Here is a 57,671-nt window from a genome sequence, read left to right on the forward strand (position 1 = left end):
AGGTGGCGGGCGCTGATATGGCCACTTTCGGTAAACTCCGGCAGTGGGTCGAAGGCAACGAAATCACCGATGGCCAGGCCCAGCGCCTCGCAGTCGGCCCGTGTGGCGCAATAGGCATCCAGACGCACCTCGACGTGTTCCCAGCTCACGGGCATCTGGTCGATGGCGGTGTTGAAGGCGTGACCGCTGGCCATCAGCGGCAGCACGCTGCCGCGGTAGACACCGGTGTCGGTGAACACACTGACCCGGCTGCCTTCGGCGAACCGGCTGGACCAGCAACCCACGGGCGCCAAGGCTAGGCGGCCGTTGTCCTGCAGTTGCCGCACGCTGGCGCCGATGGTGTCCAGATGCGCCGAGACGGCGCGGTCGGGGGAGTTCTGCCGGCCCTTGAGGGTGGCACGGATGGTGCCGCGTCGGGTCAGCTCGTAGGGGATGCCCAGTTCATCCAGGCGTTCGGCCACGTAGCGCACGATGGTGTCGGTGAATCCGGTGGGGCTGGGGATGGCAAGCATCTCCAGCAGCACGCGCTTGAGGTAGTCCAGATCGGGTTCGGGCATGTGCACTCCTCTGATCGTTGTATGGGCCATGCCGGCTTCTTCACCAGTAAACCCGCTCCCACAGGTTCAGGGCAGGAGCGGAGAGGCCGGCACAGGCGCTGAAATTCATCCACTCAGGCTAGGCTCTGTACGAACACCCTTGATACTCGGTGATGCTGCGTTGAAAACAGCCTCGCAATGCTCATTTACAACCCGTAAACGCCGCTTCCTCGGCTGTTTTCGCCTTGCCTGACCTTCGTCTCGAGACGTTTCATGAAGACCCTAATGGCCGGCTATGCGGAAACAGCAAGTCGACGAAGCGTTCGGCAGTGGGTTGCGGTTCATGGTTGGCCAGGCCAACCCGCTCGTTGGCCTCGATGATCACGTAGTCCGGCTGCGCGGCATCGCGCACCATAAGGTCAAGGCCAACCACCGGAATCTCCAGCGCGCGGGCAGCCCGCACGGCCGCATCGGCCAGCACCGGGTGCAGGCGTTCGGTCACATCCTCCAGGGTGCCGCCTGTGTGCAGGTTGGCGGTGCGACGCACAGCCAGGCGCTGGCCGGCAGGCAGCACGCTGGCGTAGTCCAGGCCTGCGTCGCGCAAGGTGCGCTCGGTTTCATCGTCCATGGGAATACGGCTTTCGCCACCGGTAGCGGCCTGGCGACGGCGGCTCTGGGCGTCGATCAGCTGCTTGACGCTGTGCTTGCCGTCGCCGATCACCTGGGCCGGATGACGAATGGCCGCCGCGACCACTTCATGGCCAATCACTACGATGCGCAGGTCGTGGCCGGGGTGGAAGCTTTCCAGCAGCACGCGGCTGTCGAAGCGGCGGGCTTGGTCTACAGCCTGGCAAACCTCGTCGTAGGTGGTCAGGTTGACCGCCACCCCTTGGCCTTGCTCGCCATCGACCGGCTTGACCACCACCGCCCCATGCTCTTCGAGAAACGCCAGGTTGTCGTCGGCGTTGCCAGCCAGCTGCTGCACCGGCACCTGCAATCCGGCAGCGTGCAGCGCCTGGCGGGTGAGGCACTTGTCCTGGCAGAGGGTCATGCTCAGCGCGCTGGTGAGGTCGCTCAGCGACTCGCGACAACGCACCCGCCGCCCGCCCAGGCTAAGGGTGAACAGCCCATGGGCGGCATCGTCCACCTGCACCTCGATGCCGCGTCGGTAGGCTTCATCGACGATGATCCGGGCATAGGGGTTGAGCTCGGCCTCGGGGCCGGGGCCCAGGAACAGTTGCTGGTTGATGCCGTTCTTGCGCTTGACCGCGAAGGTTGGCAGGTTGCGGAACCCAAGCTTCTGGTAAAGGCGCTTGGCCTGACGGTTGTCGTGCAACACCGACAGGTCAAGGTAGGCCAGGCCACGGCTCATGAAGTGCTCGATCAGGTGACGCACCAGGACTTCGCCGACGCCTGGACGGCTGCACTGCGGGTCAACCGCCAGGCACCACAGGCTGCTGCCCAATTCCGGGTCGTCGAAGGCCTTGGCATGGTTCAGGCCCATCACGCTGCCAATCACCGCACCACTGTCTTCATCTTCGGCCAGCCAGTAGACCGGCCCGCCCAGGTGGCGCGGCGTCAGTCGCTCGGCCTGGATCGGCAGCATGCCTCGCGCCTGGTACAGGCCGTTGATGGCCTGCCAGTCAGTTTCGCTTTGCGCCCGGCGGATACGAAACCCGCGGAATACCCGCTGTGCCGGACGGTAGTCGGTAAACCACAGACGCAGGGTGTCGGAAGGGTCGAGGAACAGATGCTGCGGCGCCTGGGCCAGCACTTGCTGGGGCGCGGCCACGTACAAGGCGATATCGCGCTCGCCGGGGCGCTCCTCCTGCAGCGCCTCGGCAAGGCTCGCGGCATCCGGGAAGGTGTGGCCGATCAGCAGGCGGCCCCAGCCGCAGTGCAGTGCCCGGGGCTGGTCGTGGGGTTCGCTGCCGTCACCGGCCAGGCGCGCCTGCAGGCGCTCATAGGACGGCGACTGGCCACGCAGCAGGCGCTGACCGTAAGCGATTTCGTGAGCTTTCATCGGTCAGATTCCTTGTTCGCTGAGCCACAGGTTCAGGGCTGCCAGTTGCCACAGCTTGGAGCCACGCAGCGGGGTCAGTTGGCCGTGAGGGTTACTCAGCAGGCGGTCGAGCATGGCAGGGTTGAACAGTCCACGGTCCTGGCTGGGGTCAGTCAGCAGTTCGCGCACCCAGTCCAAGGTCGCGCCTTGCAAATGCTTGAGGCCCGGTACGGGAAAGTAACCTTTCTTGCGGTCGATCACCTCATGGGGGATAACTCGCCGCGCGGCATGCTTGAGCACGTGCTTGCCGCCATCGGGCAGCTTGAAGCGGGCCGGAATGCGCGCCGAAAGCTCGACCAGACGGTAATCCAGGAACGGCGTTCGGGCTTCCAGGCCCCAGGCCATGGTCATGTTGTCGACGCGCTTGACCGGGTCGTCCACCAGCATCACCGTGCTGTCCAGGCGCAGGGCCTTGTCGACGGCATCGGCGGCACCTGGCCGGGCGAAGTGTTCACGCACGTAGTCGCCGGCAACGTCGGTTTCCAGCAACCAGGGGGCCTGTACCGTGTCGCGATACTCGGGATGGCTGCGATCGAAGAACGCGTCGCGGTAGGCGCTGTAAGGATCCTGGGCGCCCTCCAGCTGCGGGTACCAATGGTAGCCGGCGAACAGCTCGTCGGCGCCCTGGCCGCTCTGCACGCCCTTGCAGTGCTTGGCCACTTCGCGCGACAGCAGGTAGAAAGCGATGCAGTCGTGGCTGACCATCGGTTCGCTCATGGCACGGAAGGCGGCCGGCAACTGCTCGATGATTTCCTGTTCGGCGATGCGCAGCTTGTGGTGTCGGGTGCCGTAGTGCTTGGCAATCAGGTCGGAGTACTGGAACTCGTCGCCGCGCTCGCCGCCTGCGTCCTCGAAACCGATGGAGAAGGTCGACAGGTCGTCCACGCCGACTTCACGCAGCAGGCCGACCAGCAGGCTGGAGTCGACCCCACCGGAAAGCAGCACTCCGACATCCACCGCGGCGCGTTGGCGAATGGCCACCGCCTCGCGGGTGGCATCGAGCACCCGGGTGGTCCAGCCTTCAAGGTCGAGCTCCCGCTCATTCAGGTTCGGCCCATAGTGCAGCTGCCACCAGGTCTGGCGCTCGACTTCGCCATGGCGGTCGATACGCATCCAGGTGCCCGGTTCCAGTTTCTGCACGTTGGCCAGCAGTGTGCGTGGCGCCGGCACCACGGCGTGGAAGTTCAGGTAGTGGTTGAGGGCGACCGGGTCGATCATCGGATCGATGTCGCCGCCCTTGAGCAGCGCAGGCAGCGTCGACGCGAAGCGCAGGCGCTCACCGTTGCGAGACAGGTACAGCGGCTTGACGCCCAGACGGTCGCGGGCCAGGAACAGGCGCTGCTGATCGCGCTCCCAGATAGCCAGGGCGAACATCCCGTTGAGCTTGGGCAGCAAGGCGGCGCCCCAGGCGTGATAGCCCTTGAGCAGCACCTCGGTGTCGCCGTCGGACCAGAAGGTGTAGCCCAGGTCCTGCAGCTCTTGGCGCAACTCGGGGAAGTTGTAGATGGCGCCGTTGAACGCCAGCGACAGCCCCAGGGTGTTGTCGACCATGGGCTGGGCCGAGCCATCGGACAGGTCCATGATCTTCAGCCGACGGTGGCCGAGGGCGATCGGGCCTTGGCTATGGAAACCCCAGGCATCGGGGCCTCGGGGCGCCAGGTGATGAGTGATGCGCTCTACCGCGGCCAGGTCGGCCGGGCGAGGGGCTTGGTCGAGGGGGGTGAAACGTAACTCTCCTGCTAATCCGCACATAGGTCCTTACCGGTTTTTCCGTTGGGGAATCAGTGCCCTGTGAAGGGCGTGTACCAGAAACTGACCGGAGGGGATTGTGAGAGTTTTAGAACGATCTGTTATATGCAGCCCGCTGCGCTTACACACCGCGCCAGGAGCGAGCCGTGCTCGCGATACGCCGCGCGGGTCGCGCCCGATCCCACAGACGCACCCCATCGATCGGCAACCCGCCCATCACGTTCCCCGAATCAACCGGCGCAACGCGAACCGATTCGGATGACAAGCCTGTGCCACTGCCTGTGGCACTGGCAATGGCTCACCGCTTGCCCAAGCCGCCACCAGTTCCCCGCAAAGCGGCGCGGTAATCAGCCCGCGCGACCCATGCCCGCTGTTCACGTACAGCCCTTCGACCCACGGACACGGCACGTCCGGCACCTGCCGCGCATCCTTGCCCAGCACCGCGTAGGCCTCGTTGAACGCCTGCGGCTCGGCCACAGGCCCGACGATCGGCAGGTAATCCGGGCTGGTACAGCGGAACGCGGCTCGCCCCTGCAGCTGCGCGGGGTCGAGGTCGGCGGTAGCCAGACGTTGGGCCAGATCCACGGAGATCTCATCCAACAGCGCCAGGTTGCCTTGGTGCTCGGCCAGGGTCGGCGCCAGGTCCTGGTTATGGAAATCGAAACTGGCGCCCAAGGTGTGTTCGTCGCCACGCGGCGGTGCCACGTAGCCCTCGGCACACACGACCGTGCGCAGCGCTCGGCTGCTGTCGGTCGCCGGCAGGCGGGTGATCTGCCCCCTGATACGCTTGAGCGGCAGCCCGGCGCAGGGCTCGAAGCGACGCACGTCAGCAGCACCGGCCAACACCACCACTGGCGCGCTGGCCAGCAGGCGTTCGCCATTCCAGGCCTGCCACAGGCCATTGGTCTTGCGCAGCTCGATCACCTCATGATGCGTCAACACGCGAATGCCGGGGTGCTGCAACTGTGCCTGGCACAGCGCGGGGGGGTGTACCCAACCGCCTTCCGGATAGAACAACCCGCCCGCTGGCAGCGCGACGCCGGCAACCGCCTCGGCTTCGGCGCGCTCAAGGCTGTGCAGCAGGCTGCTGTCGAAGGCGTCGGCGAGTTTCTGCTGGCGCTCGGCCTCCTTGGCGTCGAACGCCAATTGCAAAACCCCACAGCTGTCCCACGCCTCGCCGCGTTGCAGGCGCTCCAGTTGTCGCCGGGTGTAACCGAAGCCAGAGAGGATCATCTGCGACAGGGCGGTGCCGTGGGCGGACAGTTTCAGGTACAGCACCCCTTGGGGGTTTCCGGAAGCTTCCCGGGCCGCGGCATCGTGGCGTTCCAGCACCGTGACCTGCCAGCCGCGGGCGGCGAGGCTGGCGGCGCTGGCACTGCCGGCCAGCCCCGCGCCGATCACCAGCGCCTCGCGCGGGCCGTCGATAGCCGGTGGTCGGGCATACCAGGGTGGGGTTTGCGTGCTTGCCGCGAGGCCGCCGAATTCGCCGCTCATCACTTCCCATTTCTTGCCGATGCCGGGCACCTTCTTCATGGCGAAGCCCGCTTCCACCAGCCCACGGCGTACCCAGCCGGTGGTGGTGAAGGTGCCCAGCGTGGTACCTGGGTACGACAGCCGGGCCAGGTGCGCGAACAGCTCAGGGGTCCACATGTCGGGGTTCTTCGCCGGGGCGAAGCCATCCAGGAACCACACATCGACCTTGGCATCGAGCTGCGGCAGTTGCTCCAGCACGTCGCCGATCAACAAGGTGAGGGTGACCCGGCCATCGTCGAAGGTGAACGGCTGAAACCCCTGGTGCACCGCCACGTACTGCTTCAGGAACGGCTCGGTGCAGGCCGCCAGCTCCGGCCACAGGCGTACCGCGCGGGCCATGTCGGCAGGGGCGAGCGGGTACTTTTCGACACTGACGAAATGCAGGCGCGCCGTGACGGGGGCGTGCTGCCTGAACAACTGCCAGGCGCAGAAGAAATTCAGGCCGGTACCGAACCCCGTCTCACCGATCACCAGGCAGGCTTGAGGTGCCAGGTTGGCGAAGCGCTGACGCAGACGGTTCTGTTCGATGAACACGTGCACGGTTTCCTCGATGCCTTCGTTCTTCGAGAAATACACATCGTCGTACTGCCGCGAATGGGGGCGGCCCTGGTCGTCCCAGTCGATCTGGGCGTGCTGGAGGAGGGTGGACATGGTGGGCTCGGGTTGTCGCGAAGGGGGGGATTTTATGCCATCTGCCGGCGTTGCGCAGTCCTCGCCGGCAAGCACCTCGATAGAGCCAGTGCAGGTGGCGCAAATCCGCTAGTCTTGTCTATCCAATGCAAGGAGCCAGCGCAGCCATGTTCGAATCCGCGGAAATCGGTCACAGCATCGACAAGGAAACCTTCGAGGCCGAGGTACCGGCCCTGCGTGAAGCCTTGCTCGAAGCCCAGTACGAGCTCAAGCAGCAGGCGCGCTTTCCGGTGATCGTGCTGATCAACGGCATCGAAGGCGCCGGCAAGGGCGAGACGGTGAAGCTGCTGAACGAGTGGATGGACCCGCGCCTGATCGACGTGCTGACCTTCGACCAGCAGACCGACGAAGAGCTGGCCCGTCCACCGGCCTGGCGCTACTGGCGCGCCTTGCCGCCCAAGGGACGCATGGGCGTCTTCTTCGGCAACTGGTACAGCCAGATGCTTCAGGGGCGGGTCCATGGCTTGTTCAAGGATGCCGTGCTCGACCAGGCGATCACGGGTGCCGAGCGCCTGGAGCAGATGCTCTGCGATGAAGGCGCGCTGATCATCAAGTTCTGGTTCCACCTGTCCAAGAAACAGATGAAGGCCCGGCTCAAGGCGCTCAAGGACGACCCGCTGCACAGTTGGCGCATCAGCCCGCTGGACTGGCAGCAGTCGGAGACCTATGACCGCTTCGTTCGCTTTGGCGAGCGGGTGCTGCGCCGCACCAGCCGCGACTATGCGCCCTGGCATGTCATCGAAGGTGTCGACCCCTACTACCGCAGCCTGGCGGTGGGGCGCATCCTGCTCGACAGCCTGCAAGCGGCGCTGGCCATCAACCCCAAGGGCAAGCACCAGGGCAACGTGGCGCCGCTGGGGCGTAGCATCGACCAGCGCAGCCTGATCGGCGCCCTGGACCTGACCCGGCGGCTGGACAAGAGCGACTACCAGGAACAGCTGGTTACCGAGCAGGCACGCCTGGCCGGCCTGCTGCGGGACAAGCGCATGCGCCGGCATGCCCTGGTCGCGGTGTTCGAAGGAAACGATGCCGCCGGCAAGGGCGGGGCCATACGCCGCGTGGCTGCCGCGCTCGACCCCCGTCAGTACCGCATCGTGCCGATCGCCGCGCCCACCGAAGAAGAGCGCGCCCAGCCGTACCTGTGGCGCTTCTGGCGGCACATTCCGGCACGGGGGAAGTTCACCATCTTCGACCGGTCGTGGTATGGACGCGTGCTGGTGGAAAGGGTCGAAGGGTTCTGCACACCGGCCGACTGGATGCGCGCCTATGGCGAGATCAACGATTTCGAAGAGCAACTGGTCAATGCCGGCGTGGTGTTGGTCAAGTTCTGGCTGGCCATCGACCAGCAGACCCAGCTGGAGCGCTTCGAGGAGCGCGAGCAGATTCCGTTCAAGCGCTACAAGATCACCGAGGAGGACTGGCGCAACCGCGAGAAGTGGGGCGTCTACAGCGAAGCAGTGGGCGACATGGTCGACCGTACCAGCAGCGAGATCGCGCCGTGGACACTGGTGGAAGCCAATGACAAGCGCTGGGCACGAGTGAAGGTGTTGCGCACCCTCAATGACGCGTTGGAAGCTGCGTTCGCCAAAGACAAGAAATAGCGGAAAGGGGAGGTTGGCTGGGCGGGCCTCCTCGTGCAACCTGCTTCCTCAGGCGTCGTGGGGCATGGCTGGCCCATCCATCAAGCCATGCCTTGCAAGAATGACCTGATGAATTCTTTTCTCGCCACACGCCGCGGACTCAGGCCTGTAAACCCGTAGAATCCTACCTACCCCCACCACGGGCTCGTTCGAGGACACTATGCACACCACTTCCGGCCGCTGGGGCTATGGACTGTTCCTGGCCCTGTTGACGGCGCTGCTCTGGGGCATATTGCCGATCAAGTTGAAGCAGGTGCTGCAAGTGGTCGATCCGGTCACCGTCACCTGGTACCGCCTGCTGGTGTCGGGCGGGCTGCTGTTCGCCTGGCTGTCGGCCCAGCGGCGGCTACCCTCGTTCGGCAAGCTGGGGCGCAAGGGCAAGGGCCTGGTGGTGGTTGCCATCGGTGGCTTGATGGGCAACTACGTGCTCTACCTGATCGGCCTCAAGTTGCTCAGCCCCGGCACTGCGCAACTGGTGGTGCAGCTTGGGCCAGTGCTGTTGCTGGTGGCCAGCGTGTTCGTGTTCAAGGAGCGGTTCAGCCTGGGGCAGGGCATTGGTTTGCTGATTCTGCTGGCAGGCTTTGGCCTGTTCTTCAACCAGCGGCTGGAAGAGCTGCTGACCTCGCTGGGTGTCTACACCACTGGCGTACTGACCATCATCCTGGCCACCAGCATCTGGGTGTTCTATGCCTTGAGCCAGAAGCAGCTGCTGACGGTGTGGAATTCGCAGCAGGTGATGATGGTGATCTATCTGGGTTGCGCGGCGTTGCTCACCCCCTGGGTACACCCGCTGGAGGCGCTTGCGCTTTCGCTGGTGCAAGGCTGGCTGCTGCTGGCCTGCTGCCTGAATACCCTGGTGGCCTATGGCGCCTTTGCCGAGGCCTTGGCCCATTGGGAAGCGTCGAAGGTCAGTGCCACGCTGGCGCTGACCCCGTTGGTAACCTTCGTGGCGGTTGCGGCGGCGGCCTGGGTATGGCCGGACCATGTCCACGCCGAGGAGATCAATGGCCTGGGCTATGTGGGGGCGGTGACGGTGGTGATCGGTTCGGCGCTGGTGGCGTTGGGGCCGTCGCTGGTGGCGGGGTGGCGGGCAAGGAATGCACGCCTGGCCCAAGTTCGCTGAACATCGCCGCCCAGTCGGATTTTACAGTGCATTTCACGGCCCATGTGGCCCATGGGGAGTGGCCTTGCGTCGTGAAAGGGCCGCAGCGCGGCCCCGGCTTGCTCGACTGCGACGCACCCTGGGTTAGCCCTTGCCTCCGGGCGCCAACATGTTCTGCGGCCTGACCCATTCATCGAACTGTTCGTTGGTCAGGTACTTCAACTCCAGTGCCGCCTCACGCAAGGTCTTGCCCTCGGCGTAGGCCTTCTTGGCAATTTCCGCGGCCTTGTCATAGCCGATATGCGGGTTCAGCGCGGTCACCAGCATCAACCCTCGCTCCAGATGCGCGGCCATTTGCTCGGCATCCGGCTCGATCCCGGCCACGCAATGCGCCTGGAAGTTGCGACATCCGTCGGCCAGCAGTTCGATGGACTGCAGCAGGTTGTGGATGATCACCGGCTTGAACACGTTCAACTGCAGGTGACCTTGGCTGGCGGCGAAGCCGATGGCGGCATCATTGCCCAGCACCTGACAGGCCAGCATCGACAGCGCCTCGCACTGGGTCGGGTTGACCTTGCCAGGCATGATCGAACTCCCAGGCTCGTTGGCCGGCAGGCGCACTTCGGCCAGCCCTGCGCGCGGCCCGGAGCCCAGCAGGCGCAGGTCGTTGGCGATTTTCATCAGTGCCACCGCCAGGGTCTTGAGGGCGCCGGCCAGGCTGGTCAGGGGTTCGTGGCCGGCGAGGGCGGCGAACTTGTTCGGCGCGGTGACGAAGGGCAGGCCGGACAGTGCGGCCAGCTCGGCAGCCACGGCCTCGGCGAACCCGTGTGGGGCGTTCAGGCCTGTACCGACGGCCGTGCCGCCCTGGGCCAGTTCGCACACTGCCGGCAGCGTGGCGCGGATGGCGCGCTGGGCATAGTCGAGCTGGGCGACGAACGCCGACACTTCCTGGCCGAACGTGATCGGGGTGGCATCCATCATGTGCGTGCGGCCGGTCTTGACCAGCTTGTGGTGGCGCGCCGAGAGCTCGGCAAGGCCCGACGACAGTTCGGCAATCGCTGGCAGCAGGCGCTCCTGCACCGCTTGGGCGGCGGCGATGTGCATGGCAGTGGGGAAGCAGTCGTTGGAACTCTGCGAACGGTTGACGTGATCGTTGGGGTGGACCGGCGCCTTGCCGCCACGGCCCTTGCCGGCCAGCTCGTTGGCGCGCCCGGCGATCACTTCGTTGACGTTCATGTTGCTTTGCGTGCCGCTACCGGTCTGCCAGACGACGAGTGGAAACTGGTCGTCGTGCTGGCCTGCGAGCACTTCGTCGGCGGCCTGCTCGATCAGGCGGGCGATGTCGGCGGGCAAGTCGCCGTTGCGGTCGTTGACCCGTGCCGCGGCTTTCTTGATCAGCGCCAGGGCGTGCAGCACCGCGAGCGGCATGCGTTCCTTGCCAATGGCAAAGTTGATCAGCGAGCGCTGGGTCTGCGCGCCCCAGTAGGCGTCGTCCGGAACTTCGACCGGGCCCAGGCTGTCTGTCTCGATACGGCTCATGCTGCGCTCACTCCTTTGTAGTCTGAAATCGCAGTTTAGGCCCTCATTCGGCAGAGCGGTTCCATCGCTCGTCGTGCCACTTGAGCACTTCGCCACCACAGCGCAGAATGCTCTACTCTGAGGTACCCGCCTCCCTTTCTTGAAGGAAATGCAATGACCCGTCTCCGTGTCCTCTGTGCCGCCGTTGCCCTGGCCTGCGCCAGCGGCCAGGTGCTCGCTGCCACCGCCAGCCACAACGCTGCCGCCGAGAAATTCCTGACCCTGGCCAACGCCGACAAGCTGGGCACTCCGGTGTACATGCAGGTCCAGCAGATGTTCGCCCAGCGCTTCGCCCAGACCAAGGCGCCTGCCTCCAAGCAGTCGGTGCTGGAAAGCTACCAGGCCAAGGCCAACGCCGCCCTGGACAGCGCCATTGGTTGGAACAAGCTCAAGCCGAAGATGGTCGACCTGTACACCCAGACCTTCACCGAGCAGGAGCTCAAGGACCTGGTCAAGTTCTACGAGTCGCCGCTTGGCAAGAAAGTGCTGCGCGAAATGCCCAAAGTCACCCAGCAGTCGGCCCAGTTGACCCAGCAGAGCCTGGAGCCTGCCGTGCCGGTGGTGAACAAGCTGCTCGACGACATGACCAAGGAACTGGACCCGAACGCTGGCAAGGCCGCGGCGCCGGCGAAGAAGTGAGTAACACCCGATGACCATGCAGGAACGTATCCACCAGCAACTGACAGCGCTGGCGCCGCAACACCTTGAAGTGCTCAACGAAAGCCACATGCACAGCCGTGGCCAGGAGACCCACTACAAGGCAGTCATCGTCAGCGAGCAGTTCGCCGGCCTGAACAGCGTCAAGCGCCACCAGAAGGTGTACGCCACCATGGGCGAGCTGATGAGCCAGATCCATGCACTGGCGATTCACACCTACACCGCCGAGGAATGGACCCAGGTTGGCGCCGCACCGGCCTCGCCAGTGTGCGCCGGTGGCGGCAAGCACTGATTCCTTTTTTTTGTTCTGGTAGAATCCGCGTCATCCCAAGGGGGCCGCTGCGCGGCCCATCGCCAGCAAGCCCGCGCCTACAGCCTGTAGGCGTCGGCTTGCCAGCGATGGGCTGCACGGCAGCCCCTTTGCTTTTGTAGAACCCGGTCCGCCCCTTACGAGGGCAACCACCTGGAGATTCAGATTCATGTCCCAAGCTATCGTCGTGGCGGCGCTGTACAAGTTCGTCACCCTGGAAGACTACGTCGAACTGCGCGAGCCGCTGCTAAAGACCATGCTCGACAACGGCGTGAAAGGTACCCTGCTGCTGGCCCACGAGGGCATCAACGGTACCGTTTCCGCCACCCGCGAAGGCATCGACGCGCTGCTCGCCTGGCTGCGCAACGACCCGCGCCTGGTCGATGTCGACCACAAAGAGTCCTACTGCGACGAGCAACCGTTCTACCGCACCAAGGTCAAGCTCAAGAAAGAGATCGTCACCCTCGGCGTGCCGGGCGTGGACCCCAACCAGAAGGTCGGCACCTACGTCGATCCGAAGGACTGGAACGCCCTGATCAGCGACCCGGAGGTGCTGCTGATCGACACCCGCAACGACTACGAAGTGGCCATCGGCACCTTCAAGGGCGCCATCGATCCAAAGACCGAAACCTTCCGCGAGTTCCCCGAGTACATCAAGGCCAACTTCGACCCGAGCAAGCACAAGAAGGTGGCGATGTTCTGCACCGGTGGCATCCGTTGCGAAAAAGCCTCCAGCTACATGCTCGGTGAAGGCTTCGAGGAGGTCTATCATCTTAAGGGCGGCATTCTGAAATACTTCGAGGAAGTGCCTCAGGAAGAAAGCCTCTGGGACGGCGACTGCTTCGTCTTCGACAACCGGGTCACGGTGCGCCATGACCTGAGTGAAGGCGAGTACGACCAGTGCCATGCCTGCCGCCACCCGATCAATGTGGAGGACCGTGCGTCCGAGCATTACTCGCCTGGTGTCAGCTGCCCACACTGCTGGGACACCCTGAGTGAGAAGACCCGGCGCAGCGCCATCGACCGGCAGAAGCAGATCGAGCTCGCCAAGGCGCGCAACCTGCCACATCCGATCGGTTACAACTACAAAGCCGAGGCTTGATACATGTCCGCACGCCTGCTCTATGTGATGGACCCGATGTGCTCCTGGTGCTGGGGCTTCGCACCCGTTGCTGAGGCCCTGATCGCCCAGGCGCGTGAGGCCGGTGTACCGACGCGTGTGGTGCCGGGCGGGTTGCGTACCGGCGGCAGTGCCTTGGACGCATCCACGCGTAAGTACATCCTCGAGCATTGGCAGGCGGTGGCGGATGCCACCGGGCAACCGTTTCGTTTCGACGGGGCGATGCCCGACGGTTTCGTCTATGACACCGAGCCGGCATGCCGCGCCCTGGTAACCGCCCGCGAGCTGGACGCCGAGCGCGTCTGGCCGCTGCTGGCGCTGATCCAGCGTTCTTTCTACGAGCAGGGTGTGGATGTCACCCGTGCCCCGCAACTGGTCGAGCTGGCCGAACAAGTGGGCTTCGACCGCGAGCGGTTTGCCCAGCACTTCGCCAGCCACGACGTCCGCGCCGCCACGGCAGCCGACTTCAGCTGGGTGCAGGATTTGGGTATCGCCGGTTTTCCGACCCTGCTGGCCGAGCGTAATGGGCAGTTGGCCTTGCTGACCAATGGCTACCAGCCGCTGGGTCGCCTGCAACCCTTGCTTGGCCGCTGGCTAGGGCAGGCCGCCTGTGCTTGATCTGCCAGGGTCACCCGACCCTGTGCCGGGGAAACCCTCTTCCGTGGCCGATCGTCTGAGCTGGGCGGAAATTCGCCGCCTGGCCCTGCATCACAAGAAACAGCTGTGGTCCGCCAACCTGGTCGCCGTGTTGGCCGCGTGCTGCAGCGTGCCCATTCCGCTGCTGCTGCCATTGCTGGTGGACGAGGTGCTGCTCGGCCACGGTGATGCTGCATTGAAGTGGATGAACCACCTGCTGCCGACCGGCTGGCAAGTGGCCGCGGGCTACATCGGCCTGATGCTGGTGGCCACGCTGTGCCTGCGCCTGGCGGCTCTGGCGTTCAACGTTATCCAGGCCAAGCTGTTCGCCGGTTTGGCGAAGGACATCGTCTACCGCCTGCGCATCCGCCTGATCGAGCGCCTCAAGCGCATTTCCTTGAAAGAGTACGAAAGCCTCGGCAGCGGCACGGTGACCACTCACCTGGTCACCGACCTGGATACCCTCGACAAATTCGTCGGCGAGACCCTTAGCCGGTTCCTGGTCGCCATGCTCACCCTGACCGGCACCGCCGCCATCCTCATCTGGATGCACTGGAAGCTGGCCTTGCTGATTCTGTTGTTCAACCCGCTGGTGATCTACTTCACCGTGCAGTTGGGCAAGCGCGTCAAGCACCTGAAGAAGCTCGAAAACGACAGCACCTCGCGCTTTACCCAGGCCTTGGCCGAAACCCTCGACGCCATCCAGGAGATACGCGCCGGCAACCGCCAGGGCTACTTCCTGGGGCGCCTTGGCCTGCGGGCCCGGGAGGTGCGGGACTACGCCGTGGAGTCGCAATGGAAGAGCGATGCCAGTGGCCGTGCCAGTGGCCTGCTGTTCCAGTTCGGTATCGATATCTTCCGTGCCGCGGCCATGCTCACGGTGCTGTTCTCGGACTTGTCCATCGGCCAGATGCTGGCCGTGTTCAGCTACTTGTGGTTCATGATCGGGCCGGTGGAACAACTGCTGAACCTGCAGTACGCCTATTATGCGGCCGGTGGTGCGCTGAGCCGTGTCAACGAGCTGCTGGCACGTGACGACGAGCCGCAGTACCCGGCGGCCTGCGACCCGTTCGCCGGGCGCGAGACGGTGGGCATCGAAGTGCGAGACCTGCGCTTCGCCTACGCCGACGAGCCGGTGCTGGAACACCTCGACCTGGCCATTGCGCCGGGGGAGAAGGTGGCCATCGTGGGCGCCAGTGGCGGAGGCAAGAGCACGCTGGTGCAACTGCTGCTGGGGCTGTACAGCGCCCAGGCCGGCACCATTCGCTTCGGTGGCGCCAGCTTGCAGGAAATTGGCCTGGAAACCCTGCGCGAGAACGTTGCGGTGGTGCTGCAGCATCCGTCGCTGTTCAACGACACCGTACGCGCCAACCTGACCATGGGCCGCGAATGTACCGACGAGGCCTGCTGGCAGGCCCTGCGCGTGGCCCAGCTGGATGCGACCATCGCTGCTTTGCCGCAAGGCCTGGACAGCGTGGTCGGCCGTTCCGGGGTGCGCCTTTCCGGTGGCCAGCGTCAGCGCCTGGCCATCGCCCGTATGGTACTGGCCGAGCCCAAGGTGGTGATTCTCGACGAGGCCACCTCGGCCCTGGACGCTGCCACTGAATACAACTTGCACCAAGCCTTGTCGCACTTCCTGCGGGGCCGCACCACGTTGATCATCGCCCACCGCCTTTCGGCAGTGAAGCAGGCGGATCGGGTGCTGGTGTTCGATGGCGGGCATGTGGCCGAAGATGGCGGACACCAGCAGTTGATCGCCGAAGGCGGCCTGTACGCCAAGCTTTACGGGCATTTGCAGCAGACTTGACGAGCCGGTCGCCGGCTCGTCGGTCCGCCCGGAACCGCAAAATTTTCCCGATTACCGCCCTTAAAAACCCCGTCGTGCAGATGGCAAATGGCCTACGCTGTGCTTGTCTGGGTTGATCGACGCCTCATCTGCTCTGCGACAGGGATTACATGAAGGGAAAACGGACTCTCGAAGCGCCAAAGCTACTCGGTATCATTTGGCCCTTCATTGCTGTTGTGGTCTTCCAGGTGTTGCTGGGCAGTCTCAGCCTTTATGCGCTGTCGGCTGTGCGCGCCTACGTGGCTGGTGAAAGCCTGTGGTCCAAGGCCCAGAAAGACGCCATCTACTACCTCAACCTTTATGCCGACAACCGCGATGCGCAAACCTTCGAGCGCTACCGCGAGGCGATCAAGGTGCCCCAGGGCGATCACGAACTGCGCGTGGTGCTCGACCAGCCCAACCCGGACCTGGACGCGGCGCGCCGGGCTATCTTGCAGGGCGGCAACCATCCCGATGATGTCGACCGCATCATCTGGTTCTACCGCAACTTTCGCCAGATCAGCTACATGCAGCGGGCAATCGCCTACTGGGATATCGGCGATGCCTACCTGAACCAGCTGGATGTGCTGGCCACGGAGATGCGCGAAGGCTTCGCGTCGGCCAGGGTCAATGCGCGGCAGTTGGGCGAGTGGAAGGCACGCATCGTTGCCATCAATGAAGGCGTGACCCCAGCGGCCAAGGCATTCAGCGATGCCCTGGGCGAAGGCTCGCGCATGCTGTTGCGGGTGCTACTGATCACCAACCTGCTGACCGCGCTGTTCCTCATCAGCTTTGCCTGGCGCCGTTCGAGCAAGCTGTTGGCCCAGCGCCAGGCCTTCGCCAGCGCCCTGCAGGAAGAGAAAGAGCGGGCGCAGACTACCCTGCAGGCCATCGGCGATGCGGTGATCACCACCGATGTCGAGGGTTGCATTGGCTACATGAACCCCGCCGCCGAGCAACTGACCCACTGGCAGGCCGGCCAGGCCCATGGCTTGCCATTGTCGGCGCTGTTCAGCCTGGTGGACGAACAGGACGACCAGGAAAGCGCCTCCCTGGTCGAACAGGTGATCAGCGGCAACCTCAAGGGTGGCTCCGACCATTCCAGGCTGATCCAACGCCTGGATGGCAGCACGGTGTCCATCAACCTGGTCGGCTCACCCATCATCAACGAAGGGCAGGTGGCCGGCATCGTGCTGGTGCTGCACGACATGACCCAGGAGCGCCAGTACATCGCCAACCTGTCCTGGCAGGCGACCCACGATGCCCTGACGGGGCTGGCCAACCGCCGTGAATTCGAATATCGCCTGGAGCAGGTGCTCAACGACCTGGCGCGGCAGAATGGCCGGCACTCGCTGATGTTCCTCGACCTCGATCAGTTCAAGCTGGTCAACGACACCTGCGGCCACGCTGCCGGCGATGAGCTGCTGCGGCATATCTGTGCAGTGCTGCAGGCCTGCCTGCGCGAAAGCGATACCCTGGCTCGCCTGGGGGGCGACGAGTTCGGCGTGCTCTTGGAGAACTGTCCGGCCGAGCAGGCCGAGCGCATCGCCGAGCACCTGCGCCAAAGTGTGCAGAGCCTGCATTTTGTCTGGAAGGGGCGGCCTTTCGTCACCACCGTCAGCATTGGCCTGGTGCACATGGCCCAGGCCCCTGGCACCCTCGAGGCATCGCTGCGGGCTGCCGACATGGCCTGCTACATGGCCAAGGAAAAAGGCCGTAACCGGGTTCAGGTGTACCACGTCGATGACAGCGAACTGTCCATGCGCTTTGGCGAGATGGCCTGGATCCAGCGCCTGCATGTGGCCCTGGAGGAAAACCGCTTTTGCCTCTATGCCCAGGAAATCGCCGCGCTCAAGACCCTCGAAGGCCCGGGCCACATCGAGATCCTGTTGCGCCTGCACGATGAAGGCGGCCGTACCATCCTGCCTGACAGCTTCATCCCTGCGGCTGAGCGCTATGGCCTGATGACCGCCCTGGACCGTTGGGTGGTGCGCAACGTGTTCCAGGTGATTCGCCAGTGCCTGGACGAAGGTCGCGAAGGGCCGTTGTCGATGTGCGCGATCAACCTTTCAGGCTCCAGCATCGGTGACGACAAGTTCCTGGAGTATTTGCAGAGGCTGTTCGCCGAGTATTCGATTCCTCCCCGGTTAATCTGTTTTGAAATAACCGAGACCAGCGCTATCGCCAATTTGGGTAGCGCTATTCGCTTCATCAATGAATTGAAAGGATTGGGCTGCAAATTCTCCCTCGACGACTTCTGCGCCGGAATGTCGTCATTCGCCTATTTGAAGCATTTGCCTGTAGACTTCCTGAAAATCGACGGAAGTTTCGTAAAAGATATGCTCGACGATCCGGTCAATCGTGCCATGGTCGAAGTGATCAACCACATTGGCCATGTGATGGGCAAACGCACCATTGCCGAGTTCGTCGAAACCCCGTTGATCGAACAGGCCTTGCAGGAGATCGGCGTGGATTACGCCCAGGGCTATTTGATCGAACGTCCGCAGGTATTCACCTGCGACAGTCTGCAACGCCAACGGATTGCCGCGAGACCCCTTTTGCACAGGGCGCCGGGAACGTTTCGCTGAAATGTCCCGATAATCACATGGATCAAGGAGCTGAACGTGATTGACTCATTCATACGTATCGGGCCACTGATGGACCCGGCCAGTTACCCGCAATGGGCTCAGCAACTGATTGAAGAGTGTCGTGAAAGCAAGCGCCGGGTGGTCGAGCATGAGTTCTATGAGCGCCTGCGCGATAACCAACTACGACCTGCCACGATTCGCCAGTACCTGATCGGTGGCTGGCCGGTGGTCGAGCAGTTTTCCCTGTACATGGCCCATAACCTCACCAAGACCCGCTATGCCCGCCATCCCGGCGAAGACATGGCGCGGCGTTGGCTGATGCGCAACATCCGGGTCGAGCTGCACCATGCCGACTATTGGGTGAATTGGTGCCAGGCCCATGGCATTCACCTGCACGAGTTGCAGGCACAGGAAGTGCCGCCAGAGCTGAATGGCCTGAATGACTGGTGCTGGCGTGTGTGTACCACCGAATCGCTGGCCATTGCCATGGCTGCGACCAACTACGCCATCGAAGGGGCGACCGGAGAATGGTCGGCGGTGGTCTGCTCGACCGACACCTATGCCGAGGGCTTCCCGCCAGAGCAGCGCAAGCGCGCCATGAAATGGCTGAAAATGCATGCTCAGTACGACGATGCCCACCCTTGGGAGGCGCTGGAGATCATCTGTACCCTGGCGGGTGAAAACCCGACATTGGGTCTGCGCACCGAGCTGCGCAGGGCGATCTGCAAGAGCTACGACTGCATGTACCTGTTCCTTGAGCGGTGCATGCAGCTCGAAGGGCGCCAGCAGGGGCGTCTGCGCCCGGCGTTGGTGGCCGGTTGAGTCTCGCGGATGGGGCCGTAAAGCGGCCCCATCCGTGACGAACGGGCTTACTGGGCGTCGAACGCCTGCCCATTGACCCCGGAGCTGTCCGGCCCCATCAGGTACAGGTACACCGGCATGATTTCTTCAGGCAGCGGGTTGTTCTGTGGGTTCTCGCTCGGGTACGCCTGTGCCCGCATCGCGGTGCGGGTAGCCCCAGGGTTGATGCTGTTGGAGCGCACCGGGGCAACGCCGTCGAGCTCGTCGGCCAGGGTTTGCATCAGCCCTTCGGTGGCGAACTTCGAAACACCATAGGCGCCCCAGTATGCCCGGCCCTTGCGCCCGACGCTGCTGGAGGTGAACACCACCGACGCGTCCTCGGACAGCTTGAGCAGCGGCAGCAGGGTGCTGGTGAGCATGAAGGTCGCGTTGACGTTGATGTGCATCACGCGCATGAAATTGTCACCCGACAGCTGCTCCAGCGGCGTGCGCGGGCCGATGATCGAGGCGTTGTTCAGCAAACCATCAAGGCGGCCGAACTGTTCCTCGATCATTGCCGCCAGCTCGTCGTACTGGTGGGGCAGGGCGGTTTCCAGGTTGAACGGGATCACCACCGGTTGCGGGTGGCCGGCCGCTTCGATCTGGTCATAGACCTCGTTGAGGTTGGCCTCGGTCTTGCCCAGCAGCAGCACGGTGGCGCCCAGGGCGGCATAGGCCTTGGCGGCAGCGGCGCCGATGCCGCGACCGGCACCCGTGACCAGAATGATGCGGCCCTTGAGCAGGTCGGGGCGGGCGGTGTAGTCGAACATTGTTCTGTCCTTCGAGTTCGTGCGGGCGACCCGGCCCCCTTGTGGGGGCGGGTTTACCCGCGAATGCGTACGTTCAGGCGCCGTGGTCGTCCGGGCTGGCGCATTCGCGGGTAAACCCGCTCCTACAGGGACGGCGCCCGGCGCATCAGTCGGGTTTCAGCAACCGCACAGCGCGCTGTCAATCACTTTGCGCAGTTCCAGCGGGTGGTCCACCACCACGTCGGCACCCCAGTTGTTCGGGTTGTCTTCTGGATGAATATAGCCATAGCGAACTGCCGCCGTGCGGGTGCCGGCATCGCGGCCGGACTCGATGTCCCGCAAGTCGTCGCCGACGAACAGTACGCTGGCCGGGTCAAGGTTCAGCGTGGTGCAGGCCAGGATCAGCGGCTCGGGGTCGGGCTTGCTGTTTTTCACGTGGTCCGGGCAGATCAGCAAGGCCGAACGCTCGGCCAGGCCCAGCCGCTGCATGATCGGCTCGGCGAAACGCACCGGTTTGTTGGTGACCACGCCCCACAGCAGGTTGCCTTTCTCGATGTCGGCCAGCAGTTCGCCCATGCCGTCGAACAGCCTGCTGTGCACTGCGCAGTCGCGCTGGTAGCGCTCCAGGAATTCCAGGCGCAGGGCCTCGAAGCCCTCGGCGTCGGGGTCCATCGCAAAGGTGGCGGCGACCATGGCGCGGGCGCCACCGGAAATCACGTCACGGATGCGCTTGTCGTCGATGGCCGGCAGGTTACGCTCGGCCAGCATGGCCTGGCAGATGGCGATGAAGTCCGGCGCCGTGTCGAGCAGGGTGCCGTCCATGTCGAAGAGTACCGCTCGCAAACGCATGCTCATTCCTCGCGCAGGGTCTGGATCATGTAGTTGACGTCTACATCGCTGCTGAGCTTGTAATGCTTGGTCAGCGGGTTGTAGGTCAGGCCGATGATGTCCTTGACTTCAAGGCCGGCGGCGCGGCTCCAGGCGCCCAGTTCCGAAGGGCGGATGAATTTCTTGAAGTCGTGGGTGCCGCGCGGCAGCATCTTGAGGATGTACTCGGCGCCGACGATGGCCAGCAGGTATGCCTTCGGGTTGCGGTTGATGGTGGAGAAGAACACCTGGCCGCCGGGTTTGACCATGCGGTAGCAGGCGCGAATCACCGAGGAGGGGTCCGGCACGTGTTCGAGCATCTCCAGGCAGGTGACCACGTCGAATTGCCCGGGCATCTCTTCGGCCAGGGCTTCGGCGGTGATCTGCCGGTATTCGACCTGCACGCCGGATTCGAGCTGGTGCAGCTGGGCGACCGCCAGCGGGGCTTCGCCCATGTCGATGCCGGTGACGGTGGCGCCGCGCAGGGCCATCGCCTCGCTGAGGATGCCGCCGCCACAGCCCACGTCGAGCACTTTCTTGCCGGCCAGGCTGACGCGCTCGTCGATCCAGTTGACCCGCAGCGGGTTGATGTCGTGCAGCGGCTTGAACTCGCTTTCGCGGTCCCACCAGCGGTGCGCCAAGGCTTCAAACTTGGCGATTTCGGCGTGGTCGACGTTGCTCATGTGAACAGTCCTCTGAAACTTCGCTAGATTGCGCGGGAGTATACCCGAGCGCCCAGGGCTGAGGGTCGCTATAATCGCCCGCTTTTGACATCCGAACGACGGGGAGAGGCGATGCGCGAGCGACTTTTGGCGGCGGAGAAGGTGACCGGGATCCGCTGGCAGGACGGCGCCCTGCACCTGCTCGACCAGCGTTTGCTGCCATCGCAAGAGCGCTGGCTGGCCTGCGACAATGTCTCACAGGTGGTGGAAGCGATTCGGGATATGACCGTGCGCGGCGCTGCCGCCATCGGCATTGCCGCGGCTTTCGGCCTGGTTCTGGCGCTGCGCGAGCGCCTGGCGGCGGGCGGCGACTGGGAAACCGACCTGGAAGAGGATTTCCTCAACCTGGCCGAGGCGCGCCCGACCGCTGCCAACCTGTTCTGGTCGCTCAACCGCATGCGCGAGCGCCTGCTGCGCTTGCGCCCCGAAGAAGACGTGCTGGCGGCGCTGGAGGCCGAGGCGGTGGCCATTCACGAGAGTGATCGCGAGGCCAACCTGACCATGGCCCAGCACGGCATCGAGCTGATCCGTCGTCATCAGGGCAACGAGCAGACACTGCTCACCTACGGTAATGCCGGCGCCCTGGCCAGTGGCGGCTTCGGTACCGCGCTGGGGGTGATCCGCGCAGGGTTCCTGGAGGGTATGGTCGAGCGGGTCTACGCCGGCGAGACTCGCCCGTGGTTGCAGGGCTCGCGGCTGACCGCCTGGGAGCTGGCCCGCGAGGGTATTCCCGTCACCCTGTGCGCCGATTCGGCCTTGGCCCACCTGATGAAAAGCAAGGGCATTACCTGGGTGGTGGTCGGTGCCGACTGCATCGCTGCCAACGGTGACGTGGCCAGCAAGATCGGCACTTATCAGCTGGCAGTCAGCGCCATGCACCATGGTGTGCGCTTCATGGTGGTGGCACCGAGCACCAGCATCGACCTGAACCTGGCGACCGGCGAGGACATTCCGCTGGAAGAGCGTGATGCCGACGAGTTGCTGGATTACGCCGGTACCCGGGTCGCGCCGGATGTGGAAGTGTTCAATCCGGTGTTCGATGTGACTCCAGCGGATCTGATCGATGTAATCGTGACCGAGAAAGGTGTCGTCGAACGACCGGACACCGCCAAGCTGGCGCAATTGATGTGTCGCAAGCGTTTGCACTGACCGGGGTGTAGGGCGGGGGCGTCTTTGGGGTCGAGCGCTGCCCGCACGGGGCATCGCGAGCAAGGCTCGCTCCTACGGTTGTTTCGAGGCAATGAGTTACTGGCCTGAAACAGGTGTAGGAGCGAGCCTTGCTCGCGATGCCCCGCGCGGGCGGCGCTCGATCGCCCAGGCGATACACCGCTCACGTCAGGCCACCTGCCACATCTCCCCACTGCCACTGCCTTTGTGGTAACATCCGGCAGTTTCCAAGACCGCCCATGACGGCGGCCTTCATTGCGCAAGTCCATGGCTCAACTCATTGATTTGTCGTAAGTCGTCGCACCCTTATGCGCTGCGGCGGCGAGCTTCGTTCGGCCCTTGAAGGAGGCTGCGAAGTTTCACCAGAAAAAGGAATCAGGCTTCTCATGGGCGAACTGGCCAAAGAAATCCTCCCGGTCAATATCGAAGACGAACTGAGACAGTCTTACCTCGACTACGCGATGAGCGTGATTGTCGGGCGAGCGCTGCCCGATGCGCGTGACGGCTTGAAGCCCGTGCATCGCCGCGTTCTCTTTGCGATGAGCGAGCTGGGCAACGACTGGAACAAGCCGTACAAGAAATCCGCCCGTGTGGTCGGTGACGTGATCGGTAAGTACCACCCGCACGGCGATACCGCGGTCTACGACACAATCGTGCGTATGGCCCAGCCATTCTCGCTGCGCTACCTGCTGGTCGACGGCCAGGGCAACTTCGGTTCGGTGGACGGCGACAACGCCGCGGCCATGCGATACACCGAAGTGCGCATGGCCAAGCTGGCCCACGAGCTGCTGGCCGACCTGCACAAGGAAACCGTCGACTGGGTGCCCAACTACGACGGCACCGAGCAGATCCCGGCGGTCATGCCTACCCGTATTCCCAACCTGCTGGTCAACGGTTCCAGCGGTATTGCCGTGGGCATGGCGACCAACATCCCGCCGCACAACCTGGGTGAGGTCATCGACGGCTGCCTGGCGCTGATCGACAACCCGGACGTCACCGTCGACGAGCTGATGCAGTACATCCCGGGCCCCGACTTCCCCACTGCCGGCCTGATCAACGGTCGTCAGGGCATCATCGAGGCCTACCGCACCGGCCGTGGCCGCATCTACATGCGCGCCCGCTCCGAGATCGAAGACATCGACAAGGTCGGTGGTCGCCAGCAGATCGTGATCACCGAGCTGCCTTACCAGCTGAACAAGGCGCGCCTGATCGAGAAGATCGCCGAGCTGGTCAAAGAGAAGAAGATCGAGGGCATCACCGAGTTGCGCGACGAGTCCGACAAGGACGGCATGCGCATCGTCATCGAGCTGCGTCGCGGCGAGGTGCCGGAGGTGGTGCTGAACAATCTGTATCAGCAGACCCAGCTGCAGGCCGTATTCGGCATCAACGTCGTTGCGTTGGTCGATGGCCGTCCGCGCCTGCTCAACCTCAAGGACCTGCTCGAAGCTTTCGTCCGTCACCGCCGTGAAGTGGTGACCCGTCGTACCGTGTTCGAGCTGCGCAAGGCCCGTGAGCGCGGCCACATCCTCGAAGGCCAGGCGGTCGCGCTGTCCAACATCGACCCGGTCATCGCCCTGATCAAGGCTTCGCCGACGCCGTCGGAAGCCAAGGAAGCGCTGATTTCCAAGGCTTGGGAATCCAGCGCCGTCCAACTGATGGTCGAGCGCGCGGGAGCCGACTCCTGCCGTCCAGAAGACCTGCCGGAGCAATACGGCCTGCGTGACGGCAAGTATTACCTGTCGCCGGAGCAGGCCCAGGCCATCCTGGACCTGCGTCTGCACCGCCTGACCGGCCTGGAACACGAGAAGCTGCTGGCTGAGTACCAGGAGATCCTGGAACAGATCGGCGAGCTGATCCGTATCCTCAACAGCGCCCAGCGCCTGATGGAAGTGATCCGCGAAGAGCTCGAAGCCATCCGCGCCGAATACGGCGATGCCCGTCGCACCGAAATCCTCGATGCCCGCCACGACCTCAACTACGGCGACATGATCCCGGAAGAAGAGCGCGTGGTGACCATTTCCCACGGCGGCTACGCCAAGACTCAGCCGCTGTCGGCCTACCAGGCCCAGCGCCGTGGTGGCAAGGGCAAGTCGGCCACCGGCGTGAAGGACGAGGACTACATCGAGCACCTGCTGGTCGCCAACAGCCATGCCACGCTGCTGCTGTTCTCCAGCAAGGGCAAGGTCTACTGGCTCAAGACCTACGACATCCCAGAGGCGTCCCGTGCCGCCCGCGGCCGTCCGCTGGTCAACCTGCTGCCGCTGGAAGAGGGTGAGCGCATCACCGCCATGCTGCAGATCGACCTGGAAGCACTGCAGCAGAGCGCTGGCGCCGAGGAAGAGCTGGAGGACGGGGAAGACACCGTGCTCGAAGGCGAAGTGATCGAGGCCGAGGAAGTCGACGAAGAAGACGGCGACACCCCGGAATGGGTCGCCGAACCGACCGGCGCCTACATCTTCATGGCTACCGCTTCCGGTACCGTCAAAAAGACCCCGCTGGTGCAGTTCGCCCGTCCGCGCTCCAACGGCCTGATCGCCTTGAAGCTCAAGGAAGGTGACACCCTGATCGCTGCGGCCATCACCGACGGCGCCAAGGAAGTCATGATGTTCTCCGACGCGGGCAAGGTGATCCGCTTCGCCGAAAGCGTGGTGCGTGAAATGGGCCGTAACGCCCGTGGTGTACGCGGCATGAAGCTGGGCAAGGGGCAGCGGATCATCTCCATGCTGATTCCTGAGTCCGGCGCCCAGATTCTCACCGCTTCCGAGCGTGGCTTCGGCAAGCGCACCCCGCTGTCCAAGTTCCCGCGTCGCGGCCGTGGTGGCCAGGGTGTCATCGCCATGGGGACCAAAGGCCGCAATGGCCTGCTGATCGGCGCCATCCAGGTGCAGGAAGGCGAAGAGATCATGCTGATCTCCGACCAGGGCACGCTGGTGCGCACACGGGTTGGCGAAGTCTCCAGCCTGGGTCGTAACACCCAGGGCGTGACGTTGATCAAGCTGGCCAACGACGAGACGCTGGTGGGCCTGGAACGGATCCAGGAACCGTCCGAGGAAGAAGTCGATGAGATCATCGAGTCGGACGAGGAGGGTGTCGAAGCGGCTGTGCCGGATGCGGCAGACGATGACAGTGCGGGTGCCGAAGAGGCACCGCAGGAATAAGCAAGCGCAAAACCCGAGCGGGGCGACCAAGGTCGCCCCGTTTGACTGATTAAGCTGGGCAATTGGGGCGCAGAGCAGCCCTGATACAGGCGTCACAATGTCGACTGGTCGGCATCGAATTACGATTTTGTTCTATTTGGCAGAGCGAGAGTGGATGTGAGCAAACGAGCCTTTAACTTCTGCGCAGGCCCTGCCGCGCTTCCGGACGCGGTCCTGCAGCGCGCCCAGGCTGAAATGCTGGACTGGAATGGCAAGGGCCTGTCGGTGATGGAGATGAGCCATCGCAGCGACGACTACGTGGCCATCGCCGAAAAGGCCGAGCAGGACCTGCGTGATCTGCTGTCCGTCCCCTCCAACTACAAGGTGCTGTTCCTGCAGGGCGGTGCGAGCCAGCAGTTCGCCGAGATCCCGCTGAACCTGCTGCCGGAAAGCGGTACCGCCGACTACATCGAAACCGGCATCTGGTCGAAAAAGGCCATCGAGGAAGCCCGTCGCTTCGGTAACGTCAACGTGGCTGCCAGCGCCAAGCCCTACGATTACCTGGCCATTCCTGGTCAGAACGAGTGGAAGCTGACCAAGAACGCGGCCTACGTCCACTACGCGTCCAACGAGACCATCGGCGGCCTGCAGTTTGACTGGGTGCCCGAGACGGGCGACGTCCCGCTGGTGGTCGACATGTCGTCCGACATCCTTTCCCGCCCGATCGACGTCTCGCAGTACGGCCTGATCTACGCCGGCGCGCAGAAAAACATCGGCCCGAGCGGCCTGGTCGTGGTCATCGTCCGTGAAGACCTGCTGGGCCATGCCCGTAGCATTTGCCCGACCATGCTCGACTACAAGATCGCGGCCGACAACGGCTCGATGTACAACACCCCGGCCACCTACTCCTGGTACCTCTCGGGCCTGGTCTTCGAGTGGCTCAAGGAGCAGGGCGGCGTCGAGGCCATGGAGCAGCGCAACCGCGCGAAGAAAGACCGCCTGTACGGCTTCATCGACGCGAGCGAGTTCTACACCAACCCGATCAGCCACAACGCCCGTTCGTGGATGAACGTGCCGTTCCGCCTGGCCGACGAGCGCCTGGACAAAGCCTTCCTGGCCGGTGCAGACGCCCGTGGCCTGCTCAACCTCAAGGGCCACCGTTCGGTGGGCGGCATGCGCGCCTCGATCTACAACGCCCTGGGCCTGGAGGCGGTAGAAGCGCTGGTGACCTACATGGCCGAATTCGAGAAGGAGCACGGCTGATGTCCGATCAAGAGCTCAAGGCGCTGCGGGTACGCATCGACAGCCTCGACGAGAAGATCCTCGAGCTGATCAGCGAGCGTGCCCGGTGCGCCCAGGAAGTGGCCAAGGTCAAGACCGCCTCGCTTGCCGAAGGCGAAAAGCCAGTGTTCTATCGCCCCGAGCGTGAGGCCGCCGTGCTCAAGCGCGTGATGGAGCGCAACAAGGGCCCACTGGACAACGAAGAGATGGCGCGCCTGTTCCGCGAAATCATGTCGTCCTGCCTGGCCCTGGAAGAGCCTCTGAAGGTCGCCTACCTGGGCCCTGAGGGTACCTTCACCCAGGCTGCGGCGATGAAGCACTTCGGTCATGCCGTGGTCAGTCGCCCAATGGCGGCCATCGACGAAGTCTTCCGCGAGGTGGCGGCCGGTGCCGTCAACTTCGGCGTGGTGCCGGTGGAGAACTCCACCGAAGGTGCAGTCAGCCACACCCTGGACAGCTTCCTCGAGCACGACATGGTGATCTGCGGTGAGGTCGAGCTGCGTATCCACCACCACTTGCTGGTGGGCGAGAACACCAAGACCGACAGCATCACCCGCATCTACTCCCATGCCCAATCGCTGGCCCAGTGCCGCAAGTGGCTCGATGCGCATTACCCGAATGTCGAGCGCGTGGCGGTGTCCAGCAACGCCGAGGCCGCCAAGCGAGTCAAGGGTGAGTGGAATTCCGCGGCCATCGCCGGCGACATGGCGGCGAACCTGTACGGTTTGACCCGCCTGGCCGAGAAGATCGAAGACCGTCCGGACAACTCCACGCGCTTCTTGATGATCGGCAACCAGGAAGTGCCGCCGACCGGCGACGACAAGACCTCGATCATCGTCTCGATGAGCAACAAGCCGGGTGCGCTGCACGAGCTGCTGGTGCCATTCCACGAGAACGGCATCGACCTGACCCGCATCGAGACCCGTCCCTCGCGCAGCGGCAAGTGGACCTACGTGTTCTTCATCGACTTCGTTGGCCACCACCGCGACCCGCTGATCAAGGCGGTGCTGGAGAAAATCAGCCAGGAGGCCGTTGCGCTCAAGGTCCTGGGGTCGTATCCGAAGGCGGTGCTTTGATCGAAGATTGCCGGGGCTGCAAAGCAGCCCCTGCGGTCTCACAGACTGTCCTGATTTCTGAACAGGGTTCGCACCAGTGGTAAAAGCAGTAACAACCAAACCCGCGCCAATCATCAACCGCCTGGTCGTGGTCGGCCTCGGCCTGATCGGCGGCTCCTTCGCCAAGGGCCTGCGTGAGAGCGGCCTGTGCCGCGAAGTGGTCGGCGTCGACCTGGATGCCCCGTCGCGCAAGCAGGCCGTGGCCCTGGGCGTGGTCGACCGTTGCGAAGAAGACCTCGCCGCCGCCTGTGTCGGCGCCGATGTCATCCAACTGGCCGTGCCGATCCTGGCCATGGAAAAACTCCTCGCCCGCCTGGCTCAGCTCGACCTGGGCAAAGCGGTCATCACTGATGTCGGCAGCGCCAAAGGCAATGTCGTACGGGCTGCCCGTGCCGTCTTCGGTGAGCGCCTGGCGAACTTCGTGCCGGGCCATCCGATCGCCGGTTCCGAGCAAAGCGGGGTAGAGGCCTCCAACGCGGCCTTGTTCCGCCGGCACAAAGTCATCCTCACGCCATTGCCGGAAACCGACCCTGCCGCCCTGGCGCTGGTCGATCGCCTGTGGCGTGCGCTGGACGCCGATGTCGAGCACATGCAGGTCGAGCGCCACGACGAAGTCCTGGCTGCCACCAGTCATTTGCCGCACCTGCTGGCCTTCGGTCTGGTCGATTCCCTGGCCAAGCGCAATGAAAACCTTGAGATCTTCCGGTACGCTGCGGGTGGTTTCCGCGATTTCACGAGAATCGCCGGAAGCGACCCGACCATGTGGCACGACATCTTCCTCGCCAACCGCGAAGCCGTCCTGCGCACCCTGGATACTTTTCGCAGCGACCTCGACGCCTTGCGCGACGCGGTCGATGCTGGGGACGGGCACCAGCTGCTGGGTGTGTTCACCCGCGCACGCGTTGCCCGCGAGCATTTCAGTAAAATCCTGGCCCGCCGGGCCTATGTGGACGCTATGAACGCCAACGATCTGATTTTCCTGGCCCAACCTGGTGGCCGCCTGTCCGGACGGATCCGCGTTCCGGGCGACAAGTCGATTTCCCACCGTTCGATCATGCTCGGTTCGCTGGCCGAGGGCACGACCGAGGTCGAAGGCTTCCTCGAAGGCGAGGACGCGCTGGCGACCCTGCAGGCCTTCCGTGACATGGGTGTGGTCATCGAAGGCCCGAACCATGGTCGTGTGACCATTCATGGTGTCGGCCTGCACGGCCTCAAGCCGCCACCTGGCCCGCTGTATGTCGGCAACTCCGGCACGTCGATGCGCCTGCTGTCCGGCCTGCTGGCGGCGCAGCCATTCGACACCACCATGACCGGCGATGCCTCGCTGTCCAAGCGCCCGATGAACCGCGTGGCCAATCCGCTGCGCGAAATGGGTGCGGTGGTCGAGACCGGTCCTGAAGGGCGTCCGCCGCTGACCATCCGTGGTGGCCACAAGCTCAAGGCCCTGACCTACACCCTGCCGATGGCCAGTGCCCAGGTTAAATCCTGCCTGCTGCTGGCGGGCCTGTACGCCGAAGGCAAGACCACCGTCACCGAGCCTGCGCCGACCCGTGACCATACCGAACGCATGCTGCGCGGCTTCGGCTACTCAGTGGAAAGCAATGGCCCGGTCGCGTCCTTGCAGTCCGGTGGCAAGCTCACCGCGACGCGCATCGAAGTGCCGGCAGACATTTCCTCCGCAGCCTTCTTCCTGGTGGCCGCCTCGATCGCCGAAGGCTCCGAGCTGGTGCTCGAACACGTCGGCATCAACCCGACCCGCACGGGCGTCATCGACATCCTGCGGCTGATGGGCGGCGACATCACCCTGGAAAACCAGCGTGAAGTCGGCGGTGAGCCGGTGGCCGACCTGCGCGTGCGCGGTGCCAAGCTCAAGGGCATCGACATTCCCGAAGAACTGGTGCCGCTGGCCATCGACGAGTTCCCCGTGCTGTTCGTCGCCGCGGCCTGTGCCGAAGGCCGTACCGTGCTGCGTGGCGCCGAAGAGCTGCGGGTGAAGGAGTCCGACCGCATCCAGGTGATGGCCGATGGCCTGATCACCCTGGGCATCCAGTGCGAACCGACCCCGGACGGCATCATCATCGATGGCGGCCAGCTCGGCGGCGGCGAAGTCCACGGTCACGGCGACCACCGCATCGCCATGGCATTCAGCGTCGCCTCGCTGCGAGCCAGCGCGCCGATCCGCATCCACGACTGTGCCAACGTTGCCACCTCGTTCCCCAACTTCCTGGCGCTGTGCGCCGAAGTCGGTATTCGCGTTGCCGAAGAGGGTAAGTCGTGAGTTCGCTGGCACCGGTCATCACCATCGACGGGCCAAGCGGCTCGGGCAAGGGCACGGTGGCTGGCTTGCTGGCCCGTGAGCTGGGTTGGAGGCTGCTGGACTCCGGCGCGCTGTACCGCTTGCTGGCATTCAATGCCACCAACCATGGTGTCGACCTCACCAACGAAGAGCTGCTCAAGGCCTTGGCCGCCCATCTGGATGTGCAGTTCATCGCTGCCGAGCCCGGTAAGCTACAACAGATCATTCTCGAAGGTGAGGACGTCAGTCACGTCATCCGCACCGAGACGGTCGGCGCCGGCGCCTCCATGGTCGCTTCGCTGCCAGCGGTGCGCGAGGCGCTGTTGCAGCGCCAGCGGGCGTTCCGTGAAGCACCGGGGTTGATCGCCGACGGTCGCGACATGGGCACGGTGGTGTTTCCAGACGCGCCGCTCAAGGTCTTCCTCACTGCCAGCGCGGAGGAGCGCGCGCGCCGCCGCTACCTGCAGTTGAAGGCCAAGAATGAAGATGTTAGTCTGTCGAGTCTGCTAGATGAGATACGTGCGCGTGATGAGCGTGACACCCAGCGCGCAGTGGCCCCGCTGAAGCCAGCGGCCGATGCCATACAGCTGGACTCTACCGAGTTGTCCATCGAGCAGGTGTTGCAACGTATCAGGAGCGAGATCGCCCAGCGCGACCTTCTCTGATCGCCAGGAAGGCAGGCAGGGGCACCAGTCAACGTCCTGCCCGCTTTCCTTTACTTAAACGAAACCCACATTGTCTGGAATGTGGCTCTGGGCGTATGTTTCGCCCGAATCTACAGGAATTAAAATGAGCGAAAGCTTTGCAGAACTCTTTGAAGAAAGCCTGAAAACCCTCAATCTTCAGCCGGGTGCCATCATCTCCGGTATCGTTGTCGACATCGACGGCGACTGGGTTACCGTACACGCTGGTCTGAAGTCCGAGGGCGTCATCCCGCTCGAGCAGTTCTACAACGAAGCTGGCGAGCTGACCATCAAGGTCGGTGACGAAGTTCACGTTGCGCTGGACGCGGTCGAAGACGGCTTTGGCGAAACCAAACTGTCCCGTGAAAAAGCCAAGCGCGCCGAGTGCTGGATTGTTCTGGAAGCAGCTTTCGCCGCCGAAGAAGTGGTCAAGGGCGTTATCAACGGTAAGGTTAAGGGCGGCTTCACTGTCGACGTTAACGGCATCCGTGCGTTCCTGCCGGGCTCCCTGGTTGATGTCCGCCCTGTGCGCGACACCACCCACCTGGAAGGCAAAGAGCTGGAATTCAAGGTCATCAAGCTGGACCAGAAGCGCAACAACGTCGTTGTTTCGCGTCGCAGCGTCCTGGAAGCCGAGAACAGCGCCGAGCGCGAAGCCCTGCTGGAAACCCTGCAGGAAGGCCAACAGGTCAAGGGTATCGTCAAGAACCTCACCGACTACGGCGCCTTCGTGGACCTGGGCGGTATCGACGGCCTGCTGCACATCACCGACATGGCTTGGAAGCGTATCAAGCACCCGTCGGAAATCGTCAACGTTGGTGACGAAGTCGACGTTCGCGTCCTGAAGTTCGACCGTGAGCGCAACCGCGTTTCGCTGGGTCTGAAGCAAATGGGCGAAGATCCGTGGGTAGCTATCACCGCTCGTTACCCAGAAGGTACTCGCGTAACTGCTCGCGTTACCAACCTGACCGACTACGGCTGCTTCGCTGAGCTGGAAGAAGGCGTTGAAGGTCTGGTACACGTTTCCGAAATGGACTGGACCAACAAGAACATCCACCCGTCGAAAGTCGTTCAGGTTGGCGACGAAGTGGAAGTCATGGTTCTGGACATCGACGAAGAGCGTCGTCGTATCTCCCTGGGCATCAAGCAGTGCAAATCGAACCCATGGGAAGATTTCTCCGGCCAGTTCAACAAGGGTGACAAGATCACCGGTACCATCAAGTCGATCACTGACTTCGGTATCTTCATCGGTCTGGAAGGCGGCATCGACGGTCTGGTTCACCTGTCCGACATCTCCTGGAACGAAACCGGCGAAGAAGCCGTGCGTCGTTTCAAGAAGGGCGACGAGCTGGAAACCGTCATCCTGTCGGTCGACCCAGAGCGCGAGCGCATCTCCCTGGGCATCAAGCAGCTGGAAGACGATCCGTTCTCCAACTTCGTTGCTGTCAACGACAAGGGCGCTATCGTCAAGGGCATCGTGAAAGAAGTTGACGCCAAAGGCGCCATCGTCACCCTGGCCGACGACATCGAAGCTACTCTGAAGGCTTCCGAAATCAGCCGTGACCGCGTTGAAGACGCGCGTAACGTCCTGAAGGAAGGCGAAGAGATCGAAGCCAAGATCATCAGCGTTGACCGCAAGTCCCGCGTTATCAGCCTGTCCATCAAGTCGAAGGACGATGCTGAAGAGCGCGAAGCTATCCAGAGCCTGAAAAACACCGCTCCGGAAGCTGCTGCCGACACCACCATGGCTGCGCTGCTGCGCGAAGCTATGGCCAAGCAGAACTAAGTTCTGTTTGATCGGTAAAAAAGGGGTGGCCTTCGGGTCACCCTTTTTTTTCGCTTGAGTTTTGTGGTGGGGTGTAAATCGAGCGCCGCCCGCGCGGCGCATCGCGAGCAAGGCTCGCTCCTACGTTTGTTTACGGCCAATAACGCCTGTGACAGGCGCGCGCGACCGCCTTGTTTGCACGACGCGATATCGTGCGATGCGCCAAGGCGTTCGCGCGCAAATCCCACAGGCATAACTGGCCCGAAACAAACGTAGGAGCGAGCCTTGCTCGCGATGCGCCGCGCGGGCGGCGCTCGATCTACCAGGCGCTGCATCCCGGCAGCCATGCACTCATAACCACACCGCATCCCAATGTGGATAATCGCCGACCTTGGCAACCAATCCGGCCCTGATCGGATTGGCGACGATATACCTGGCTATCTTCAAGACATCGTCATCACGACGCAGGGCTCGGTCGTGATATCCCGCCTGCCAGACCGGCGTGGCCTTTAACCCTGCCTTGCGCAATGCGTGACTGGTTCGGGATTTGAAGCGTTGCATCAGTGCGCTAAGCGTCACATCCCTTAATTCAAGCAACCAATGCACATGGTCAGGCATCACGACCCAGGCTAGCGATCGACAATATTGCTTATGTTCGACATGGCGAAGGTTGTGAATGACCAGGCGCGCAAAACGGAAGTTGAAGAACAGCGGGTGACGTTGATGCGTGACGGTGGTCAGCATATAGAGCCTGCCTGGCTCAGAGTGTCTTGCTCGGCGAAGCATGCAGCCATGAGGTTTGGGCACTGGTTTCTTCCTTGAACGATTTTGTGCCCGTTGAGCGTAGCCAAGCGCATTTAACCCCGGAATGGTTAAAGATTCTCAGTATGTTAAATACTGGTACTGGGTGCAGGGGGGGCGTGAGTGCCGTGGTCGCAATGTTTGAGTTTTGTGGTGGGGCGTAAATCGAGCGCCGCCCGCGCGGCGCATCGCGAGCAAGGCTCGCTCCTACGTTTGTTTTTGGCCAATAATGCCTGTGGCACACGCGCGCGACCGCCTTGTTCGTACGGCTGGATATCGCGTCGAGCACCAGGGCGAGGGCGGTCGCGCGCATTTCTCACTGGCATAACTGGCCCGTAACAAACGTAGGAGCGAGCCTTGCTCGCGATGCGCCGCGCGGGCGGCGCTCGATCTCAAAACCACTACACCCCTTTCGCCATACGCCTCTGCGCCACCCCAAAGCACATTCCCTCCCACGCCCAATCTTGAATTTTTTTATTAAGTCAAGAACCACCCTGTTCAAATCCCTCCGAGCGTGCTACAAACTGATTAAGCAATGATCTAGCTGCTTGATAACGAAGGGAAAAATATGACGAAGTCGGAGCTGATCGAACGTATTGTCACCCATCAGGGGCTGCTCTCGTCCAAGGACGTCGAGCTGGCAATCAAGACCATGCTTGAACAGATGTCCCAATGCCTGGCCACCGGTGATCGCATCGAGATCCGTGGTTTTGGCAGTTTTTCCTTGCACTATCGCGCCCCCCGGGTAGGTCGCAATCCCAAGACCGGCCAGTCGGTGGAGCTCGAAGGCAAGTTCGTTCCGCACTTCAAGCCGGGCAAGGAGCTGCGTGATCGGGTCAATGAAGAAGACCACGCACACACCTGAATGATCAAGGAGCAGTCTGATGCGTAACCTCAAGCGCGCCGTGGCGGCGTTGTTCGTGCTGCTGTTGGCGGCTGTGGTGCTGTTCTTCGTGCTGGAGAACCAGCAGACCGTCTCCCTCGTGCTGTTCGGGTGGTCGGCACCCGCGATGCCGGTTGCGGTGCTGGTGCTGGCAGCCTTGGTGGTCGGCCTGGCGGTCGGCCCGTTGCTCGGCGCTTACGGCGTGATGCGCAGCAAGCGCAAGATTCGCGCATCGGCCCGGCAAGCCGCCTTGAACGGTAATTGAGGATTTTTCCGACCCCAAATCCGTCGCCACCCTCTGTCAACGCGCCTCACGACATGAAGTAATACGCCACTTCATTTTTGATTCAGGCGAGTGTGAAGCAGCATGGAATTCCCCGTTCTTTCTCACCACGGTGGTACCCGAGGCGTAACCGGTTCCTGTCATCAGCTGCATCTCGACGCGACGACCAGCCTTTTGGTCGATTGCGGCCTGGAGCAGGGCGCCGATGCATCACCTAGTGCTGAGGCGGCGGCACTCGCCTTCGACATCCAGGGTATTCAGGCCCTGGTCATCACCCACGTTCATCTCGATCACGTAGGTCGCATTCCTGCATTGCTCGCCGCAGGTTTTCGCGGCCCCATCCTGTGCAGCGAGCCTTCGGCCAAGTTGCTGCCACTGGTGCTGGAAGACGCCTACAAGTTGAGCATCAGCAGCCAGCCTGCCCATGTGGCGCGTTACCTGGAGTTTCTTGAACGCCTGATCGTCCCGGTGCCCTTCGGGCAGTGGCACGTAATCGTCGATCAACCGGACCTCAGTTGCCGCATTCGCCTGCAGCGCGCTGGGCATCTGCTGGGGTCTGCTTATGTCGAATGCGACATCGAAAGGCAAGGGATCAACACCCGTGTGGTCTTCTCCGGTGACCTGGGTGCGCCATGTAACCCGCTGCTACGCCCAGTCGAGCCGCCCGAGCGTGCGGACATGCTGATACTGGAAAGCACCTATGGCGACCGCCTGCATCCCGGGCGCAGTGATCGACTGCAGCAGCTGGAGGCTGCCATCGACCGCGCCCTGGCGGACAACGGCACGATTCTGATCCCGGCATTCAGCCTTGGTCGTACGCAAGAGCTGCTGTACGAAATCGAAGATATTCTGCACCGCAAGGCATTGCTGTCTGGCCCGCACAAGCGTGAGGGGCACGACCCGCTCGACTGGTCGCAGCTGCCGATCATCCTCGACTCGCCCTTGGCGCAGCGCATCACCAAAGCCTATCGGCAGTTGCATGAGTACTGGAATGCCGACGCCCGCGCGCGCTTGGGCGAGGGGCGTGATCCATTGGGGTTCAACCAGTTGATCAGTGTCGATACCCATGCCCGGCACCAGCAGGTGGTCAACTACCTCAAGAGCACCGGCCGCCCTGCGATAGTCATTGCCGGCAACGGCATGTGCTCTGGCGGGCGGATCGTCAACTACCTCAAGGCCATGCTCGGTGATCCGCGGCATGAAGTGATGTTCGTCGGGTACCAGGCCAAAGGTACGCCGGGGGCGGTGATTCAGGCCAGTGAAGGGGCAGAGGGGTTTGTCCAGATTGATCTGGATGGAGATATGTACGACATCCGCGCCAAAGTCATTACGTTGAGTGGCTATTCGGGGCATGCCGATCAGGCGGGTCTGGTGGCGTTCGCATCGGGGTGCTCAGCGCGGCGGGTGGCATTGGTGCATGGAGAGCAGCAGGCCAAGCAGGTGCTTGCCGGGGTTTTGCGGGAGCAGTTCGCAAAGCTGGAAAAAGAGGTGTGCGTCACAATTGCGCGATGACCATTGGGCGGGTAGCGTGGTGTCCGTCGGCTGCTGAGGAACTTCTGCGGGTGAGGTCCCTCTATTACTGATTGATGTTTAAGGTGAAGAGCGTGGTGAGCATGTTGGCAAAATGCCGCTACGCTTGCTCTGAGAGGTCGCAGAGGCGGTTTGCGGGCTAGAGAGATGAATGCAATCAGACGGACCCAAGGAAAAATAGAATAAATGCGCAGTGAACGTGAGCGCTTGGTGGATGACGAAGAGATCGATCTGTTTGAGCTTATAGGGGGGCTGTGGAAGCAGAAAGTATTGGTTGTTTTAACCGGCGCAATTGTGACTGCGCTCGCCGTGGCTTATGCCCTTCTGGCTACGCCTATCTTCGAGGCAAAAGTGATAGTACAGCCTCCGACTCAGAATGATATTGCTCAGCTCAATTATGGGCGCGGGGGAAATAGTGGTCTGAGTGTAATTTCCGTCAAGGATGTCTATGGCGTCTATCTGAGAAACCTTCAATCAGAATCGTTGCGCCGAGAGTTTTTTCGAAAGGTTTATCTTCCAAGTCTTTCAGAAGAAAAGCGCAAAGGGTCGCAGGATGCTCTTTATAACCAATTTAGGGACCTTCTGAGTCTGGGTGTCGTTAGCAAAGACACGCCAGATCGATTTTTTGTAACCTCCAGTCAGCCCAACCCGGGACAAGCTGCTCAATGGGTAGTGCACTATGTGGAGATGGCAGGTGACCGCGCCAAGAAAGAAATCATCCAGGATGCGCGAGCTGACGCATTAGTGAAGGCTGACAACCTTGAGCAGCAGATAAGAGCTGAGCGGGAAAGTGCTAGAAAGCAGCGTGAGGATCGGATCGCTCAATTGACGGAGGCGCTTCGAGTTGCTCACTCGATTGGTTTGGAGAAGCCGCCAATTATCTCTAATAACCTGTCGAGTGAACTGTCTGCTGGCATGGATGGCTCGATCACCTACATGCGCGGCTCCAAGGCTCTCGAGGCTGAAATCGAGAATCTGCGTAGCCGAACCTCTGATGACCCCTTTATAGCCAAGCTGCGGCAACGGCAGGAAGCAATGGCATTCTACCGTTCGCTTCAGGTGGATCCCGCGGTCATTCAGGTCTACCGTCAGGATGGCGCTATCGAGTCGCCTGACCGGCCTGTGAAGCCAAAAAAATTCATCATCGTAGTGTTGGGCGCTGTTTTGGGCCTAGGACTGGGTGTATTTATGGCCCTTGTTCGCCATTTCTGGATGTCGCGAATGCGGAACGTCTAGGGCGGATGACGGTCCTGGGGCGGGTGGTCGTGGCATGAAATCGGTGTCACAATGCCACCTTCGTCCTCGGGGACAGGGAAGTTCTACTTGAGCAGAAGGTGGCGGAACGCCTACGGCGCTAGTGCTGGCCTTGTCTTCGGAATCTGTTTTCATTAAATCGAACAGGCTTCACCGTGACAAGCATTCCCAAGATTTCCCCCGTTCAACATCGTGATGAGATTGATCTCTTAGGCTTATTCCAGACACTCTGGAATAAAAAAGTCCAGATTGGAGCATCGGCGTGCCTAGCCGGGTTACTGGCCGGCGGATACGCCTTCATGCTCACGCCCGAGTATCAGGTGAGTACAGTGTTGCGCCCAGCAGCGTTGAATGATCTGGATGGATTGAATCGGTCAAAGGTTTACACCCTCACGCCAAACCAGGCACTCAATCGGATTGGAGCGTCTCTGGACTCGTACGACACACGTTTGGGGTACTTCCGTACAAATCCTGAGCTGCGGGAGGCATTTGTTACGCCAGGTCGTTCAGAAGAGCAAGGGTTTGAGCATTTCAATCGCAGTGCATTGAGGGTTATCCAACCTGACTCCAAAAAAGCCGACTTGTTGACCACCTTTATTGGGCTTGATCTTCGTTATCCGAAAGGTATTGATGGGCATCATGTCCTCAATGGACTTGTTCAATACGCGATTCAAAAAGAACGTGAGTCGGTGGCTGAAGATCTTAACGTGATTGTGAAAAACCGAATCAAGGAAATTGACGACGAATTGGCGTCTGCTCGCGCGGAGTACGATATCGCTAAGAAGAGCCAAATCGCAGCCTTGCAAGAAGATGATGAGGTAAAGCGTGGTCAGCTCAATGACGAGCTTCGAGCCTTGCGCGTGCAACTCAAACTGCGCCGAGCAGACCGCATCGCCCAACTTGACGAGGCCATCGCCATTGCCCGTAGTCTTGGATTGAAACGCCCTTCCACGCCATCTTCGATGGCCCATAGCGAAGCTGAAGGAGGCGGGAGTGTGATCCGTACGGAGATAAACAACCAGCAGGTACCGATGTATTTTCTCGGCACTGATGCTTTGGAGGCAGAAAAGCAGGCTCTACGGGAGAGAAAAACTGACGATTTTGTCGAGCCGCGAGTCGCTCAGATTCGTAAGGAGCTGATGATGCTGGAGCAGAACCGTACGATGCAATCCCTTGAACAGCGTAAAAATGATGAGCTGTTCATCAAGGGTGTGGAGGTCCTGCGTGCGGAACGTTCGCGTTTGAACGCGGTGAATACGGATTTGAGCGGCTTGCGTCTGGTCAGTGTCGATCAGCAGGCGACGGAGCCGCTTAGCCCCGTCTTCCCACGGAAATCGGTTTTTATTTCCCTTGGCGTAATTTTCGGTGGGGTGATTGGAATGGTTTACGTGCTGTTACGCCATGCTTTGAAGAGTCGCCGGCGGGACGAGCTCCGTGAGACCATTTTGGTGAAGAATGTGATTGGGTCTGAGGTGATTGCACCGTTGCCAAGCACGGCTCAGTGACTTTTAATGGACGGTCCATGATCTTCAGTTGTGCAGCCTAATATGATGGCAAATTGATGGTTATCACAGATGCTGCTGCACATTAGGCTCACATCACGTGAGGGGAGGCTCGTCATAGAGAGGAGAGGTCTTAGTAACTGGTTCTCTATGGTTCCATGGCAGCCCCTATCAGATACCTGTAAGCCCCTAACACCTTGAACATAGCAGAACGCCGTTTTTCCATCATATTCGGCGGAAATAGGGTCCGGGTGAGGGGGTTTTCTACTACATTGCTCAATTAGTCACTAGGTTGGATGACACATGTTCTCATTGAAAGACGTCAAACTCGCAGTAATTGGCCTCGGTTACGTCGGCTTACCGTTGGCAGTAGAGTTTGGGAAGAAACGTTCTGTCGTTGGTTTTGACATCAATCAGACGCGAATTGATGCATTGCGCAACGGCCACGATTCGACTCTGGAGGTCAGTGGTACAGAGCTGTTGGAGGCTGAATATCTCCAGTACAGTGCCTCCATTGAGGATTTGCGGGAATGCAATGTCTTCATCGTGACAGTCCCTACTCCAATCGATGATTACAAGCAACCCGATCTTACGCCCCTGGTCAAGGCTTCCGAAACCATCGGAAAGGTGCTTAAGCGCGGCGATATCGTGATCTACGAATCTACGGTTTACCCAGGCGCTACAGAAGACGATTGCGTTCCGGTGCTGGAGAAAGTGTCTGGCTTGCTTTTCAACCACGAGTTCTATGCTGGCTACAGTCCAGAGCGAATTAACCCGGGTGACAAGGAGCATCGTGTCACCACTATCAAGAAAGTCACTTCGGGGTCGACGCCAGAAGTCGCGGAGCTGGTTGACTCGCTCTACCGTGAAATCATCATCGCGGGCACCCACAAGGCCAGCAGTATCAAGGTGGCGGAAGCGGCCAAGGTGATTGAAAACACCCAACGCGACCTTAACATTGCCTTGATCAACGAATTGGCAGTGATTTTCAACAAGATGGGCATTGATACCGAGGCAGTGCTGCAAGCGGCCGGGACCAAGTGGAACTTCCTGCCTTTCCGTCCAGGCTTGGTGGGTGGCCACTGCATTGGCGTAGACCCGTACTACCTTACACATAAAGCGCAGAGCATCGGCTATCACCCTGAGATTATCCTTGCGGGTCGCCGCCTGAACGATGGCATGGGTGCTTATGTGGTGTCTCAGCTGGTCAAGACCATGGTCAAGAAGCGCATTCACGTAGATGGAGCCCGTGTACTGATCATGGGGCTCACCTTCAAGGAAAACTGCCCTGACCTGCGCAACACTAAAGTGGTGGATATCATCAAAGAATTGCAGGATTACAACATCCAGGTAGATGTTCATGATCCATGGGTCAGTGTTGAGGAGGCACAGCATGAGTACGGGGTTACTCCGGTTCAGGAACTGGTAGCTGGCACCTACGATGCAGTGATCCTTGCCGTTGCCCACCAACAGTTCAAGGAAATGGGCGCAGCCAGCATTCGTGCGGTGGGGAAGCCTGAGCATGTGCTCTACGACTTGAAGTACCTGCTGCCTGCTGAGGCCAGTGACCTTCGTCTGTGAATTGCCCAGGGGAGGGAGCTATGTCAGCCACCCTTCCCTCTACATTTTCCTGAGGTTTGTTCATGAATACCTACCAAACATTGAATCAAGAACTCGCCAGCCATCCGCGTACATGGCTAGTGACTGGGGTTGCCGGATTCATTGGCTCGAATTTGCTCGAAACATTGCTAAAGCTCGGCCAGAAAGTCATCGGACTGGACAATTTCGCCACGGGTCACCAGCGTAATCTGGACGAAGTCGAAAGCTTGGTCTCGGCTGAGCAGTGGGCGGCTTTCAGGTTCATCGAGGGTGATATTCGAAACTTAGAAGACTGCAAGCGCGCATGCACTGGAGTGGATTACGTCTTGCACCAGGCCGCCCTTGGCTCTGTACCTCGTTCTATCAATGATCCCATCACCACGAACAGCACTAATATCGACGGATTTCTCAACATGCTGGTGGCGGCCCGTGATGCTGGTGTGAAGAGCTTCACATACGCAGCGAGCAGCTCCACCTATGGTGACCACCCAGGTTTGCCAAAAGTTGAAGCTACAATTGGCAAACCGCTTTCTCCCTATGCGGTAACCAAGTACGTCAATGAACTGTATGCCGAAGTGTTTGCCCGGACGTACGGATTCAAGACGATCGGCCTGCGCTACTTCAACGTATTCGGCAGGCGTCAGGACCCCAATGGTGCCTATGCCGCAGTGATCCCCAAGTGGACCGCCGCCATGATTAACGGTGAGGACGTCTTCATTAATGGTGATGGTCAGACTAGTCGTGATTTCTGCTACATCGAAAATACCGTGCAGGCCAATCTCCTCGCTGCTACAGCCACGGATGAGCAGGCGCTCAACCAGGTCTATAACGTGGCAGTCAGTGGGCGAACGGACCTGAATCAGTTGTTTGCGGCGTTGCGTGGTACGCTCGCGGAGAATGGCGTTGACTACAAGAGGGAGCCGGTCTACCGCGACTTCCGTGCAGGTGACGTGAGGCATTCCCAGGCCGACATCAGCAAGGCCCGTCGGTTGCTCGGCTACGAGCCCAAGTTTGATATCGAAAGCGGCATCAGCCAGGCCATGCCGTGGTATGTGAAATTCCTTAAGTAGTAGATGCTTAGCTCAAAGTGCTGATTGCATCGCTCCTTTGATTTGTGCGCTTTCAAGGCACAAAAGGTCGACTCAACGGCATCAAGATTATGGCCCCAGGCGGAGTTAGCTTAACCGGATCGACAGTGGTCCGGAACATTGAGCGTACCGCTCACGGAGCATGGACAACCTTTACGGTCAACACGTGTTGTCTCTGACCGAGGAATTGCAATGAGCGAAAAACCAGTTTACGTCACCCAGCCATTTCTACCAGCGTTGGAAGATTTTGTACCTTACCTGGAGAAAATTTGGGATAACAAGATACTCACCAACGGCGGGCCAATGCATCAGCAGTTAGAGCTAGCGCTCTGTGAGTATCTAGGTGTTGAGCATGTCGCGTTATTCAATAACGGGACAATTGCGCTACTGACTGCACTCCAGGCCCTGCGTGTGACAGGCGAAGTCATTACTACACCCTATTCGTTTGTCGCCACTGCGCATTCCTTGTTGTGGAATGGTATAAAGCCGGTGTTCGCCGATATTGATCCGCACACACTGAATCTGGACCCGGAAAAGATCGAAGCGGCGATCACGCCGCAGACGACCGCCATCATGCCAGTACACTGCTATGGCAACCCTTGTGATGTGCAGGCAATCCAGAAAATAGCCGACAATTACAATCTGCGTGTAATCTACGATGCTGCACATGCGTTTGGTGTCGAAGACGCGGGCGGGAGTATATTGCGACATGGTGACTTGAGTGTCCTAAGCTTCCATGCTACCAAGGTGTTCAACACATTTGAAGGTGGCGCGATCATTTGTCCCGATGCGAAGACGAAGAAGCGTATAGATCAGTTGAAGAACTTTGGGTTTGTTGACGAAGTTACAGTGGTGGCACCTGGCATCAACGGAAAAATGAGCGAGATCAACGCGGCTTTTGGCTTGCTCCAATTGCAGCACATCGATTGTGCTATGCATCGTCGTAAGTCTATTGACCTGCAGTATCGTCAAGGGCTAGCAGGAGTGGCTGGCATACGTCTGATTGAGAACGCGGGGCAGCGGGTCGCAAATCATTCTTATTTTCCAATGTTAGTAGAGGCTGATTACCCGTTTGAGCGTGATGAGCTTTATGAAAAGCTCAAAGAAAATAATATTTTCTCGCGTAGATACTTTTATCCGCTGATTAGTGATTTTCCAATGTACCGCGGTATGAAGTCAGCGCACCGGGAAAATCTTCCCGTTGCTGCGCGCATTTCCGAGAAAGTACTGTGCTTGCCGATTTATCCAGCGCTGGAAGACTCCTCAGTGCAGGAAATTATTTCTATGATTAAGGCGACCTAGTTGTGAAGTTGGCGATAATGCAGCCGTACCTATTTCCTTATGCGGGCTATTTCAGCCTGATAGGGCAGGTTGATAAGTTTGTGTTTTATGATGATGTTAACTTCATTAAGGGGGGGTGGATCAATAGAAATCGGCTGCTAATCGGTGGTGAGGTGCGATATTTTACTGTGCCTTTAGTTGGTGCCAGTCCAAATTTGAAGATTAATGAAGTCAAGATTCAGGCGCGTACGATATGGGAGCGAAAGCTCTTAGCCAGTATTCAGCAGTCTTATTCTAAAGCTCCAAACTTTGCAATGGCGTTTGACTGTGTGCGTGAGGTGTTCAGCGGAGGTGCGCACGAGGGGATTGCTCAGTTGGCTAAGCGAAGTATCCGGATAACGGCAGAACGTATCGGGATTTCGGTAGAATTTGTTGATTCATCTACCGTCTATGGTAATCACCACCTCTCAAGCAGTACAAGGATTTTAGACATTTGCCGTATAGAGGGTGCTCGCACTTACGTTAATCCGCCGGGAGGTAAGGCACTATACAGTTGCGAGGAGTTCTTGGCCCATGGAGTAAACCTGAAATTTAATGATGTTAGCTTAAGACCGTATAAGCAATTTACAGACAACTTCATCCCGGGTCTGTCAGTGTTGGATATGATGATGTTTAACAGTTTTGAAGAGTGCGGGCTACTTATTTCATCTTGAGGATAGAGGGAGCTTTGTATGAATGAAATCGATCGACTGTTAAGGGAAGAGCAAATTGCGAGGGGGGGGGCGTTCATTCAAGGTGTAACAGTGGATGAATATCTGAATAAAATAAAAAAACATGCTGAAATCTTGGTGCATTTTATCGAGGGGCAGTGTGCGGGATTTGCTGCGTTTTATTGTAATGATCCACTAAAGGAGCAAGCTTTCATAACATTGGTTTTAGTCGCTCCTCATTTTAGAGGCAGGAATGTTGCTATCGCACTCTTGGAGGGGGTGATTTGCCTAGCGCGAGCTAGGGGATTTGCGAATTGTCAATTGGAAGTAGACGCTGATAATGAAGCGGCGTTGCAACTATACGCTAAGCTCGGGTTCAAGGTGATGTTAAAGCGAGCCGCCCGCAGTAGGCTGATAAAAATACTGTAAATAATAGATTTTATCTTTAGATACAAAGGCGCTCATGTCGTGACATTAAAGCGAAACATTGTTGCTAACTATATAAGTCAACTCTATGTGGCCTTGGTCGGAATATTAATACTCCCCCTATACATAAAGCATATGGGGGCCGAGGCTTATGGGTTGATTGGCTTTTACGCTATGCTCCAGTCATGGTTTGCGCTTCTTGATCTCGGCCTGACACCAACAATTGGTCGCGAAACTGCACGCCTTCGTGCAGGGGCCACCACGCCACTGCAGTTTAGGCAATTATTCAGATCTCTCAGCATGATTTTTATCTTTATTGCAATGTCTGCTGGCGGTGGACTTTTCCTAGCAGCTGAGTATCTGAGCGTCCATTGGTTGAGATTTGGTTTACTCTCTAAAGATGAAGTTTTACTGGCTGTTCAAATTATCGCAGTCTGTGTAGCCTTGCGTTGGTTGGGGGGGTTGTATAGAGGAGTCATTTCCGGGGCGGAAAAACAAATTTGGTTGAGTTCGTTTAATTGTCTTATTGCTACGCTTCGTTTCATAGCGGTATTTTTTTCTATGTGGGTATACGGTTTCAATGCGGCCGTGTTTTTTGTCCATCAGTTCTTTGTTGCGGTAATAGAATTATTTGGTTTGCTCCTAATGGGAAGAAAGTTTTTGCCTCGAGTTGATCAAATAATTGGATGGTCGCTCAAGCCTGCAAGTAAGTCACTGATATTTTCATTGAGCATCGCTTTTACATCATCTGTTTGGGTGATGGTAACGCAGACAGATAAGATGATCCTATCAGGTCTGCTTTCGCTCTCGGAATATGGTCACTTTTCTTTAGCGGTTTTGGTTGCTAGTGGGATTTTGGTCTTGAATGGGCCGGTGAGTAGCGCAGTTATGCCAAGGCTTGCTAGTTTGCACGCAAGTAATGATCGTGAGCAACTAATACAACTCTATCGAAACGCAACTAGGTTCGTGGCCGTAATAACAGGCCCCGCCTCCGTGACGCTAGCTCTTTGCTCTAAACCATTGCTCGAGATATGGACCGGTGATGCTTCATTGGCCGCAGAGTCATTTTTTATTTTGTCATTGTATGCGTTAGGCAACTGCTTTTTGGTGATGGCTGCGTTCCCATATTATCTGCAGTATGCACGGGGCAATATGACGTATCATTTAATTGGTAATGTGATAGCCCTTATATTGCTTGTCCCATCTTTGGTTCTGTCAGCCAAATACTTTGGTGGCGTCGGCGCTGGCTACGCGTGGTTGACTATAAACATGTTCTTCGCTTTAATTTGGGTTACCTATGTGCACTCTCGGCTAGAGAAAGGATTGCATTGGGTTTGGTTGAAAAAGGATTGGATGTCGATATTTATTCCTTCATCTATGGCCGCATGTGCTATCTGGGCTATTATGAGTTTTGAGTATGGAGTTGTAGTTACATTGCTGCAGATTAGCATAATAGCTTTCGCAAGCCTGTTTGTTGCGCTCGTTAGCTCAGGTTTTCTAAACGCTTTTATAAGATTCATAGTAAAGAGATAATTGTATGATGCCTAAAGTGTCTGTTTGCATAATAACTTATAACCATGAGCGGTATATAGCCAGTTGTCTGGAAAGCGTAATTGGTCAAAAGGTTAAGTTCCCATTTGAGATTATTGTTGCTGATGATTTCTCGACAGATGCTACGCGTCAGATAATTGATTCCTATGTAGAAAAATATCCTAATTTAATCCGGGCTATTTATCATGAAGCTAATGTTGGAGTTTGTGCAAACTATAAGGCCGCTCATGATGCTGCACAAGGTGATTACGTTGCCCATTGTGATGGGGATGACTACTGGTATGCCGATAAATTACAGACCCAAGTAGAAGTTTTTGATCGTAACCCTGGCGTGGTGCAATGTTGGACTTGCGCTGATATTGTCGACGACGAGGGAAAGAAACTCAAAATATTTCCATCGCGATTAGCGCGAGCGGTCTACCCGCGAACCGTGAACTCAAAGGATATTGCTTTATCCTATGCACTTGTTGGTCAGCACTCCACACAAATGTATAGGAGGAGCGCCAGGCCAGCTATCAATGACGAGGAGTATCTTGACTATTGGGTGGCATACAATTTGTCCCTGAGAGGAGCAAGTTTATACCTAAAATCTGTTAATGGTGCATACCGTCTCACAGCTTCGCCTTCGGTTACTAGGAATACAAGCTCAAAGAAGAAGGCTGTCGATTATCTAGCTCGGCATTTAGTATCTATTTATGAGTTGGACTCTACTTATGGTGTGTATGTCAAGGCTAATTTAATTACCCGATTTTTGTTTTCAAGAATCAAAAATCATGATGTCTCTGAAATCAAAACATCTTTGCGGCAACTAAAGGGCGTAAGGGTTCACTGGCTACTGTGTTTAAAAAGTTTTTTCTATTTCTTGGTGCAAAAAATATGACAAATAGAATAGTAGCCACTCCTCTTTTTCTTGTAGTGTCCCTTTATGGTATTTTCTTGCTTGCAAATACGATGTTGTTTGTGTTGCGTAGTTCGAGTGCGGAATGGTGGCTTGGAGATGCGGTGATTTATAATGGGGTCGATCAAGAGTTACATATCTCTGCTTTTTTATCATTTTTGGCCTATTGGTGCATATTCTTTTCCGTTTCCTGTTTCCTATTTTTAAAGAAGGGAAGGGTGATGGAGAAGATTAACTTGCCATTTATTTTTATTTTGCTGGTTCTCTTCTTTTTGTTTCAAATTTATTCGGCTTTAGAATATGGGTTGGGAGTGGCTTCGTCGACAGGTAGTGTGCAGAATCCACTGTTTTATCTGCTTATAATATTTTCATTCGATGCGTTCTATTATGTTTATGCCGTATCTGAAAAAAACAAATCGCGATATTTAATTGCGACTCTTCTATTTGCGATATCTAATATAATTAGAGGGTGGGCTGGGTTTATAATTCCGCTTCTACTAGTTGTATTTCTTCGTCGGAGATCCTTCTCGCGTAAGATGAGTTGCGTACTGATTATTTTCTTCATTTTGGCCATCCCCTTGCTTCTTTTGCTGCGTGAATACTTCAGAGGGGGAAGTTCATATTTTTCACTTTTGCAGGCGAGTGGAGTCTCGGGAGTAGAGTTGTATTCTGAGTATTTTGTTTATGTGCTAGTCTCAATGTTGAGTCGATTGGACTTCTATTCTAATTTTATCGGCATATCTCAAATGGCGTCTTTTATAGAGAGCAGTAATATCTGCGTGCCGATTCAAGAAAATATAATCCATAAAGCTTTTATATTGGCGGGGCTTTCCAATGAGTGCACGTCCTTGGGAAGTGCACTGCCGTCATTTCTGTATGATTTTTTTTCCGGTCGAGGAACTTCGTTCGCTGTTGGGAGTGGATTCATGGCATTGCCGTTAAGTTCTCTAGTCTACTACTTAACGTCTTATATGGCGGTGCTCTTGGGGACTGGGTTATATGTGGCGACCTCCGCTAGGTATTTAGAGTTTAAGTGTATTTTTGTTTTCCTCGTTGCATTTCTTCTTTTTCAGGGTTGGATGTATCAATTTGTTTATAACTTTATAGGTTTTTTACTGGCGATTTCACTTGTTCGCTTGCGGTCAGTGTTCGTGACTAGCGTTATCCCCAAGGCTGAAAATATGGAGCGTGTGTAGTGTGTGGTTTATCAGGGTATTTAATAGCATCTGGGGCAGATGCCAAGGTGACTCCTGAGACTCTGCTGTCTATGATAGATAAGATCAAACATAGAGGGCCTGACAGTTTAGGGGTATGGGTGAATGAATCCAAAACTGTTGGCCTTTCTCACGCGCGTTTATCCATTGTGGAACTCTCAGAAGCCGGCCACCAGCCGATGATATCGGCTTGCGGTCGTTACGTTATCGCGTTTAACGGTGAGATCTACAATCATTTACATCTGAGAAAATTATTGCAGAATGAGGGGAACGATCTTACGTGGCGTGGTGGTTCAGACACAGAGACACTTCTAGCTTGTATATCTGTATGGGGATTGCCCCAGACGCTGAAGGCAACTGTTGGCATGTTTTCTATCGCGTTATGGGATCAGGAAAAAAATACTTTAACGTTAGCGCGAGATAGATTTGGAGAGAAGCCCATTTACTGGGGGTGGCAAGGAAAGTCCCTAATATTTGGATCCGAGTTAAAGGCTATAAAAGCTCATCCTGACTTTCAAGCTAAAGTCGATAGGGGGGCGTTAGCGCTACTGGTGCGACATAATTATATACCCGCCCCGCATAGTATTTATGAGGGGGTTGAAAAGCTACTTCCTGGGCACTTTGTAGTTATCGATGCTGCGCTGGGCGTCCGATCGTATACACCCCAGTGCTACTGGGATATTAATTCAGTAGTTAGTGCTGGTTTAGGAAATCAATTTTCAGGAAGTGATGATGAGGCGGTGTCGAGTTTAGAGGTATTGCTTAATCAAGCTATTTCTGGACAAATGTTGGCAGATGTACCACTGGGCGCCTTTCTTAGTGGTGGAATAGATAGTAGTGTAATTGTTGCGCTGATGCAGGCGCAGAGTTCTTCACCCGTAAGCACATTCACTATAGGATTCGACGAGCCTGGTTATAATGAGGCTGAGCATGCCCTTGCTGTTTCGAAACATTTGCGAACTGCGCATACCGAAGTTTATGTGGCGGCGTCCGATGCATTAAAACTCATCCCTAGCCTCCCTAGTATATACTGTGAGCCGTTTGCCGATAGCTCACAGATTCCAACGTTTTTGGTGAGCGAAATGGCAAGGCAGCATGTCACAGTTGTTCTAAGTGGAGATGCTGGCGATGAGCTATTTGGAGGGTACAATCCATATCGCTTTGCACCTCGGTTGTGGAGAAAATTATCTTATATGCCGGCATCGTTACGAAGGCTGGTATGCGAACTCGGTAACGCCTCCTCAATGCCTACGAAAATAGGAAGACTGATTGAAATCTGTGATGCCAACTCGCCGGAAGACTTCTATCGTAAACTAATAAGTCAATGGAAGAGGCCCCAGGAAATAGTTGTGGGTTCTATTGAGCCGACCACTCTTCTTAATCAGAAAGCTCACTGGCCATTAACCGATTGTTTTGAACACTGGATGATGGCAGTAGACGCTCAGACGTATATGGTTGACGACATTTTAGTAAAAGTCGATAGGGCTTCAATGGCAAATAGTCTCGAGGCAAGAGTTCCATTTTTGGATCACCGTATTTTCGAGTTTGCATGGCGCCTTCCTCTCGAAATGAAAATTCGCGGAGGTAAGGGTAAATGGATCTTACGGGAACTACTTTATCGGCATGTTCCGCAGGAAATGATTGAGCGCCCTAAAAAAGGTTTCTCTATTCCGCTTGGACAGTGGCTGCGTGGGCCGTTGCGTGACTGGGCCGAAATGTTGCTTGATAATTCCCTGCTGGAAAAGCAAGGTTATTTCAATAGCGATGCCGTTAGAAAGGTTTGGCTGCGTCATCTTGAAGGCAAGGTCGACCTCTCCCGAAAATTATGGAGCATCTTAATGTTCCAGGCCTGGTTGGTGGAGCAATAGCTGTGAGAGTCTTGCATGTCATTTCAGGGCTGAATATTGGTGGCGCTGAGCTTATGCTGAAACGTCTTATTGAATCGCAGCTTGAGAGCCCTCAATATCAGCACATGGTTGTTTCTTTAACAGAGCTGGGAGTGATTGGACCCCAGTTACAGGCCAAAGGTGTCAGGGTCGTTGATCTGCAGATGAAGGGCTTCACAAGTACATTAAGTGCGCTGTATCACCTTTACAGCTTAATCCGAGAATACTCGCCAGCCATTGTTCAGACATGGATGTATCATGCTGACTTCTTAGGCGGGCTTGCTGCTCGTGCGGCCGGTCATCGGAATGTGATTTGGGGAATCAGGACCACTGATCTTGAACGGGGCGGGAAGCGCTCAACGCGGGTGATCAGGATGTTATGCGCCAAACTATCTAAGATAGTACCGATTCAAATTGTGTGCGCAGCTGAAGCATCAAAAAAAGTACACATTCAGATTGGTTATGATGCTGCCAAGATGCTGGTTATACCAAATGGTTTTGATTTCTCCCGACTTTATGCAAGTGATGAACAACGAGTCGCCTTTCGCAAAGCCATATCCTTGACGGATGACCATTTGGTTGTGGGCAGTCTTGGGCGGTTTAATCCAGTTAAGGACCAAGCGAACTTCATCGCAGCTACAAGACTTTTGGCTGACCATTATCCTATGATTCGCTTTTTGATGGTTGGTCGAGGGCTAGATAAAGATAACGAAGCTTTGATTAGGTTGATCAATGAAACAGGCTTCGCTGACCGATATGTTCTCTTGGGTGAACGTCAAGATGTAGCTGTTTGTTTAAAGTCTATGGATATATTCTGCCTTCATTCGCAGACTGAAGGCTTTCCAAATGTCCTCGGTGAGGCTATAGCTGTCGGCGTTCCGTGTGTGTCCACAGACGTTGGTGATGCCTCGATTTTGCTGGGCGGGAATGGGATTTTGGTTCCACCTGGAGATGCGCTATCGCTATCGAAGGGGTTAGAGCAGATGATTCAGAAAAACGACAAGGAGCGCCGTCAGTCGGCAAGTGATGCGAGAGCACGCTTACTGAATGAGTTCAACTTGTCGCTCACCTCGGAGCGTTTCGCTAGGTTATATGAATCTCTTGCCAAAGGGGCTTGAAAAATATGCAAAATGCATTCCGGGATGATCTCGCCCTTATCGAGGATAGAGTTGGTATGAAGCCTGTTCTATTGATCGTTGGCAACGATGCGAAATATTTCCTTTCTCATCGATTGCCTGTTGCAGAAGCCGCACGCGGCAAGGGTTATCAGGTGCATGTCGCTACCCCTGGTGGGCCATATGTAGGTGAGATTTGTAGTAAGGGGTTTATTCATCATGAGCTGCCTCTTTCTAGAAGTGGAACCAACCCATTCCGCGAGTTTAAAGCGTTGCTTGGATTGCTAAAGGTTTTTTGGCGTGTACGTCCTGATATAGTTCACCTCGTAACAATTAAACCTGTCTTATATGGCGGTATAGCCGCTCGCCTGTCGCCTGTAGGAGGGGTGTTGGCAGCGGTGCCTGGCCTAGGCTTTATTTTTACGGCGTCGGGAAAAAAAATCCGCTTACTACGAAAACTTGTCAGTTTTATGTATCGCGTGGCTTTGGGTAAACGGAATCTGATAGCGGTCTTTCAAAATCCGGATGATCAGAAAACACTAATTGATCTGGGTGCAATTACATCTGCTCGCAGTGCCAGGATTCGTGGCTCAGGCGTAAATTTGGCTGAGTTCCACTACCGTCCGGAACAGAGTGGCGTTCCCGTTGTAACTTTTGCAGCGAGATTATTGCGTGATAAAGGCGTCCTAGAGTTCGTGCACGCGGCGAAGCTTTTGTTAGGGCGCGGAGTAATTGCTCGCTTTCAGTTAGTAGGTGATGTTGATGCTGGTAATCCTACTAGTGTCGGTGTTGATGAGCTCAATGAATGGATTAGGGAGCGAGTGGTAGAATGGTCAGGCTACAGCTCTGCTATGTCAGATGTGATGGCTCAATCCAATCTCATTGTTTTACCTTCATACCGTGAGGGGTTGCCAAAAGTATTGATTGAAGCCGCAGCAAGTGGACGAGCCGTGATTACCACGGACGTACCTGGTTGCCGGGATGCAATTGAACCAAATGTAACTGGCTTGTTAGTACCTGTCAAAGCGGTCGAGCCTTTGGCTGATGCGATCCAGCAACTATTAAAAGATGATAGGTGTCGCGCCGCAATGGGGCGAGCTGGTCGTACAATGGCGGAGCAAGTCTTTTCTATCGATAGCGTAGTTGAGAAGCATCTGGAAATATATGCGAAGTTGAGACATAATGTTTAATTTGGTCAAGCGTGATTTATCGGTCACTGTCAGGGAAATGGCAGGGCAAGGAGGATAGGTTGAAAATACTGGTAACTGGCGCTAACGGTTTTGTTGGACGCGCACTGTTTTTGCACCTCCTGCGCTTAGGCCATGATTGCATTGGTGTTGCCAGAGAAGCTAAGAATATTACAGCTGGCGTTTCCACTGTCGCAATGGGGGATATAGCCGGGGCCGTCGATTGGGGGGAGGTTTTAAAAGGAGTTGATTGTATCATTCACTTGGCAGGTCGTGCGCATAAGTTAAAAGACAAAGCGGATAACCCTGAGCTTGAATTTGAGCGTACAAATTATGACGCTACTATGGCTTTAGTTCGTCAGGCGGTCGCTGTAGGAGTTAAGCGATTTATCTATTTGAGTAGTATTGGCGTACATGGTCAAGAGTCTGGTGTGCACGCGTTCAGTGAAAAAACCCCATTCGCCGCTAGCAGCCCTTACACGAAGTCCAAACTAAAGGCTGAGAAACAGATCCGGGAATACCTGTGCGATCAGTCTATGGAATGGGTAGTTATACGTCCACCTCTAGTCTATTCTGGTCAAGCCCCTGGAAACTTTAAACTACTACTGGAACTTGTCAGTAGGCGCCTTCCGTTGCCTTTCTCAGGTGTTGTCAATCAGAGGTCTATGATAGCACTTGAGAATCTGGTTGATTTCTTAGTGTTCTGTATGGAACATCCCCGTGCAGCCCGGGAAGAGTTTGTCATTAGTGATGGAGATCAATTCGCAATTGGGGAAATTGCTTCGCTGCTGGCAATTGGAATGGGTGTAAAGACGTTGCAGTTTTACGTTCCAACGAAACTTCTGCGCCTTGGCGCAACTTTAATTGGTCGACGGAATACCTACACTCAGCTATTTGGGTCCCTTACTGTAGACTCATCTAAAGCTTGTTCCTTGGGGTGGCAACCGGTGATAAGTGGTCGTACTGCTTTAATTAAAGCAGGGCATGATTTCATTTTCCATGCATCTTAGTTTGGTATTTAATTGATGAGCATCCAGTTTTTCATTGTGTTAATTGGGCTGGCTTGGGCAATTACTTGGGGCTTACGTGCTTATGCGCTGGCTCGTAATGTAGTTGATGTTCCCAATGAGCGAAGCTCGCACACCGTGCCTACTCCTAGAGGTGGCGGGGTGGCAATTGTAGTCACTTTCTTAATCGCTATGCTATGGCTGTCTACAGTCCATCAGCTTGATATTCGATTGTCGGTCGCAATGTTTGGAGCTGGTTTTGCTATAGCTGTTTTGGGGTTCTTGGATGACCATGGACATATTCATGCTAAATGGCGTTTACTATGCCATTTCTTAATCGCTGGATGGGCTATTGCGTGCCTAGGGGGAGTGCCTCCGATTGTTTTATTGGGACGTGAGTTTGATCTTGGTTGGGTGGCAAATATTCTGGCGTTATTATACTTGGTATGGCTGACTAATCTTTATAATTTCATGGATGGCATAGATGGAATTGCTAGTATTGAGGCGATTACCTGTTGTTTCAGTGCGTGTGGAATTTATTATCTTGTGAATTTGCCTGATCTTGCCGCGTCGCCACTGGTTCTTGCGGCGGCAGTTATAGGGTTTTTAGTTTGGAATTTTCCTACTGCTAGGATTTTTATGGGTGACGCAGGGAGTGGCTTCTTGGGGTTGATGCTTGGAATTATCTCTATTCATGCAGCGTTTTCATCTTTTAATCTGTTTTATTCTTGGATAATTCTTTTGGGGGTATTTGTTGTTGATGCAACCTTTACCCTTATGCGGCGTTTGTTAAGAGGCGAAAAAGTTTACGAGGCTCATCGGAGTCACGCTTACCAATACGCAGCTAGGCATTTCGGCAAGCATACTTCCGTAACGATAGGTGTCATGGTAATCAATCTCTTATGGCTTATGCCTTTAGCCTATATGGCAGCAGTTTCGGCTTTGGATGGCTTGCTCGCAGTCTCAATTGCCTATGCTCCGTTACTAATGTTGGCCATTAAATACGGAGCAGGGAAGGCTGAGTCTAGCTAGTTGGCGTACACTAGAGTGACAAGCTCAGGGTGCTTTGTAGCGTTATGGCTGGCTCCAGAATGTGAGGTTAAAAAATAAGTGATGAACTTTCTGCGGACAAGATTAGTTGCTCTCCCGCGCCGTTACAAGCGGTTTCTCCAAGTTGTCGTCGACCTTGGCTTGGTATGGCTTGCGCTCTGGTTTGCTTTTGTCGTTCGTCTTGGTTACGACGAAATGGCTAATCCATTGGTTGGTCATCTATGGTTATTTGCATCCGCCTCAATTATAGCAATCCCGATTTTCGTCCGGTTCGGGATGTATCGCGCAGTAATGCGTTTTTTTGGCAACGATGCCCTAATGGCCATTTTCAAGGCGGTAAGCCTTTCTGCATTGGTGCTCGCGTTAGTCGTTTACTGGTATAGCAACCACAAGACCGTTGTGCCTCGCTCAATAATATTTAATTATTGGTGGCTAAGCTTGGTTTTTATCGGTGGCCTTCGGTTATTAATGCGGCAGTATTTCTTAGGGGACTGGTACGCTGCGAAGCAGCATGTTCCATTCACTAGTCGCGATAGTGGTTTGCCTCGCGTGGCGATTTATGGTGCCGGCGCAGCTGGCAACCAACTTTTGGCTGCATTAAGAATGGGTAGAGTCTTGCATCCTGTCGCTTTTATTGACGATGACCCGACGATTGCAGACAGTACGATTTCTGGTCTTCAAGTTTTTCATGGGCAGGATATTCAGCGAATGATCGACGTTACCGGAGCAGAGGAGGTATTACTAGCTATCCCTTCTGCAAGCCGTGCTAGACGTCGGGAGGTGCTAAGTGCGTTAGAGTCATTCCCTGTTCACGTGCGTAGTGTGCCAAGCGTCATTGATCTCGCTAGTGGGCGAGTTAAAGTCGATGACATTCAAGAGGTAGATATTGCTGATTTGCTGGGGCGTGATTCAGTTCCCGCTCAAAAAGATCTACTCTCAAGATGTATCGTTGGCCAAACTGTGCTGGTAACCGGCGCTGGAGGATCAATTGGTTCTGAGCTATGCAGGCAAATACTATCCCTTCAGCCGAAGGTGCTGATTTTGTTCGATCACAGTGAATTTAATCTTTACAGTGTTCACTCGGAGCTAGATAGTCGTATTGTACGCGAGGCATTGCCGGTAAAGTTGGTTTCCTTGTTGGGTTCGATCCGCAATCAAAATCATCTGTTTGAAACGATGTCCATGTGGCATGTTGATACCGTTTATCATGCGGCGGCGTATAAGCATGTCCCAATTGTTGAGCATAACATTTCTGAGGGTGTTATAAATAATGCCTTTGGTACATTGTTTACCGCGCAAGCGGCATTGCAAGCCAATGTTGCTAATTTTGTTTTGATTTCGACGGATAAAGCTGTTCGGCCTACCAATGTAATGGGAAGCACGAAGCGTCTGGCGGAGATGATTTTACAGGCTCTAAGTAATGAAGTTGCTCCTGTAATGTTTGGTGATTCGACAAACGTTGCGCATGTTAATAAAACGCGCTTTACGATGGTGCGTTTCGGGAATGTATTGGGGTCGTCAGGGTCGGTAATTCCACTGTTCCATAAGCAGATCAAGGCGGGAGGCCCGCTTACTGTTACTCACCCTAAAATAACACGTTACTTTATGACTATTCCGGAGGCTGCTCAGCTTGTTATTCAGGCTGGCTCCATGGGGTTAGGAGGGGATGTATATGTGTTAGACATGGGGGAGCCTGTTCGTATAGCAACGCTCGCGGAAAAAATGATTCATCTTTCTGGTTTGACTGTGCGCTCTGAACGGCAACCGCAAGGTGATATTGCGATTGAGTACACTGGTTTGCGTCCGGGGGAGAAGTTATATGAGGAGTTGCTAATTGGTGATAATGTGCAGCCAACATTGCATCCTATGATTATGTCCGCTAACGAAGATTACATAGCTTGGGAAAAGTTGAAGGACTATTTGTCCGTTTTAATGGATGTTGTCAAACAAGAGGATTTTACACGTGTGCGGCAGGTTCTTCGAGAGCTAGTAGTTGGCTATAATCCTGACGGCGAGATCGTTGACTGGGTCCATCAGCGGCGTAGGCAAGATATTTGAAGGCGATCGGCTGTGTTTATGAATCCATTTTTTTAGAATGTTAAAATTGATTTATATTTGCAAGGCCTAGGCTCTGTCTGAAATCCCAAGAAACTGAAATGTGGCCCCGGAACAGCCGGGGTTCTGTACAGTCGCCGGCCATCTGCGGGAAGGAATTCTGTGATGGCAAAGCGTTATGGACTCTCGGGTGACGCGTGGGCAGTGGTCGCCGATCTCTTTACGGCAGCCCACGTCAGGGGCAGGCCCCGCAGCAGTGATCGCTTGATGCTCGATGGTGTGCTCTGGGTGCTGTGCTCAGGAGCAGCCTGGCGAGATATGCCCGAGCGCTTCGGGTCTTGGGCGACGGTCTATCACCGCTTCCGGGTCTGGCGAAACCGCGGAACATTCGATCAGATGCTCAGACGATTGCACCTCAGACTCAATGACAAAGGCTTGATCGATCCCCACACCTGGATGATCGATTCGACCGCTGTTCGAGCAACCCGTGCTTCATCTGGAGCGCGGAAAAAAGGGGGCCTGACGAGCCTACCGATCACGCTCTAGGCCGCAGTCGCGGCGGACTGACAACCCAAATTCATATGCTCTGCGATGCCAACGGGATACCGTTGCGCTTCCTTCTCTCTGGCGGCCAAGCCAGCGACATCAGCTATGCCCAGCCGTTACTTGATGATGTCAGCATCCCGACAAACCAGCGTGGTCGTCCACGCAAACGATGCAAATGGTTGCTGGCTGACAAAGGCTACGACGCCGAGGCCTTGCGCCGTTACTGCGATCGATATCGGATGCAGCCGGTCATTCCGCTGCGCTCAATGAAACGCAAGCCCAAACCCGCCTTGCCAAGACTGTTTGACCGCCCAAAATATCGACAGCGCAACATCATCGAACGCATGTTCGGCTGGCTAAAAGAGAACCGCCGAATCGTCACGCGCTTCGACAAGCTCGCAAAAAGTTATGCCGCAATGGTCTCGCTGGCTTGTGTCATGCGGTGTATGCGACGGCTTTTTTCAGACAGAGCCTAGGATTGGCTGCGGGGCTCACGACTAGCCTCGTTCAACACTTGTACACGTGTTTTCATCGCAGTGGATGATCCGACTGCTCAACAGCTTTTCACGCATCAGATTCAGCGGCGGTTGCAAGTGCTAGTTGCTCTGAATCACTGAGCGTGCCAGCGTTTGACGCGGGATATCGATACCGTGGCGCCCAGCACTTTTTCGAAGCGGTGAAGCGGCAAGCCCTCTACGTAATTGGCGGTCAGCAGCATGGCCAATACACTGGGGCTGGCCATGCTCTTCTCGATCAGTTTATCGGGCTTGTCAGCGGATCCGCTGGATGCTCGGACCTGTGTTCGAACACGTGCTGGCGCAGTAAGGTGTTTTCCTTTTCGGGGTGAACGATCTTGCCCTTGTCCGATTTACGCTCACTGATCATCTGCTCCAGCAATTGCTTGAGCAGAACAGGATCGTCAGGGAGGTCTTTGAGCATGGAAGTCATACCCTTGATTTATACCGACTCAGGCAACGAAGAGAGGGGGCAGAACCTGGTGGGGACGGTTGCGCCAGAGGTCGAAGCCATCAGGTAGCTAATTCAGTTCCTGGACAACCAGGACAATCACTTCGTCGGTGGCGGCTGGCGAGGTTCTAAAATTTTCGGACTCTAGACAATTGAGCCCAAGCCAGAAACCTTGTGGCTCCCAATAAAGG

The 57,671-nt window shown here is 57.5% G+C and carries 46 protein-coding genes and 1 pseudogene (2 of these 47 running past the window's edge); 36 read left to right on the forward strand and 11 right to left on the reverse strand.

Going from position 1 to position 57,671, the window contains the following annotated elements; translation table 11 throughout:
* The 4 genes from P3R38_RS06435 to mnmC form a co-directional block, all read right to left on the reverse strand.
* Positions 1–557, reverse strand: partial view of an osmoprotectant NAGGN system M42 family peptidase gene (locus P3R38_RS06435; RefSeq protein ID WP_023379244.1) — the 5' portion only. Its footprint begins 616 nt before the window's first position; the window shows 557 of its 1,173 coding nt (coding positions 1–557); its start codon is at positions 555–557; the stop codon falls past the left edge of the window.
* A gap of 250 nt (positions 558–807) precedes the next feature.
* Positions 808–2,559, reverse strand: a complete 1,752-nt coding sequence (gene ngg, locus P3R38_RS06440; protein ID WP_023379245.1) for an N-acetylglutaminylglutamine synthetase — start codon at positions 2,557–2,559, stop codon at positions 808–810.
* Positions 2,560–2,562: 3 nt separating this feature from the next.
* A complete protein-coding gene (locus tag P3R38_RS06445) occupies positions 2,563–4,350 on the reverse strand; it encodes an N-acetylglutaminylglutamine amidotransferase (RefSeq protein ID WP_277686923.1) in 1,788 nt (595 codons plus the stop codon).
* 213 nt (positions 4,351–4,563) lie between these two features.
* On the reverse strand, positions 4,564–6,531 hold the full coding sequence (gene mnmC, locus P3R38_RS06450) for a bifunctional tRNA (5-methylaminomethyl-2-thiouridine)(34)-methyltransferase MnmD/FAD-dependent 5-carboxymethylaminomethyl-2-thiouridine(34) oxidoreductase MnmC (RefSeq protein WP_277686924.1): 1,968 nt from the start codon (positions 6,529–6,531) through the stop codon (positions 4,564–4,566).
* A 146-nt stretch (positions 6,532–6,677) separates the two neighbouring features.
* Here mnmC and pap point away from each other — a divergent pair, with 146 nt between their 5' ends.
* Complete coding sequence (pap, locus tag P3R38_RS06455) at positions 6,678–8,171, forward strand: polyphosphate:AMP phosphotransferase (RefSeq protein WP_023379249.1); 1,494 nt, start codon at positions 6,678–6,680, stop codon at positions 8,169–8,171.
* Positions 8,172–8,370: 199 nt separating this feature from the next.
* On the forward strand, positions 8,371–9,333 hold the full coding sequence (locus tag P3R38_RS06460; protein ID WP_277686925.1) for a DMT family transporter: 963 nt from the start codon (positions 8,371–8,373) through the stop codon (positions 9,331–9,333).
* Between the two features lie 123 nt (positions 9,334–9,456).
* Here the strand turns inward: P3R38_RS06460 and P3R38_RS06465 are convergent, their stop codons facing one another.
* Positions 9,457–10,851 (reverse strand): class II fumarate hydratase, encoded by a 1,395-nt coding sequence (locus P3R38_RS06465; RefSeq protein ID WP_023379251.1) that lies wholly within the window; start codon positions 10,849–10,851, stop codon positions 9,457–9,459.
* Between the two features lie 153 nt (positions 10,852–11,004).
* Between P3R38_RS06465 and P3R38_RS06470 the strand changes: the two genes are divergently transcribed.
* The 7 genes from P3R38_RS06470 (at position 11,005) to P3R38_RS06500 (ending at position 18,848) form a co-directional block, all read left to right on the forward strand.
* Positions 11,005–11,529, forward strand: coding sequence for a DUF2059 domain-containing protein (locus P3R38_RS06470; protein ID WP_023379252.1), 525 nt, complete (start codon positions 11,005–11,007; stop codon positions 11,527–11,529).
* A 10-nt stretch (positions 11,530–11,539) separates the two neighbouring features.
* Positions 11,540–11,839, forward strand: coding sequence for a BolA family protein (locus P3R38_RS06475; RefSeq protein ID WP_023379253.1), 300 nt, complete (start codon positions 11,540–11,542; stop codon positions 11,837–11,839).
* A 187-nt stretch (positions 11,840–12,026) separates the two neighbouring features.
* A complete protein-coding gene (locus P3R38_RS06480) occupies positions 12,027–12,959 on the forward strand; it encodes a rhodanese-related sulfurtransferase (protein WP_023379254.1) in 933 nt (310 codons plus the stop codon).
* 3 nt (positions 12,960–12,962) lie between these two features.
* A complete protein-coding gene (locus tag P3R38_RS06485; protein ID WP_277686926.1) occupies positions 12,963–13,595 on the forward strand; it encodes a DsbA family protein in 633 nt (210 codons plus the stop codon).
* Positions 13,588–15,420, forward strand: a complete 1,833-nt coding sequence (locus P3R38_RS06490) for an ABC transporter ATP-binding protein (protein WP_027906878.1) — start codon at positions 13,588–13,590, stop codon at positions 15,418–15,420. Before P3R38_RS06485 ends, P3R38_RS06490 begins: the two co-directional genes overlap by 8 nt.
* A gap of 149 nt (positions 15,421–15,569) precedes the next feature.
* The gene (locus P3R38_RS06495) at positions 15,570–18,026 is read left to right on the forward strand and encodes an EAL domain-containing protein (protein WP_023379257.1); all 2,457 of its coding nucleotides are present in this window, start codon (positions 15,570–15,572) and stop codon (positions 18,024–18,026) included.
* Between the two features lie 36 nt (positions 18,027–18,062).
* On the forward strand, positions 18,063–18,848 hold the full coding sequence (locus tag P3R38_RS06500) for an iron-containing redox enzyme family protein (RefSeq protein WP_023379258.1): 786 nt from the start codon (positions 18,063–18,065) through the stop codon (positions 18,846–18,848).
* Positions 18,849–18,895: 47 nt separating this feature from the next.
* On the opposite strand, the gene P3R38_RS06505 is transcribed toward P3R38_RS06500, so the two are convergent.
* The 3 genes from P3R38_RS06505 to ubiG form a co-directional block, all read right to left on the reverse strand.
* Positions 18,896–19,636, reverse strand: a complete 741-nt coding sequence (locus P3R38_RS06505) for a YciK family oxidoreductase (protein ID WP_023379259.1) — start codon at positions 19,634–19,636, stop codon at positions 18,896–18,898.
* 156 nt (positions 19,637–19,792) lie between these two features.
* On the reverse strand, positions 19,793–20,464 hold the full coding sequence (gene mupP, locus P3R38_RS06510) for an N-acetylmuramic acid 6-phosphate phosphatase MupP (RefSeq protein WP_023379260.1): 672 nt from the start codon (positions 20,462–20,464) through the stop codon (positions 19,793–19,795).
* A 2-nt stretch (positions 20,465–20,466) separates the two neighbouring features.
* Complete coding sequence (gene ubiG, locus P3R38_RS06515; RefSeq protein ID WP_023379261.1) at positions 20,467–21,165, reverse strand: bifunctional 2-polyprenyl-6-hydroxyphenol methylase/3-demethylubiquinol 3-O-methyltransferase UbiG; 699 nt, start codon at positions 21,163–21,165, stop codon at positions 20,467–20,469.
* Between the two features lie 111 nt (positions 21,166–21,276).
* Here ubiG and mtnA point away from each other — a divergent pair, with 111 nt between their 5' ends.
* The 7 genes from mtnA (at position 21,277) to rpsA (ending at position 32,669) form a co-directional block, all read left to right on the forward strand.
* Entirely contained in the window at positions 21,277–22,353 is a 1,077-nt protein-coding gene (mtnA, locus tag P3R38_RS06520) for an S-methyl-5-thioribose-1-phosphate isomerase (RefSeq protein ID WP_104882858.1), read from the forward strand.
* A 404-nt stretch (positions 22,354–22,757) separates the two neighbouring features.
* Positions 22,758–25,529 (forward strand): DNA gyrase subunit A, encoded by a 2,772-nt coding sequence (gene gyrA / locus P3R38_RS06525; RefSeq protein WP_104882857.1) that lies wholly within the window; start codon positions 22,758–22,760, stop codon positions 25,527–25,529.
* Between the two features lie 156 nt (positions 25,530–25,685).
* The gene (gene serC, locus P3R38_RS06530; RefSeq protein WP_023379264.1) at positions 25,686–26,771 is read left to right on the forward strand and encodes a 3-phosphoserine/phosphohydroxythreonine transaminase; all 1,086 of its coding nucleotides are present in this window, start codon (positions 25,686–25,688) and stop codon (positions 26,769–26,771) included.
* The gene (gene pheA, locus P3R38_RS06535) at positions 26,771–27,865 is read left to right on the forward strand and encodes a prephenate dehydratase (RefSeq protein ID WP_023379266.1); all 1,095 of its coding nucleotides are present in this window, start codon (positions 26,771–26,773) and stop codon (positions 27,863–27,865) included. The genes serC and pheA overlap by 1 nt, the downstream gene beginning before the upstream one ends.
* Positions 27,866–27,941: 76 nt before the next feature.
* Positions 27,942–30,182, forward strand: coding sequence for a bifunctional prephenate dehydrogenase/3-phosphoshikimate 1-carboxyvinyltransferase (locus tag P3R38_RS06540; RefSeq protein WP_027906874.1), 2,241 nt, complete (start codon positions 27,942–27,944; stop codon positions 30,180–30,182).
* Positions 30,179–30,865: a (d)CMP kinase gene (cmk, locus tag P3R38_RS06545; RefSeq protein ID WP_023379270.1), complete on the forward strand. Its 687-nt coding sequence runs from the start codon at positions 30,179–30,181 to the stop codon at positions 30,863–30,865. The genes P3R38_RS06540 and cmk overlap by 4 nt, the downstream gene beginning before the upstream one ends.
* A gap of 124 nt (positions 30,866–30,989) precedes the next feature.
* Complete coding sequence (gene rpsA, locus P3R38_RS06550; RefSeq protein ID WP_023379271.1) at positions 30,990–32,669, forward strand: 30S ribosomal protein S1; 1,680 nt, start codon at positions 30,990–30,992, stop codon at positions 32,667–32,669.
* 330 nt (positions 32,670–32,999) lie between these two features.
* Here the strand turns inward: rpsA and P3R38_RS06555 are convergent, their stop codons facing one another.
* Complete coding sequence (locus P3R38_RS06555) at positions 33,000–33,434, reverse strand: transposase (RefSeq protein WP_277687197.1); 435 nt, start codon at positions 33,432–33,434, stop codon at positions 33,000–33,002.
* A gap of 583 nt (positions 33,435–34,017) precedes the next feature.
* On the opposite strand from P3R38_RS06555, the gene ihfB reads away from it, so the two are divergent.
* The 20 genes from ihfB (at position 34,018) to P3R38_RS06655 (ending at position 56,990) form a co-directional block, all read left to right on the forward strand.
* Entirely contained in the window at positions 34,018–34,314 is a 297-nt protein-coding gene (gene ihfB, locus P3R38_RS06560; protein WP_023379273.1) for an integration host factor subunit beta, read from the forward strand.
* 19 nt (positions 34,315–34,333) lie between these two features.
* Complete coding sequence (locus tag P3R38_RS06565; protein ID WP_023379274.1) at positions 34,334–34,597, forward strand: lipopolysaccharide assembly protein LapA domain-containing protein; 264 nt, start codon at positions 34,334–34,336, stop codon at positions 34,595–34,597.
* Between the two features lie 102 nt (positions 34,598–34,699).
* Positions 34,700–36,127, forward strand: coding sequence for an MBL fold metallo-hydrolase (locus P3R38_RS06570; protein ID WP_277686927.1), 1,428 nt, complete (start codon positions 34,700–34,702; stop codon positions 36,125–36,127).
* Positions 36,128–36,331: 204 nt separating this feature from the next.
* Complete coding sequence (locus tag P3R38_RS06575; RefSeq protein ID WP_023379276.1) at positions 36,332–37,381, forward strand: Wzz/FepE/Etk N-terminal domain-containing protein; 1,050 nt, start codon at positions 36,332–36,334, stop codon at positions 37,379–37,381.
* Positions 37,382–37,554: 173 nt separating this feature from the next.
* Positions 37,555–38,904 (forward strand): Wzz/FepE/Etk N-terminal domain-containing protein, encoded by a 1,350-nt coding sequence (locus P3R38_RS06580; RefSeq protein ID WP_202675946.1) that lies wholly within the window; start codon positions 37,555–37,557, stop codon positions 38,902–38,904.
* A gap of 300 nt (positions 38,905–39,204) precedes the next feature.
* Positions 39,205–40,482: a Vi polysaccharide biosynthesis UDP-N-acetylglucosamine C-6 dehydrogenase TviB gene (tviB, locus tag P3R38_RS06585; protein WP_202675947.1), complete on the forward strand. Its 1,278-nt coding sequence runs from the start codon at positions 39,205–39,207 to the stop codon at positions 40,480–40,482.
* 62 nt (positions 40,483–40,544) lie between these two features.
* Entirely contained in the window at positions 40,545–41,570 is a 1,026-nt protein-coding gene (locus P3R38_RS06590; protein ID WP_277686928.1) for an NAD-dependent epimerase/dehydratase family protein, read from the forward strand.
* 210 nt (positions 41,571–41,780) lie between these two features.
* Positions 41,781–42,890, forward strand: coding sequence for a DegT/DnrJ/EryC1/StrS family aminotransferase (locus P3R38_RS06595; RefSeq protein ID WP_023379281.1), 1,110 nt, complete (start codon positions 41,781–41,783; stop codon positions 42,888–42,890).
* Positions 42,891–42,892: 2 nt separating this feature from the next.
* Positions 42,893–43,582: a WbqC family protein gene (locus P3R38_RS06600; protein ID WP_023379282.1), complete on the forward strand. Its 690-nt coding sequence runs from the start codon at positions 42,893–42,895 to the stop codon at positions 43,580–43,582.
* A gap of 18 nt (positions 43,583–43,600) precedes the next feature.
* Complete coding sequence (locus P3R38_RS06605; RefSeq protein ID WP_023379283.1) at positions 43,601–44,008, forward strand: GNAT family N-acetyltransferase; 408 nt, start codon at positions 43,601–43,603, stop codon at positions 44,006–44,008.
* A 39-nt stretch (positions 44,009–44,047) separates the two neighbouring features.
* Entirely contained in the window at positions 44,048–45,538 is a 1,491-nt protein-coding gene (locus P3R38_RS06610; RefSeq protein WP_277686929.1) for an oligosaccharide flippase family protein, read from the forward strand.
* A 4-nt stretch (positions 45,539–45,542) separates the two neighbouring features.
* Positions 45,543–46,436, forward strand: coding sequence for a glycosyltransferase (locus P3R38_RS06615; RefSeq protein WP_084212794.1), 894 nt, complete (start codon positions 45,543–45,545; stop codon positions 46,434–46,436).
* Positions 46,433–47,650 carry an oligosaccharide repeat unit polymerase gene (wzy, locus tag P3R38_RS06620; protein ID WP_277686930.1) on the forward strand — a complete coding sequence of 406 codons (1,218 nt, stop codon included), beginning with the start codon at positions 46,433–46,435 and terminating at the stop codon, positions 47,648–47,650. The genes P3R38_RS06615 and wzy overlap by 4 nt, the downstream gene beginning before the upstream one ends.
* 47 nt (positions 47,651–47,697) lie before the next feature.
* Entirely contained in the window at positions 47,698–49,536 is a 1,839-nt protein-coding gene (gene asnB, locus P3R38_RS06625) for an asparagine synthase (glutamine-hydrolyzing) (RefSeq protein WP_277687198.1), read from the forward strand.
* Between the two features lie 2 nt (positions 49,537–49,538).
* On the forward strand, positions 49,539–50,672 hold the full coding sequence (locus P3R38_RS06630) for a glycosyltransferase (protein WP_023379288.1): 1,134 nt from the start codon (positions 49,539–49,541) through the stop codon (positions 50,670–50,672).
* 5 nt (positions 50,673–50,677) lie between these two features.
* A complete protein-coding gene (locus tag P3R38_RS06635) occupies positions 50,678–51,859 on the forward strand; it encodes a glycosyltransferase family 4 protein (protein WP_277686931.1) in 1,182 nt (393 codons plus the stop codon).
* A gap of 59 nt (positions 51,860–51,918) precedes the next feature.
* A complete protein-coding gene (locus tag P3R38_RS06640) occupies positions 51,919–52,866 on the forward strand; it encodes an NAD-dependent epimerase/dehydratase family protein (protein ID WP_023379290.1) in 948 nt (315 codons plus the stop codon).
* Positions 52,867–52,881: 15 nt separating this feature from the next.
* Positions 52,882–53,895, forward strand: a complete 1,014-nt coding sequence (locus tag P3R38_RS06645) for a glycosyltransferase family 4 protein (RefSeq protein ID WP_041925445.1) — start codon at positions 52,882–52,884, stop codon at positions 53,893–53,895.
* 81 nt (positions 53,896–53,976) lie between these two features.
* On the forward strand, positions 53,977–55,971 hold the full coding sequence (locus P3R38_RS06650; protein ID WP_023379292.1) for a nucleoside-diphosphate sugar epimerase/dehydratase: 1,995 nt from the start codon (positions 53,977–53,979) through the stop codon (positions 55,969–55,971).
* A gap of 162 nt (positions 55,972–56,133) precedes the next feature.
* Positions 56,134–56,990, forward strand: a protein-coding gene (locus P3R38_RS06655) for an IS5 family transposase (protein ID WP_277686932.1) whose coding sequence is annotated in 2 segments (ribosomal slippage) — positions 56,134–56,482 and positions 56,482–56,990 — 858 coding nt in all. Because the reading frame shifts where the segments join, the coding sequence is not laid out codon by codon here.
* Here the strand turns inward: P3R38_RS06655 and P3R38_RS06660 are convergent.
* Both P3R38_RS06660 and tnpB read right to left on the reverse strand, forming a co-directional pair.
* Positions 56,990–57,462 (reverse strand): annotated as a pseudogene (locus P3R38_RS06660) (transposase); the annotation flags it as partial. The gene P3R38_RS06655 and the pseudogene P3R38_RS06660 sit on opposite strands and share 1 nt — an antisense overlap.
* Positions 57,463–57,550: 88 nt before the next feature.
* Positions 57,551–57,671, reverse strand: the 3' portion of a protein-coding gene (gene tnpB / locus P3R38_RS06665) for an IS66 family insertion sequence element accessory protein TnpB (RefSeq protein WP_177325242.1). Its footprint extends 80 nt past the window's final position; the window shows 121 of its 201 coding nt (coding positions 81–201); its start codon lies beyond the right edge, outside the window — the gene reads right to left on this strand; its stop codon occupies positions 57,551–57,553.

Source organism: Pseudomonas sp. NyZ480 (genome assembly GCF_029537255.1).
Taxonomy (GTDB): Bacteria; Pseudomonadota; Gammaproteobacteria; order Pseudomonadales; family Pseudomonadaceae; genus Aquipseudomonas; species Aquipseudomonas taiwanensis.

Coding starts and splice junctions, on each gene's coding strand:
- ngg (WP_023379245.1), bottom strand. CDS start 2,559: ATGAAAGCTCACGAAATCGCTTACGGTCAGCGCCTGCTGCGTGGCCAG.
- P3R38_RS06445 (WP_277686923.1), bottom strand. CDS start 4,350: ATGTGCGGATTAGCAGGAGAGTTACGTTTCACCCCCCTCGACCAAGCC.
- mnmC (WP_277686924.1), bottom strand. CDS start 6,531: ATGTCCACCCTCCTCCAGCACGCCCAGATCGACTGGGACGACCAGGGC.
- pap (WP_023379249.1), top strand. CDS start 6,678: ATGTTCGAATCCGCGGAAATCGGTCACAGCATCGACAAGGAAACCTTC.
- P3R38_RS06460 (WP_277686925.1), top strand. CDS start 8,371: ATGCACACCACTTCCGGCCGCTGGGGCTATGGACTGTTCCTGGCCCTG.
- P3R38_RS06465 (WP_023379251.1), bottom strand. CDS start 10,851: ATGAGCCGTATCGAGACAGACAGCCTGGGCCCGGTCGAAGTTCCGGAC.
- P3R38_RS06470 (WP_023379252.1), top strand. CDS start 11,005: ATGACCCGTCTCCGTGTCCTCTGTGCCGCCGTTGCCCTGGCCTGCGCC.
- P3R38_RS06475 (WP_023379253.1), top strand. CDS start 11,540: ATGACCATGCAGGAACGTATCCACCAGCAACTGACAGCGCTGGCGCCG.
- P3R38_RS06480 (WP_023379254.1), top strand. CDS start 12,027: ATGTCCCAAGCTATCGTCGTGGCGGCGCTGTACAAGTTCGTCACCCTG.
- P3R38_RS06485 (WP_277686926.1), top strand. CDS start 12,963: ATGTCCGCACGCCTGCTCTATGTGATGGACCCGATGTGCTCCTGGTGC.
- P3R38_RS06495 (WP_023379257.1), top strand. CDS start 15,570: ATGAAGGGAAAACGGACTCTCGAAGCGCCAAAGCTACTCGGTATCATT.
- P3R38_RS06505 (WP_023379259.1), bottom strand. CDS start 19,636: ATGTTCGACTACACCGCCCGCCCCGACCTGCTCAAGGGCCGCATCATT.
- mupP (WP_023379260.1), bottom strand. CDS start 20,464: ATGCGTTTGCGAGCGGTACTCTTCGACATGGACGGCACCCTGCTCGAC.
- ubiG (WP_023379261.1), bottom strand. CDS start 21,165: ATGAGCAACGTCGACCACGCCGAAATCGCCAAGTTTGAAGCCTTGGCG.
- mtnA (WP_104882858.1), top strand. CDS start 21,277: ATGCGCGAGCGACTTTTGGCGGCGGAGAAGGTGACCGGGATCCGCTGG.
- gyrA (WP_104882857.1), top strand. CDS start 22,758: ATGGGCGAACTGGCCAAAGAAATCCTCCCGGTCAATATCGAAGACGAA.
- pheA (WP_023379266.1), top strand. CDS start 26,771: ATGTCCGATCAAGAGCTCAAGGCGCTGCGGGTACGCATCGACAGCCTC.
- rpsA (WP_023379271.1), top strand. CDS start 30,990: ATGAGCGAAAGCTTTGCAGAACTCTTTGAAGAAAGCCTGAAAACCCTC.
- P3R38_RS06555 (WP_277687197.1), bottom strand. CDS start 33,434: ATGCTTCGCCGAGCAAGACACTCTGAGCCAGGCAGGCTCTATATGCTG.
- ihfB (WP_023379273.1), top strand. CDS start 34,018: ATGACGAAGTCGGAGCTGATCGAACGTATTGTCACCCATCAGGGGCTG.
- P3R38_RS06565 (WP_023379274.1), top strand. CDS start 34,334: ATGCGTAACCTCAAGCGCGCCGTGGCGGCGTTGTTCGTGCTGCTGTTG.
- P3R38_RS06570 (WP_277686927.1), top strand. CDS start 34,700: ATGGAATTCCCCGTTCTTTCTCACCACGGTGGTACCCGAGGCGTAACC.
- P3R38_RS06575 (WP_023379276.1), top strand. CDS start 36,332: ATGCGCAGTGAACGTGAGCGCTTGGTGGATGACGAAGAGATCGATCTG.
- tviB (WP_202675947.1), top strand. CDS start 39,205: ATGTTCTCATTGAAAGACGTCAAACTCGCAGTAATTGGCCTCGGTTAC.
- P3R38_RS06590 (WP_277686928.1), top strand. CDS start 40,545: ATGAATACCTACCAAACATTGAATCAAGAACTCGCCAGCCATCCGCGT.
- P3R38_RS06595 (WP_023379281.1), top strand. CDS start 41,781: ATGAGCGAAAAACCAGTTTACGTCACCCAGCCATTTCTACCAGCGTTG.
- P3R38_RS06605 (WP_023379283.1), top strand. CDS start 43,601: ATGAATGAAATCGATCGACTGTTAAGGGAAGAGCAAATTGCGAGGGGG.
- P3R38_RS06615 (WP_084212794.1), top strand. CDS start 45,543: ATGATGCCTAAAGTGTCTGTTTGCATAATAACTTATAACCATGAGCGG.
- wzy (WP_277686930.1), top strand. CDS start 46,433: ATGACAAATAGAATAGTAGCCACTCCTCTTTTTCTTGTAGTGTCCCTT.
- P3R38_RS06635 (WP_277686931.1), top strand. CDS start 50,678: ATGCAAAATGCATTCCGGGATGATCTCGCCCTTATCGAGGATAGAGTT.
- P3R38_RS06645 (WP_041925445.1), top strand. CDS start 52,882: ATGAGCATCCAGTTTTTCATTGTGTTAATTGGGCTGGCTTGGGCAATT.
- P3R38_RS06650 (WP_023379292.1), top strand. CDS start 53,977: ATGAACTTTCTGCGGACAAGATTAGTTGCTCTCCCGCGCCGTTACAAG.